At 66.6% G+C, this 55,331-nt stretch carries 54 protein-coding genes (2 of these 54 cut by a window edge); 24 read left to right on the top strand and 30 right to left on the bottom strand.

Features of this window, described 5'->3' with window-relative positions:
• From ACX3PH_RS01715 to ACX3PH_RS01700, 4 genes are all read right to left on the bottom strand, one after another.
• A protein-coding gene (locus tag ACX3PH_RS01715) for a fumarylacetoacetate hydrolase family protein (protein WP_459088738.1) crosses the window boundary here: on the bottom strand, window positions 1-369 show its 5' portion. 465 nt of this gene lie to the left of the window's left edge; the window shows 369 of its 834 coding nt (coding positions 1-369); it begins with the start codon at window positions 367-369; its stop codon lies off the left edge, out of view.
• Window positions 366-1,445, bottom strand: a complete 1,080-nt coding sequence (locus ACX3PH_RS01710) for a cupin domain-containing protein (protein ID WP_459088736.1) — start codon at window positions 1,443-1,445, stop codon at window positions 366-368. The genes ACX3PH_RS01715 and ACX3PH_RS01710 overlap by 4 nt, the downstream gene beginning before the upstream one ends.
• Window positions 1,446-1,676: 231 nt before the next feature.
• Complete coding sequence (locus ACX3PH_RS01705; RefSeq protein WP_459088734.1) at window positions 1,677-2,531, bottom strand: IclR family transcriptional regulator domain-containing protein; 855 nt, start codon at window positions 2,529-2,531, stop codon at window positions 1,677-1,679.
• Between the two features lie 48 nt (window positions 2,532-2,579).
• Window positions 2,580-3,752 (bottom strand): thiolase family protein, encoded by a 1,173-nt coding sequence (locus ACX3PH_RS01700; RefSeq protein ID WP_459088732.1) that lies wholly within the window; start codon window positions 3,750-3,752, stop codon window positions 2,580-2,582.
• A 106-nt stretch (window positions 3,753-3,858) separates the two neighbouring features.
• On the opposite strand from ACX3PH_RS01700, the gene ACX3PH_RS01695 reads away from it, so the two are divergent.
• Window positions 3,859-5,082, top strand: coding sequence for a 4-hydroxybenzoate 3-monooxygenase (locus ACX3PH_RS01695; protein WP_459088730.1), 1,224 nt, complete (start codon window positions 3,859-3,861; stop codon window positions 5,080-5,082).
• Here ACX3PH_RS01695 and pcaC read toward each other — a convergent pair.
• The 10 genes from pcaC to ACX3PH_RS01645 all read right to left on the bottom strand — a co-directional run bounded on the left by pcaC (window position 5,079) and on the right by ACX3PH_RS01645 (window position 13,314).
• Entirely contained in the window at window positions 5,079-5,453 is a 375-nt protein-coding gene (pcaC, locus tag ACX3PH_RS01690) for a 4-carboxymuconolactone decarboxylase (RefSeq protein ID WP_459088728.1), read from the bottom strand. The genes ACX3PH_RS01695 and pcaC overlap by 4 nt on opposite strands.
• On the bottom strand, window positions 5,453-6,217 hold the full coding sequence (locus ACX3PH_RS01685; RefSeq protein ID WP_459088726.1) for an alpha/beta fold hydrolase: 765 nt from the start codon (window positions 6,215-6,217) through the stop codon (window positions 5,453-5,455). Before ACX3PH_RS01685 ends, pcaC begins: the two co-directional genes overlap by 1 nt.
• Window positions 6,214-7,557 (bottom strand): 3-carboxy-cis,cis-muconate cycloisomerase, encoded by a 1,344-nt coding sequence (gene pcaB, locus ACX3PH_RS01680; RefSeq protein ID WP_459088724.1) that lies wholly within the window; start codon window positions 7,555-7,557, stop codon window positions 6,214-6,216. Before pcaB ends, ACX3PH_RS01685 begins: the two co-directional genes overlap by 4 nt.
• Window positions 7,544-8,077 (bottom strand): protocatechuate 3,4-dioxygenase subunit alpha, encoded by a 534-nt coding sequence (gene pcaG / locus ACX3PH_RS01675; protein ID WP_459088722.1) that lies wholly within the window; start codon window positions 8,075-8,077, stop codon window positions 7,544-7,546. Before pcaG ends, pcaB begins: the two co-directional genes overlap by 14 nt.
• Entirely contained in the window at window positions 8,074-8,847 is a 774-nt protein-coding gene (gene pcaH / locus ACX3PH_RS01670) for a protocatechuate 3,4-dioxygenase subunit beta (protein WP_459088720.1), read from the bottom strand. Before pcaH ends, pcaG begins: the two co-directional genes overlap by 4 nt.
• A gap of 93 nt (window positions 8,848-8,940) precedes the next feature.
• Complete coding sequence (locus ACX3PH_RS01665) at window positions 8,941-9,729, bottom strand: IclR family transcriptional regulator (protein WP_459088718.1); 789 nt, start codon at window positions 9,727-9,729, stop codon at window positions 8,941-8,943.
• Between the two features lie 30 nt (window positions 9,730-9,759).
• Entirely contained in the window at window positions 9,760-9,945 is a 186-nt protein-coding gene (locus ACX3PH_RS01660; protein WP_459088716.1) for a DUF1918 domain-containing protein, read from the bottom strand.
• 57 nt (window positions 9,946-10,002) lie between these two features.
• Entirely contained in the window at window positions 10,003-10,788 is a 786-nt protein-coding gene (locus tag ACX3PH_RS01655; protein WP_459088714.1) for a glucosamine-6-phosphate deaminase, read from the bottom strand.
• Window positions 10,789-10,817: 29 nt separating this feature from the next.
• Window positions 10,818-11,648 (bottom strand): SDR family NAD(P)-dependent oxidoreductase, encoded by an 831-nt coding sequence (locus ACX3PH_RS01650; protein ID WP_459088712.1) that lies wholly within the window; start codon window positions 11,646-11,648, stop codon window positions 10,818-10,820.
• Window positions 11,641-13,314 (bottom strand): FAD-binding oxidoreductase, encoded by a 1,674-nt coding sequence (locus ACX3PH_RS01645; RefSeq protein WP_459088710.1) that lies wholly within the window; start codon window positions 13,312-13,314, stop codon window positions 11,641-11,643. Before ACX3PH_RS01645 ends, ACX3PH_RS01650 begins: the two co-directional genes overlap by 8 nt.
• A gap of 17 nt (window positions 13,315-13,331) precedes the next feature.
• Between ACX3PH_RS01645 and ACX3PH_RS01640 the strand changes: the two genes are divergently transcribed.
• Together ACX3PH_RS01640 and ACX3PH_RS01635 are read left to right on the top strand one after the other, a co-directional pair.
• Entirely contained in the window at window positions 13,332-13,931 is a 600-nt protein-coding gene (locus ACX3PH_RS01640) for a TetR/AcrR family transcriptional regulator (RefSeq protein WP_459088708.1), read from the top strand.
• Between the two features lie 4 nt (window positions 13,932-13,935).
• Window positions 13,936-15,459: a glycerol-3-phosphate dehydrogenase/oxidase gene (locus ACX3PH_RS01635; RefSeq protein WP_459088706.1), complete on the top strand. Its 1,524-nt coding sequence runs from the start codon at window positions 13,936-13,938 to the stop codon at window positions 15,457-15,459.
• Window positions 15,460-15,468: 9 nt separating this feature from the next.
• On the opposite strand, the gene ACX3PH_RS01630 is transcribed toward ACX3PH_RS01635, so the two are convergent.
• The 3 genes from ACX3PH_RS01630 to ACX3PH_RS01620 form a co-directional block, all read right to left on the bottom strand.
• Window positions 15,469-15,861, bottom strand: a complete 393-nt coding sequence (locus ACX3PH_RS01630) for a type II toxin-antitoxin system VapC family toxin (protein ID WP_459088704.1) — start codon at window positions 15,859-15,861, stop codon at window positions 15,469-15,471.
• Window positions 15,858-16,112 (bottom strand): type II toxin-antitoxin system Phd/YefM family antitoxin, encoded by a 255-nt coding sequence (locus ACX3PH_RS01625; protein ID WP_459088702.1) that lies wholly within the window; start codon window positions 16,110-16,112, stop codon window positions 15,858-15,860. Before ACX3PH_RS01625 ends, ACX3PH_RS01630 begins: the two co-directional genes overlap by 4 nt.
• A gap of 100 nt (window positions 16,113-16,212) precedes the next feature.
• Window positions 16,213-16,989 (bottom strand): hypothetical protein, encoded by a 777-nt coding sequence (locus ACX3PH_RS01620; protein WP_459088700.1) that lies wholly within the window; start codon window positions 16,987-16,989, stop codon window positions 16,213-16,215.
• Between the two features lie 169 nt (window positions 16,990-17,158).
• On the opposite strand from ACX3PH_RS01620, the gene ACX3PH_RS01615 reads away from it, so the two are divergent.
• The gene (locus tag ACX3PH_RS01615) at window positions 17,159-17,836 is read left to right on the top strand and encodes a DedA family protein (RefSeq protein WP_459088698.1); all 678 of its coding nucleotides are present in this window, start codon (window positions 17,159-17,161) and stop codon (window positions 17,834-17,836) included.
• Between the two features lie 8 nt (window positions 17,837-17,844).
• Here ACX3PH_RS01615 and ACX3PH_RS01610 read toward each other — a convergent pair whose 3' ends face one another.
• Genes ACX3PH_RS01610 through ACX3PH_RS01600 form a run of 3 tightly spaced genes read right to left on the bottom strand, consistent with a single transcriptional unit; the run spans window position 17,845 to window position 23,877 of the window.
• Window positions 17,845-18,621, bottom strand: a complete 777-nt coding sequence (locus ACX3PH_RS01610) for an Fpg/Nei family DNA glycosylase (protein WP_459088696.1) — start codon at window positions 18,619-18,621, stop codon at window positions 17,845-17,847.
• A gap of 6 nt (window positions 18,622-18,627) precedes the next feature.
• A complete protein-coding gene (locus ACX3PH_RS01605) occupies window positions 18,628-19,200 on the bottom strand; it encodes a thermonuclease family protein (protein WP_459088694.1) in 573 nt (190 codons plus the stop codon).
• A 33-nt stretch (window positions 19,201-19,233) separates the two neighbouring features.
• Window positions 19,234-23,877 (bottom strand): ATP-dependent helicase, encoded by a 4,644-nt coding sequence (locus ACX3PH_RS01600; RefSeq protein WP_459088692.1) that lies wholly within the window; start codon window positions 23,875-23,877, stop codon window positions 19,234-19,236.
• 79 nt (window positions 23,878-23,956) lie between these two features.
• On the opposite strand from ACX3PH_RS01600, the gene ACX3PH_RS01595 reads away from it, so the two are divergent.
• Window positions 23,957-24,499: an NUDIX hydrolase family protein gene (locus ACX3PH_RS01595; protein WP_459088690.1), complete on the top strand. Its 543-nt coding sequence runs from the start codon at window positions 23,957-23,959 to the stop codon at window positions 24,497-24,499.
• Between the two features lie 254 nt (window positions 24,500-24,753).
• On the opposite strand, the gene ACX3PH_RS01590 is transcribed toward ACX3PH_RS01595, so the two are convergent.
• A complete protein-coding gene (locus tag ACX3PH_RS01590; RefSeq protein WP_459088688.1) occupies window positions 24,754-26,259 on the bottom strand; it encodes a DEAD/DEAH box helicase in 1,506 nt (501 codons plus the stop codon).
• 327 nt (window positions 26,260-26,586) lie between these two features.
• Here ACX3PH_RS01590 and ACX3PH_RS01585 point away from each other — a divergent pair, with 327 nt between their 5' ends.
• Window positions 26,587-27,867 (top strand): alpha/beta fold hydrolase, encoded by a 1,281-nt coding sequence (locus ACX3PH_RS01585; RefSeq protein ID WP_459088686.1) that lies wholly within the window; start codon window positions 26,587-26,589, stop codon window positions 27,865-27,867.
• Here ACX3PH_RS01585 and ACX3PH_RS01580 read toward each other — a convergent pair.
• Together ACX3PH_RS01580 and ACX3PH_RS01575 are read right to left on the bottom strand one after the other, a co-directional pair.
• Window positions 27,864-28,790 (bottom strand): ornithine cyclodeaminase family protein, encoded by a 927-nt coding sequence (locus ACX3PH_RS01580; protein ID WP_459088684.1) that lies wholly within the window; start codon window positions 28,788-28,790, stop codon window positions 27,864-27,866. The two genes, ACX3PH_RS01585 and ACX3PH_RS01580, sit on opposite strands and share 4 nt — an antisense overlap.
• Window positions 28,787-29,794: a proline racemase family protein gene (locus tag ACX3PH_RS01575; RefSeq protein WP_459088682.1), complete on the bottom strand. Its 1,008-nt coding sequence runs from the start codon at window positions 29,792-29,794 to the stop codon at window positions 28,787-28,789. Before ACX3PH_RS01575 ends, ACX3PH_RS01580 begins: the two co-directional genes overlap by 4 nt.
• Before the next feature lie 72 nt (window positions 29,795-29,866).
• Here ACX3PH_RS01575 and ACX3PH_RS01570 point away from each other — a divergent pair, with 72 nt between their 5' ends.
• From ACX3PH_RS01570 to ACX3PH_RS01505, 14 genes are all read left to right on the top strand, one after another.
• Complete coding sequence (locus ACX3PH_RS01570) at window positions 29,867-30,979, top strand: mandelate racemase/muconate lactonizing enzyme family protein (RefSeq protein WP_459088680.1); 1,113 nt, start codon at window positions 29,867-29,869, stop codon at window positions 30,977-30,979.
• A gap of 142 nt (window positions 30,980-31,121) precedes the next feature.
• Complete coding sequence (locus ACX3PH_RS01565) at window positions 31,122-31,787, top strand: GntR family transcriptional regulator (protein ID WP_459088678.1); 666 nt, start codon at window positions 31,122-31,124, stop codon at window positions 31,785-31,787.
• Between the two features lie 119 nt (window positions 31,788-31,906).
• Window positions 31,907-33,076, top strand: coding sequence for a branched-chain amino acid ABC transporter substrate-binding protein (locus ACX3PH_RS01560; protein ID WP_459088676.1), 1,170 nt, complete (start codon window positions 31,907-31,909; stop codon window positions 33,074-33,076).
• 87 nt (window positions 33,077-33,163) lie between these two features.
• Window positions 33,164-34,057, top strand: a complete 894-nt coding sequence (locus ACX3PH_RS01555) for a branched-chain amino acid ABC transporter permease (RefSeq protein ID WP_459088674.1) — start codon at window positions 33,164-33,166, stop codon at window positions 34,055-34,057.
• 1 nt (window position 34,058) lies between these two features.
• On the top strand, window positions 34,059-35,117 hold the full coding sequence (locus ACX3PH_RS01550; protein ID WP_459089812.1) for a branched-chain amino acid ABC transporter permease: 1,059 nt from the start codon (window positions 34,059-34,061) through the stop codon (window positions 35,115-35,117).
• Window positions 35,114-35,908, top strand: coding sequence for an ABC transporter ATP-binding protein (locus ACX3PH_RS01545; RefSeq protein WP_459088672.1), 795 nt, complete (start codon window positions 35,114-35,116; stop codon window positions 35,906-35,908). Before ACX3PH_RS01550 ends, ACX3PH_RS01545 begins: the two co-directional genes overlap by 4 nt.
• The gene (locus tag ACX3PH_RS01540; protein WP_459088670.1) at window positions 35,895-36,605 is read left to right on the top strand and encodes an ABC transporter ATP-binding protein; all 711 of its coding nucleotides are present in this window, start codon (window positions 35,895-35,897) and stop codon (window positions 36,603-36,605) included. Before ACX3PH_RS01545 ends, ACX3PH_RS01540 begins: the two co-directional genes overlap by 14 nt.
• Window positions 36,606-36,760: 155 nt before the next feature.
• Window positions 36,761-37,945 carry an NAD(P)/FAD-dependent oxidoreductase gene (locus tag ACX3PH_RS01535; protein ID WP_459088668.1) on the top strand — a complete coding sequence of 395 codons (1,185 nt, stop codon included), beginning with the start codon at window positions 36,761-36,763 and terminating at the stop codon, window positions 37,943-37,945.
• On the top strand, window positions 37,945-38,286 hold the full coding sequence (locus ACX3PH_RS01530) for a (2Fe-2S)-binding protein (protein ID WP_459088666.1): 342 nt from the start codon (window positions 37,945-37,947) through the stop codon (window positions 38,284-38,286). The genes ACX3PH_RS01535 and ACX3PH_RS01530 overlap by 1 nt, the downstream gene beginning before the upstream one ends.
• On the top strand, window positions 38,283-39,743 hold the full coding sequence (locus ACX3PH_RS01525; RefSeq protein ID WP_459088664.1) for an FAD-dependent oxidoreductase: 1,461 nt from the start codon (window positions 38,283-38,285) through the stop codon (window positions 39,741-39,743). Before ACX3PH_RS01530 ends, ACX3PH_RS01525 begins: the two co-directional genes overlap by 4 nt.
• Window positions 39,740-40,660: a dihydrodipicolinate synthase family protein gene (locus tag ACX3PH_RS01520; protein ID WP_459088662.1), complete on the top strand. Its 921-nt coding sequence runs from the start codon at window positions 39,740-39,742 to the stop codon at window positions 40,658-40,660. The genes ACX3PH_RS01525 and ACX3PH_RS01520 overlap by 4 nt, the downstream gene beginning before the upstream one ends.
• Window positions 40,661-40,662: 2 nt before the next feature.
• Window positions 40,663-41,664 carry a proline racemase family protein gene (locus ACX3PH_RS01515; protein ID WP_459088660.1) on the top strand — a complete coding sequence of 334 codons (1,002 nt, stop codon included), beginning with the start codon at window positions 40,663-40,665 and terminating at the stop codon, window positions 41,662-41,664.
• A 106-nt stretch (window positions 41,665-41,770) separates the two neighbouring features.
• Complete coding sequence (locus ACX3PH_RS01510) at window positions 41,771-43,255, top strand: aldehyde dehydrogenase (NADP(+)) (RefSeq protein ID WP_459088658.1); 1,485 nt, start codon at window positions 41,771-41,773, stop codon at window positions 43,253-43,255.
• Between the two features lie 97 nt (window positions 43,256-43,352).
• Window positions 43,353-43,844, top strand: a complete 492-nt coding sequence (locus ACX3PH_RS01505) for a 2-phosphosulfolactate phosphatase (protein WP_459088656.1) — start codon at window positions 43,353-43,355, stop codon at window positions 43,842-43,844.
• A 1-nt stretch (window position 43,845) separates the two neighbouring features.
• Here the strand turns inward: ACX3PH_RS01505 and ACX3PH_RS01500 are convergent, their stop codons facing one another.
• Window positions 43,846-44,418: a CGNR zinc finger domain-containing protein gene (locus ACX3PH_RS01500; RefSeq protein WP_459088654.1), complete on the bottom strand. Its 573-nt coding sequence runs from the start codon at window positions 44,416-44,418 to the stop codon at window positions 43,846-43,848.
• 108 nt (window positions 44,419-44,526) lie between these two features.
• Here ACX3PH_RS01500 and ACX3PH_RS01495 point away from each other — a divergent pair, with 108 nt between their 5' ends.
• The gene (locus ACX3PH_RS01495; RefSeq protein WP_459088652.1) at window positions 44,527-44,943 is read left to right on the top strand and encodes an SRPBCC family protein; all 417 of its coding nucleotides are present in this window, start codon (window positions 44,527-44,529) and stop codon (window positions 44,941-44,943) included.
• Between the two features lie 21 nt (window positions 44,944-44,964).
• Here the strand turns inward: ACX3PH_RS01495 and ACX3PH_RS01490 are convergent, their stop codons facing one another.
• The 4 genes from ACX3PH_RS01490 to ACX3PH_RS01475 all read right to left on the bottom strand — a co-directional run bounded on the left by ACX3PH_RS01490 (window position 44,965) and on the right by ACX3PH_RS01475 (window position 48,135).
• The gene (locus ACX3PH_RS01490) at window positions 44,965-45,423 is read right to left on the bottom strand and encodes a SprT family zinc-dependent metalloprotease (protein WP_459088650.1); all 459 of its coding nucleotides are present in this window, start codon (window positions 45,421-45,423) and stop codon (window positions 44,965-44,967) included.
• A gap of 89 nt (window positions 45,424-45,512) precedes the next feature.
• Window positions 45,513-46,025 (bottom strand): hypothetical protein, encoded by a 513-nt coding sequence (locus ACX3PH_RS01485; protein ID WP_459088648.1) that lies wholly within the window; start codon window positions 46,023-46,025, stop codon window positions 45,513-45,515.
• 29 nt (window positions 46,026-46,054) lie between these two features.
• Window positions 46,055-47,182: a PQQ-dependent sugar dehydrogenase gene (locus ACX3PH_RS01480; protein WP_459088646.1), complete on the bottom strand. Its 1,128-nt coding sequence runs from the start codon at window positions 47,180-47,182 to the stop codon at window positions 46,055-46,057.
• A 95-nt stretch (window positions 47,183-47,277) separates the two neighbouring features.
• Window positions 47,278-48,135 (bottom strand): spermidine synthase, encoded by an 858-nt coding sequence (locus tag ACX3PH_RS01475; RefSeq protein WP_459088644.1) that lies wholly within the window; start codon window positions 48,133-48,135, stop codon window positions 47,278-47,280.
• Window positions 48,136-48,161: 26 nt separating this feature from the next.
• Here ACX3PH_RS01475 and speB point away from each other — a divergent pair, with 26 nt between their 5' ends.
• The gene (gene speB, locus ACX3PH_RS01470) at window positions 48,162-49,172 is read left to right on the top strand and encodes an agmatinase (protein WP_459088642.1); all 1,011 of its coding nucleotides are present in this window, start codon (window positions 48,162-48,164) and stop codon (window positions 49,170-49,172) included.
• A gap of 60 nt (window positions 49,173-49,232) precedes the next feature.
• Here the strand turns inward: speB and ACX3PH_RS01465 are convergent, their stop codons facing one another.
• Window positions 49,233-49,439: a CDGSH iron-sulfur domain-containing protein gene (locus ACX3PH_RS01465; protein ID WP_459088640.1), complete on the bottom strand. Its 207-nt coding sequence runs from the start codon at window positions 49,437-49,439 to the stop codon at window positions 49,233-49,235.
• On the bottom strand, window positions 49,436-50,464 hold the full coding sequence (locus tag ACX3PH_RS01460; protein WP_459088638.1) for an iron-containing redox enzyme family protein: 1,029 nt from the start codon (window positions 50,462-50,464) through the stop codon (window positions 49,436-49,438). Before ACX3PH_RS01460 ends, ACX3PH_RS01465 begins: the two co-directional genes overlap by 4 nt.
• A 403-nt stretch (window positions 50,465-50,867) precedes the next feature.
• Between ACX3PH_RS01460 and rpoB the strand changes: the two genes are divergently transcribed.
• Both rpoB and ACX3PH_RS01450 read left to right on the top strand, forming a co-directional pair.
• Window positions 50,868-54,374 (top strand): DNA-directed RNA polymerase subunit beta, encoded by a 3,507-nt coding sequence (gene rpoB / locus ACX3PH_RS01455; protein ID WP_459088636.1) that lies wholly within the window; start codon window positions 50,868-50,870, stop codon window positions 54,372-54,374.
• A gap of 59 nt (window positions 54,375-54,433) precedes the next feature.
• A protein-coding gene (locus ACX3PH_RS01450; protein ID WP_459088634.1) for a DNA-directed RNA polymerase subunit beta' crosses the window boundary here: on the top strand, window positions 54,434-55,331 show its beginning. 2,984 nt of this gene lie beyond the right edge of the window; only the first 898 of its 3,882 coding nucleotides appear in the window; the start codon lies at window positions 54,434-54,436; the stop codon falls past the right edge of the window.

Genomic DNA, 55,331 nt, shown 5'->3' with positions numbered 1-55,331 from the left:
CTCCCAGTCGACGGCATCCGACAGCGGTGACAGCTCGATCTCGTCGAACGCGCCGATCAGCGCCTCCGGGTACTTGGCAAAGAAGGTCGGATGCTCGGGAAGCTCACGCCCCATCTCGAGGATGTGCTTGCGGTAGTTGAGTCCGGCGCAGACGATCTTGCTCGGCTGCGGCACGACAGGAGCCCAGGCGGTGTCCTCGATCGAGTCGAGCGCGTGCACCTTGCCGTCGGCGGCCTCCGCGACCGCGCGCCACTCCGGGTTGCCGAGCAGGGCGCCGACATCCGCCACCCCATCGATCTCGATGGCGCTGTCGTCGGTGATGAGCACGGCGGTGTTGCCGGTCGTGGTGCGTAGGGTGGCGAGCTTCATGCGTTTTCTCCAGGGATGTAGGTACGGGCGAAATTGAGCCGGTCGATGATGGGTCCGTCGTTGAAGCGGAACAGGTCGAACTGGGTGGTCGCGTGCAGCGACCACGAAACCCACGAGGGAACCACGAAAAGGTCGCCGGTGACCAGCTTGTGCTCGGTACCGCCCAGGACGACACTGCCCTCACCCTCGAACACCTGCCACACGGATGACCCGACCTCGTGCCGGGAGGGCGTGTCGGCGCCGGCGCGCAGCCGATGGAACTCGGCCCGGATGGTCGGCATCACGTCGCCACCGGTGGTCGGGTTCACGTAGCGGATGGCGGCGTGCCCCTGCTCGACGGTGGCCGGGTGCCCCTCGTCTTCCAGAAGCAGCTGCTCGCGGAGCGCGGCATCCGTGTGCTCCCAGCGGTAGGCGGCCAGGGGAGAACTCGCCTTGTTCTCAAGTCCGGACAGCGGGCGCAGCCCGGGGTGTCCCCAAAGCCGTTCGGCGCGAGAGACCGCGGGGGACGCCTCATCCGTCACCCGCTCGGACCCGTACTCGAAGAAGCCGACATCGGTGTAGCTGGAGAACGGGATGTCGAGTCCATCGATCCAGGCCATCGGCTGGTCGGTGTCGTTGTGGTGGCCGTGGAAGTTCCAACCGGGGGTGAGCAGCAGGTCGCCTCGTCGCATGGCCACCGGGTCGCCGTTGACGACAGTCCACACCCCTTCACCCTCGACCACGAAGCGGAACGCGTTCTGGCTGTGACGGTGCTCCGGCGCGGTCTCCCGCGGCCCGAGGTACTGGATGGCCGCCCACAGGGTCGGGGTCGCGTAGGCGGTGCCGGGCAGGCCGGGATTAGCGAGGCCGATGGCGCGCCGCTCGCCGCCGCGGCCGATCGGCACCAGGTCACCGCTGCGCTTGGCGAGGTCGTAGAGGGTCTCCCACTTCCAGACGTGGGCGATAGCTGACGGCTCCGGCGCCATCGGCATGAGGCCTTCGCGCTGCGTCCACAGCGGGGCAAGCTGGTTCGCGTCGAAGTCGCGGTAGAGCTGTTCCAGCTCGGGGCTGTCGGCGTGGCCGTCCATCTGTTCCATGGGTCTCGTCCTCTCGTGCTGCGGTGCACCTGCAAACGCTCAGTACCCCAACTATATGCACAAACGCGCAGATCTCGCTAGGCCGGAACTGGCCGCCCCGCTCGACGATGACGGAGTTTCTCTTCGATGACACCCTTCACAACGCCGTCATCGAAGACAAACTCCGTCATCGTCGATCGGATGCCCGGCGAAAGTGGGCAGGCGGGGAGGTCTTGCGAGAAAAGTCGAGCGCTACAGCGGATGACTGGTCGGGCTGAGTCCGTGGTTGCCGGCACGCGTGAAAGGCCGGGAGGCAGTCAGGTCGCGACTGATCCGCTCGGCAGTCTGCTTCAGCGGGGGCAGGAGGTTCTCCTGAATGGACTCCACCGTGTGGCTGTTCGCGGTGGTCGACACGTTGATCGCCGCCATGACCGTTGAACCGTGCCAGATCGGCGCCGCGATCGATCGCAGGCCGTTCTCCAGCTCCTGGTCGACCATCGCCCAGCCCTGCTCCCGCACCCGGCCGAGCTCCACAACGAGTGCTTCGCGGGTCGTGATGGTGTGCGAGGTGAGGCCCGCGAAGTCGATGCCGTCCAGGTGGGAGTCGAGTTCTTCGGCGCTGAACGACGCGAGCAGCACACGGCCCATCGAGGTCGCGTAGGCGGGGAACCGGGTGCCGATGTTGATCCGTACGGTCATGATGCGGCGGGTGGGCACGCGGGCGACGTATACGATGTCAGTCCCGTCGAGCACCGAAGCGGACGTCGACTCGTGGATGCTTGCGGCCAGCTGCTCGAGGTGCGGCTGGGCGATCTCGGGCAGCGACAGCGCGGACAGGTAACTGAAACCGAGTTCGAGCACCCGGGCGGTGAGGCTGAACATCCGCCCATCCGTTTTCACGTAGCCGAGCTCCACCAGGGTCAGCAGGAAGCGGCGACTGGTCGCCCGGGTGAGGCCGGTGCGACGGGAGATGTCGCTGAGCGTCATTTCGGGGTGGTCACCGTCGAAAGCTCGGATGACGCTGAGGCCTCGCGCCAGCGACTGCACGTATTGACCGCTCGGATCTCGGGAACCGTCGGATTCGGTGCTGTCTGCGGAAAGCGTCATCCGTCTATCATCCTTCCTCTGGAGGGGTCCTCCGTGTCAGGCTCGCGCTCAGCGTTCGAGCACGATCGCCAGGCCCAACCCGACGCCGATGCAGATGGCGGCAACACCCACGCCGCCGCCGCGACGTTCCAACTCGTGGGCGACGTGTCCGACGATGCGGGAACCGGATGCGCCGAGCGGGTGTCCGATGGCGATGGCGCCACCGTGAATGTTCACCTTCGCAGGGTCGAGTTCTGGCCACAGTTTCAGGCAGGCGAGGCTTTGCGAGGCGAAGGCCTCGTTCAGTTCGACCACATCGACATCCGCCCAGGTCTTGCCGGCGCGGGCGAGCGCCTTGTTGGCCGCCTCGACCGGCGCGATGCCGAACACGTTGGGGTCGACGGCGTGCACGCCGCGGGAGACGATGCGGGCCAGCGGCTCCGCGTCGATCGGAGCGTTTTCTGAACCGATGAGGATCGCGCCGGCACCGTCGTTGAGCGGCGAGGAGTTGCCCGCGGTTACCGAGCCGTCGGGCCGGAACGCGGGCTTCAGCCCGCCCAGTGCCTCCACGGAGGTGTCAGCCCGGATGCTCTCGTCCCTGGCGAGGTCGACGCCCGCCACCGGAACGACCTCCCGGTCGTAGATGCCCTCGTCCCAGGCTGCAGCCGCATTGCGGTGGCTGAGCAGAGCGAACTCGTCCTGCGCCTCGCGGCTGATCCCATATTGTTCCGCGAGAATCTCAGCCGTCTCCCCCAGCGAGACGCTCCACTGTTCCGGCATCCGCGGGTTCACCATCCGCCAGCCGAGGGTGGTGGAGTGCATGGTCTCGTGCGCGCTCGGGTACGGGCGCGACGGCTTGAGCATCACCCAGGGCGCGCGGCTCATCGACTCGACTCCGCCGGCGATCATCACCTCGGCATCGCCCGTTTCGATGGCCCGACTTGCCTGGATCACCGCCTCGAGGCCCGATCCGCACAGCCGATTCAGGGTGGCGCCGGGCACGGAGGTGGGGAAGCCGGCCAGGATGGCTGCCATCCGCGCTACGTTGCGGTTGTCCTCGCCGGCGGCGTTGGCATCGCCGAGGAGCACGTCGTCGACGGTCGCCGGGTCGAAGTTCGGATGCCGCGCCACCAGTTCGCGCAGCACGCCGGCAGCGAGGTCGTCGGGGCGCACCCCGGCGAGGGCCTTGCCGTAGCGGCCGAATGGTGTGCGGACGGCATCATAGATAAAGCTGGCAGTCATTTCAGAATTCCCATTGTGTGCGCATAGCGAACTTGTGTTCTAATGATGAGCGTATCATTGAGGAATATCAACCCGGCGAAACCCAGCGAACCGGAAGGACGGCAGTGTGGCCACGCGAACCAGCATCAGCACCCAGGTAGCAATCATTGGCGGAGGGCCGGCCGGACTGCTGTTATCCCACCTGCTGCGACGCTCCGGCATCGACAGCGTCGTGCTGGAAGCCCGTGACCGCGACTACACGATCCAGCGGGTTCGCGCCGGAGTCCTCGAGCACGCGGCCGTCGACCTGCTGACCGAGGCTGGCCTCGGCGGGCGGCTCGCGGTGGAGGGCCAGCGCCACGACGGCATCTACCTGCAGTACAACGGGAGCCGACACCACGTCTCGTTCCGCGAGCTCGTCGGCCGCTCGGTGTGGGTCTACGGCCAGCAGGAGGTCGTGAAAGACCTCATCGCAGCCCACGACCAGGCCGGAACCCCCGCCCGGTACAGCGTCTCGAGCGTCGAACTGGAGAACGTGGCCGACGGCCCGGTGACCGTGCGATTCACCCAGGACGGCGAAGACTTCGAGCTGACCGCCGACTTCGTGGCGGGTGCGGATGGCGCCCACGGCGTCTGCCGGCCGAGCATCCCCGCCGTCGAGAAGAAGACCTACCGGCGCGAGTACCCGTTCGGCTGGCTGGGCATCCTCGCCCACGTTCACCCGTCGACGGACGAGCTGATCTATGCCCTGCACGAGCGCGGCTTCGCCATGCACAGCATGCGGTCGGAGACCGTCAGCCGCCTCTACCTGCAGGTCGACCCGCACGACGACATCGCCAACTGGCCGGATGATCGCATCTGGGACGAACTGGACCTCCGCCTCGGCACCCCAGGCTGGAAGCTGGAACGCGGCGAGATCTTCGACAAGAACATCACCCCGATGCACAGCTTCGTGAGCGACCCCATGCGGTTCGGCAAGCTGTTCCTGGTCGGGGATTCCGCCCACATCGTGCCGCCCACCGGCGCGAAGGGCCTGAACCTGGCGATAGCGGATGCCAGCTACCTGCACGACGGGCTGGTCGCCTGGTATCGCAGCGGCGACGCATCCGGGCTCGACGAGTATTCACCGCGCTCGCTGCAACGGGTGTGGCAGATCCAGCACTTCTCCGCCTGGATGACGCGGATGCTGCACCGCTTCAACGAGTCGACCGACTCCGAGCATCCAGAGAATGTGGACTACGACTACCACGTGCAGCTCGGGCAGCTCAGCCAGCTCTGCGGGTCACCACGCGGGATGGCACACCTGGCCGAGATCTACACCGGGCTGCCGTTCCTCACGCACCCGCACTAGTCGCCGTAGACCTCCTGCGCGATGCGGAACGCCGAGTTGGCTGCCGGCACCCCGCAGTACACCCCGGACTGCAGGATGATCTCGGAGACCTCTTCCTTGGTGAGCCCGTTGCGCAGGGCGGCACGCAGATGCATCTCGAGCTCTTCCCAGTGGCCGTGGGCGATGAGCGCGGTGATGGTCACGGTGCTCCGCAGTCGGCGGTCGAGCCCGGGCCGCGACCACACGTCACCCCAGGCGTACCGGGTGATGAAGTCCTGGAAGTCCCGGGTCACCTCCGAGATGTTCGCGTTGGCTCGGTCGACGTGCTCGTCGCCGAGCACCTCGCGCCGCACGGTCATGCCCTGGTCGCGCCGTTCGTCGTCGGTGGCCATCAGCCGTCCTTTCTGAGGAAGTCGATCAACAGCCGCGCGGTGACGGCGGGCTGTTCCGCGCTGGCGAGGTGTCCGGCATCCGCCACGTCGACGGCGCGCCCGTGAGGCGTCGCCGCCGCCAGTTCGGCCATCGCATCCGGTGGGGCGACCGGGTCGTCGTGCCCGGAGATCGCCAGCAGCGGCCGGCTCAGTTCGCCGAGTTCACCGCGCAGGTCGTACGCCGCGAGCGCCTCGCAGCACAGCGCGTAGCTTTCGTCGTCTGCGTCGGCGAGGGTGTGCAGCAGCTTCCCGGTCACCTCGGGAAGCCGGGCGATCGACCCGGGGGAGAACCAGCGGCCGGCGGATGCTCCCACCAGCACCGAGGTCGACTGCGCCCGCACGAGGGCGGCCCGTTCCGTCCAGGAGCTGGCCTCACCGAATTTGGCGAGCGAGCAGATCATGGCGAGACGGTCGAGGCGCTCCGGATGTCGTAAGGCCAGTTCCAGCCCGACGGCACCGCCGAGCGACACGCCCGCGTAGTGGAAGGTGCGGTCGCCGACCAGCTCGAGCACCGCATCCGCCAGCTCGGAAACGGTGAAGGGTTCGCTGGCCGCGGGCGAGATGCCGTGGCCGGGAAGGTCCCAGGCGAGAATGTCGAATCGCTTTTCGAGCAGTGCGGCGGCGTCCTCCCAGACCAAAGTGGAGGTGCCGAGCGACGGGCCGAGCACGAGCAGGGGCGCGCCCGCTGTCCCGCTCCTGGCCGCGCGAATCGTGGGGACGCTCATCCGGTTGCCTGCACGTGTGCCAGAGCTCGGTCGATGAGTTCGCCGCTCAGGCCGAGGTAGTTCAGGGGGTCGAGCAATTCATCGAGCGAGTCTTCGCTCCAGTCGGGCAATTCGCTTCGGAGGCCGTCCCGCAGGCTGGCCGGGTTGCCCGCAGCCTGGCCGACGAGCCGTCGCACGGTGTCATTGCCCAGGGTTGGGCCGACGGCGAGCATGATCCGCTCGCTGACGATCAGCGGCCCGGAGATGGCGAGGTTGGCACGCATCCGCTCGGCGTCGACGCGCAGACCGGGCAGCAGTTCGGCGGCGAGTGATGCTGCGCCCCCGGTCACCCGCAGCAGTTCGCGGAGGGTCTGCCATTCCACGTGCCAGGCGCCGTCGGGGCGCTCATCGACCGCGATGGCACTGCGATGAAGTTCGGCGAGGAGTCCCGGCGCCTGGCGGGAGGCCGCCTGGATCAGGACGCTCAGCACCGGGTTCTGCTTCTGCGGCATGGCCGACGATCCGCCGCCGGAGGCCTCGCTCAGCTCCCCGATCTCGGTTCGTGCCAGCAGGGACACGTCGGCGCCGATCTTGCCGACGGCAACGCAGACCCCGCTGAGCGCATCCGCAAGCCGGGTGATCGGCGTGCGCATCGTGTGCCAGGGCACCGGCGCGGACTGCAGCCCGAGCTTGCTCGCGAACGCGTCGACGAGCTCGAGTTCGCGACCCGGGGCCAGCTGGGTGAAAGAGGCCAGCGTTCCGGCCGCTCCCCCGAGCTGCGCCGGCAACGCCGACGAGACGGCACCGAGGAAGCCGCGCGCATCCGCCACCCCCACCAGCCAACCGGCGGCCTTGAGCCCGAACGTTGTCGGCACACTGTGCTGGGTCAGCGTGCGCCCGGCCATGGCGGTCGAGCGGTGCCCATCCGCCAGGGCGGCAAGGGCCGACACCGCGGTGTCCAGGTCGTCCATCATCAAGCGGATGCTCCGCTGGGCTACCAGCATCAGGGCCGAGTCGAGCACGTCCTGGCTGGTCACCCCGAGGTGGACGAACCCGGCAGCGTCGGGTCCGACCGCCGCACGAAGCTCGGCCAGCAGCGGGATGATCGGGTTGCCTCCCGCCCTGGACGCGGTGGCGATGCGGGACGCATCCAGGGTGAGCTCGGCTGCGACGCTGCGAATCTTCTCGGCAGCGGCATCCGGAACCAGGCCAAGCTCCGCCTCGGCAGCGGCAAGGGCCACCTCGGCATCGAGCATTGCGCGGAGCACGGCGACATCCCCGGTCGCCTCGGCCACCGGGGTGCCGGCCCAATAGGGGGACAGCAGCCCGTGGTCTGCCGCGCTGGGATCATCCGAAGTCAAGGAAGATTGTCTCCTCTTCACCCTGCAGGTGAATGTCGTGGTGCAGCGATCCGTCACTCTGACGGCGTGCAATCAGGGTAGCCCTCCGCTCGGCGGGCAGGGACGCCAGGAAGGTGTCCTCCGCTCCCGGCAGATAGATGCGGGTGTGCAGTTTGTCGGTCAGCCCGCGGGCGAACACGATGCAGGCGAAGAACGGGGTTGCCCCATCGACCGCGCCCGGCTCGACGGTGGTGAACGAGTAGCCGCCGTCCCGGGTGGTCGCCGACCGGCCGAACCCCGTGAAGGTGTAGCCGTCCCGGGTGAGCGAGCCGCGCGCATCCGGAATCGTGCCGGACGCATCCGCCTGCCAGATCTCGACAATCGAGTCCGGCACCGGCGTGCCGTCCCCGTCGTAGACGGTGCCGTGCAGGCGCACCGCGTTCGGGTGATGGGCCGGGACCAGGTCTTCGCCGCCGTCGTACGGTAATGCGTAGCCGAAGAATGGCCCGACGGTCTGTCCTGATGTGGGGAGGAGGCTCATTCGTCGCCCCCTTCCGGCTCGAACCAGGTTCGTTGGGGCCCGGTGAGCACGACGTCCCAGCGGTAGCCGAGTGACCATTCTGGCGAGGTGAGGTCGTGGTCGTAGGTCGCGACCAGGCGGTCGCGGGCATCCTGGTCGACGATCGAGTTGTAGATCGGGTCCAGCGGGAACAGCGGGTCGCCCGGAAAGTACATCTGCGTGATGATCCGCTGCGTGAACGCGTTGCCGAACAGGGAGAAGTGGATGTGCGCGGGCCGCCAGGCGTTGGTGTGGTTCTTCCACGGGTAGGCGCCCGGCTTGATGGTGACGAAGCGGTAGCGACCGTCGTCATCGGTGATCGTGCGACCGGTTCCGGTGAAGTTGGGGTCGATGGGAGCCGGATGCTGGTCCCGCTTGTGGATGTAGCGTCCAGCCGCGTTCGCCTGCCACACCTCGACCAGCTGGTTCCGCACTGGCCGGCCGTCGCCGTCCAGCACGCGACCGGTGACCAGGATGCGCTCACCGAGCGGTTCGCCGGTGTGCTGGAGGGTGAGGTCTGATTCGATCTCCGCGACGTCGTTGTGGCCGAACGCCGGTGAGACCAGTTCGATGGTCTCCGGGTCGGCGTGGTGCAGGTCTTTGGTGGGGTGCCGCAGCACGCTGCTCCGGTACGGCGGGTAGTCGAGTGTCGTGCGGTTGTTCACCGGCGCTCCACTCGCGCGTTCGGCTTCGTATTGGCTGCGTTTGGCATCGATCTCGTTGGTGATCTGCTGCTGGTCGCTGAGTGTCATGTCGTCCTTCATTCCGGCGCATTGATTCCGGCGCCCGATCGACCTTGGCACCCCAGCGAGTGACGGACAATGGAAGATTTCCGCTCAGCGGAACTAGGCCAGCGAGTCGGTTCCTTCCCGATCCATCAGCTCGAGCAGGCTCGCCGACATTCCTGCGGCGGCCTTCTGCAACACGGGAACCAGCCTCAGGGCATCTGCCCTCATCGTGTGGGTGACCAGCCCGACCGCAGCCAGCGGCGCACCGCCACGACCCATCACCGGGACCGCCAGCGAGGTGTTGCCGAGCGTCATCTCCTGGTGCGTCTGGCTGAATCCGCTGTGGCGAACCTCCGCGAGTTGGGCCCGAAGTCGTGGCTCCGAAGTGATGGAGAACTTGGTTGGGCGCTCCAACTCGCGAGCGAAGTACGCAGCCAGGAAGTCCTCGTCCTGCCAGGCGAGAAGCGCCTTGCCGACCCCGGTTGTGTGCAGGGGAAGCCGGCCGCCCATTCTGCTGATGGTGGGGACGGATCGGGGACCGACCAGCCGCGCGACGTAGAGCGCCTCCACGCCGTCCAGGATTGCGAGGTGCACGTTCTCCGCCGTGGCCTCATACAGCGTCAGCAGGTAGGGCAAAGCGGTCTCCCGCAGGTTGAGGCTCAGCGGGGAGACCTCGCCCAGTTCCCACAGGGCACGCCCGATCGAATACCGGTGGTCGGAGCCCCGTGACAGCAGTTTCGCCTCGACCAGCTCGCCGAGCATCCGGTGCGTCGTCGTCATCGACAGTCCGGAGCGGGCGGATGCCTCGCTCAAGGTCAGGCGCGGATGCTCACCATCGAAGGCGGCGAGCAGTTTTGCGGTGCGGGCGATGACAGTTGCTCCCGGTTCTGCCGTATTGCCCGCCATGCGCTGCAGTCTAGTGAGCGGGTCTCGCCGTCACGCCTCGTGCTCGACGACGACGTCGCCACCGGGGAACACGATGCTCTCGTGTCCGTCGTCGAACTTCACGACGAAGGGTGGATCGCCGTCTGCGCCACGCGTCTCGATGACCTCACCGTGCCGGTCCGGAGCGTCCACAGTCCTGCCCCGAATCGTGATCCGGTCGCCTGCTTGTGCTTTCATCGCAGTCACCTCCTGGCGCTAGGGTACGCCGAGAGGGCTGGTGCCAACAGGGTGTCGCTAGACGCCCTGCCAGGACGGCTTGTTCTCCCAGGCGTAGCGGTAATAGTCGGTGTTCTGCAGCCGGCTTGCCGCGGCTTCGTCGAGCACCACGGTGGCGCGAGGGTGCAACTGGATAACCGATGACGGGTGGGTGGAGGAGACCGGACCTTCGATCCCAGCGGCGATGGCCGCGGCCTTGGCCTCACCGAACGCGAGCAGCACCAGGTGGCGCGCCCGCAGGATGGTGCCCAGGCCCTGGGTGATCGCATGCGTCGGCACGTCATCGAGCGAGTCGAAGAATCGGGCGTTGTCCTGCCTGGTCTGCATGGCGAGGGTCTTCACGCGGGTGAGCGAGGCGAGCGACGAGCCGGGCTCGTTGAACCCGATGTGGCCGATCGTCCCGATGCCGAGGATCTGCAGGTCGATACCGCCCGCGTCGATGATGGCCTGCTCGTATTCGGCACCTGCCGTCTGCATGTGCTCAGGGTCTCCCGACGGCACCCGCACCAGCGCCGGCGTCAGACCGAGCCGTTCGACGACCTCCCGCCTGACCACCGAGCGGTAGCACTCCGGGTGTTCCTCCGGCAGGCCGACGTACTCGTCGAGCGCGAATCCGCGTACCCCGGCCAGGTCGACGTTCTCCGCAGCGACCCGCGTCGCCAGCGCTTCGTACACCGGCAGCGGCGTGGACCCGGTGGCGAGTCCAAGTACGGCATCCGGCTTCTGGGAGACCAGGTCGAGGATGGCGTCGGCGACCAGTTTTCCGGCGTCTTCGCGGCTCGGCACAATGACAATCTCAGGCATGAGTCGACCCTATCGGTGGCTCGCTGGTGTTACTTACGGCCGATGAAGTCCTTCATGGTCGAGTAGACGCCGAACACGTTTCCGGCGAGAAAGTCCCAGGCGGGCAACGGCAGGATGCCCTTCAGCACCTTGCTGAGGTGCACGGTCCACGGCAGCAGCAATTGCGCCTTGCCGACGAGCATCGCATTCCAGGTGCGGTCGGTGACGTACTCGGGCGTCATCAGCCGGGTCAGCACCGGCGGTTTCGCACCCGCGAACATGCCTGTGCTGATGAACGTCGGGCACACCGTCGTGACGCCGACGTGGTCGTGGCCGGTTCTGGTGAGTTCCAGTCGCAGCGAGTCGCTGAAGCCGATGGCCGCCCACTTGGACGCCGCGTAGATGCTCATCCCGGGGTCGGACACCAGGCCGGCGGCGGATGCGATGGTCACGATCCGGCACTGGCTGCGGCTGGCCATCATGGCCGGCAGGAACTCGCGGGTCACATGCATCGGTGCGAGCGCGTTGATGCTCATCGTCGCGGCGATATCCCGTTCCTGGTCGTGCTCCCAGAAGTACTTGCCACGCACGATGCCGGCGTTGTTGATGAGCACATCGATCGGACCGCCGGCGAGGACTTCGGATGCCGCTGCCCGCACCGCCTCGAGGCTGGACACGTCGACCACCTGCACCGTGACATCCGTCGACTGAGAAGACAGGTCTGCCTTCGCCTGGTTCAGCAGCGCCTCATCGATGTCCCACAGCACCACGCGCGCGGCGCCTTCGGCGACCGCCTTGTTGGCGTAGATGCGCCCCATACCCATGGCGGCGCCGGTGATGAGCACCGACATTCCGGCAACGCTGGTCAGCTTCTCAGTCATCGGTTCCTGCTTTCGTCTGGCCGATCAATTTGCCGGGGTTCATGATGCCCACCGGGTCGAGGGTACGTTTGACGGCCGCCAGCACGGCGAGGCCGAGTTCGCCGATCTCGGCTGCCAGGTACGGCGCATGGTCGATTCCGACGGCGTGGTGGTGGCTGATGGTCGCGCCAGAGCGCACGATCGCCTCGGATGCGGCCGTCTTCATCCGCCGATATTGTTCGAGGCCGTCGCCCTCAAGCGGCGCCAGCACGGTGTAGTACAGGGAGGCGCCGCCCGGGTAGACGTGGGACACGTGCGTCTGGAGGTGGCAACGGGAACCGAGCGCGCTGGTCAGGGCGTCATGCACCGCGGCGTGGGTTTCCGCCAGCCGGGACCAGGATGCTGCGGTCTCCAGGGTCTCCACGAAGACGCCGCGGGTGAGCAGTTCGTCGCGACGGTAGGGAGCCAGGAAGCGGCCGTCGTCCCAGGAGGATGCCGGCTTCGCCGTGACGTAGACGCCGCCGTGCGCCCGGAACACTCGTGCGCACCGGCGCTTGCGCCCGGCAGTCTGGCCGCGTGCTCCCTCCCAGACGAACAGGGCGAGGGCCGGATGCTGCAGTCCGCGGGCGGCCAGGTACCGACGCAGCAGCGCGACGGTACGCCCCCCGGCGACCTCGAAGTTCGCCGCGGTCTCGGCTACATCGCTCAGGCGCACCACGGCCGGCAGGTCGCCGCTCGGGGTGTCCTGGATCAGCGCTCGCAATGCGGCCGCTCCGGCCTCGAAACTCGGGAAGGCCCAGGCGCCGTACGACTTCTCGGCCGGCCGCGGGACGACCCGGACCGTGACCTCGGTGATGACGCCGAGCACGCCTTCGCTGCCGAGCAGCAACTGGGTGAGATGTGGTCCGGTCGCATCCGCCGGCGCATGTCCACCCAGGTTCAGGGTGCCGCTCGGTGTCTCGGCCCGGATCGCGGTGACCAGTTCGTCGCTGCGCCCGTAGCCGGTCGACGATTGCCCGGCCGACCGGGTCGCCGCGTATCCGCCGAGCGTGGCCTGCTGGTGGCTCTGCGGCAGGTGCCCGAGCGTGAACCCGTGCTGGGCGAGGGCGGCCTCGATGGCCGGGCCGCGGATGCCAGCCTGGAAGGTCGCCGTTCGTGACTCGGTGTCCAGGGACAGCAAGCGGTTCAGCCGGCCGAGGTCGAGGATGATGACGGATGCGAACGGTCCGCGAAGCGGTTCAACCCCGCCGACCACGCTGGTGCCGCCGCCGAACGGGACGACGGCGATGCGCTCGATTGCACAGAAGGCCAGGATCTCGGCGACTTCTTCGTTGCCGCCCGGGAAGACGACGGCATCCGGAGCTCCCGCAACGTCGCCGCTGCGGCGACGCAGGAGGTCGGTGGTGCTCTTGCCGCCGGCGTGCACGATGCGGGTGACGTCGTCGGTGGCGACGTTCGCGTCTCCGACTATGGCGCCCAGGGCGTGGATCGCCGTTTCGGGAAGGCTGCTCGGGGCGGGGTGCACGTCGCTGAGTTCGACCGGCTGGTGCGTCGGCGCGGTCGATTCGAGGCTCAGTTCCGATTGGAGGTAGGCCAGGGCGTTCTCGCCCAGTGGATGGGCGTGGGTCGGGTCACCCCAGGCGTTCCAGACGGAGTGCGAGATCGACTCGGTGATGTCGGCAGCCATGCGTTACAGTGTTACACATGCCGTCACACAGTACCAACACAAACGGTACCAAGCACTCCCGCGACGACCTCATCCTGGATGCGGTGCGCGAAGCTGTCATCCGTCACGGCGTTCGCCGCACCACCGCGAATGACATCGCGGAGGGCGCCGGAATCTCGCGGATGACGTTCTACCGTGCGATGGGCAGCGTCGATGAAGCAGTGCTGCGCACCCTCACCCGCGAGTTCGCCGTCGGCACCGCCCGTGCGAAGTCGGATGCCACCGCGTTGACGGCGCGGGAACGATTGGTGGACTTCGCGGTCGAGAGCGTGCGCATCTTCGCGCTTTCACCGCTCATCCGCTCGATCGGCGATCGCGACCCGGAGCTGCTGGTGCCCTACGTGACCGACCGTTTCGGCAGCAGCCAGGCCATCGTGCTCGACGCGATCCGCGCTTTCCTCGCCGAGGGCGAAGCGGATGGCACGATCCAGGCACGCCCTGCGCTGGCGACCGCACTGCTGGTCACGCTCCAGGGCTTCGGGCTCTCCTCCAAGATCCTGGCCGCCCGCGGCGAACTCGAGGCCTGCTTCGCCGAGCTCCGCACCCTCCTGAATGCCTACCTGGCGGCGGAGGAGTAGACGGATGCCCGGCTCGCCCGGCTCGTGGATCAACGACTCGACGCGGGCGACGTCGCTCTCCCACCTGGGTGAGCACGCCGTCGACGTGATCGTCGTCGGTGGGGGGATAACCGGTGCCGGGGTCGCCCTCGACGCTGCCAGCCGCGGGCTCAGCGTTGCCCTTCTCGAATCGCACGATCTGGCCAGTGGCACCAGCCGGTTCAGCTCCAAGCTGGTGCACGGCGGCCTGCGGTACCTGGCGACCGGTGACGTGCCGCTCGCTTGGGAGTCCGCCGTCGAGCGCGCCAGGTTGATGACCACGATCGCGCCCCACCTGGTCAAGCCGATTCCATTCGTCATCCCCGACCTGCGCAGCGGACAACACCTGGAATACCTGCTGTCCACCATCGGAACCATGCTCGCCGACGGCATGCGTCGCGCGACCCGGCTGCCTGGACGCATCCTCCCCCGGCCACGAAGGGTGAGCTCGCGGATGCTCCACGCGCTGGTTCCCGCCATCCCGGCGGACACCGTTCGTGGCGGCACTCTCTATTGGGACGGCCAATTGGAAGACGACGCGCGGCTGGTGCTCGGCGTCGCTCGAACGGCGGCGTCGCTCGGCGCGCAGGTGATCCGTGACTTCCAGGTGACCGCAGCATCCGCCACCACCGTGACCGGCACCGACCGCCGCACCCGAACCGAGTTGACCCTGAACGCCGGCGTCGTCATCAACGCCACCGGCGTCTGGGCTGCCGACCTGGAACCGGCACTGCGCATCTCGCCGAGCCGAGGAAGCCACCTGATCGTGCGATCGCAGCGTCTCGGCAACCCGACGGCGGCGTACACCGTGCCGGTGCCCGGCCGCTTCGGCAAATTCGTGTTCGTACTGCCGCAGCCCGACGGTCTCTGCTACATCGGGCTGACCGATGTAGAGGACCGCGACGCGGATGGCCGGGCGGGCGTCGCGCCGGCCGATGACATCCGGTTCCTCCTGAATATCGTGGGGACAGGCATGGAGCAGCCGTTGACGTTGGCGGATGTCGTCGGCTCCTACTCCGGACTCCGCCCCCTGGTCAGCACGCACGGCACCGGTGCGGATGTGTCTCGCCGCCACCTGGTGCTGGACAAGCCTGGGCGGCCGATCACCATCGTCGGCGGGAAGCTCACCACCTACCGTCGGATGGCGGAAGACGCGGTCGACGCGGCGGTGCGCCGGCTGCCGCCGGCTGGCCGGTGCATGACTCGCACGCTGCCGCTGGTCGGTGCCGGCCGTTCTGCCGACGCGGAGTCTGCGCGGCTGGTGCGCCGGTACGGCTCAGAGGCTGCCGAGGTCGAACGGCTCGGCCGTGAACATCCGGAGTGCGCCGGGCCGCTAGTCGAGGGGTGCACGGTCACCGGCGAGGAACTGCTGTTCGGGGTGCTGGCCGAAGGCGCGGCATCCGTCGACGACCTGCTCGACCGTCGCACCCGCCTCGGCCTGGTCCCCGCCGATGCCGAGCGTGCCCGCCCGGCCGCCGAGCGCATCCTGGCCTACGCGCTCGCCCTCTAACCGGTCGGCCTATTCCGGTGACAGCGTGTTCAGTCCTACGTCTCTCGCGGCATCGATCTGCCGCTGGTCGTAGCTGATCATCACGTCGGCTCCCACCCTGAGGGCGGCGGCGATGTGGAGAGCGTCGAGGCTGCGGAGGTGTTCTCCAGGAAGTAGTCCGGCGGCGCGGAACACGGATTGATCCAACTCGAACATCTCGAGACGATCGAGGATTTCGGTCACGAGCGACTGGGGTTCTCTTGCCCGCGTGGCTGTCCTTCGCAGCTCGGTTTCGAGCAGCGAACTGCCCATGACGAGAAGACCGCCGACATGCAGCTCATCCAATTGGGCTTTCAGCGCGTCAGTCTCGGCCTCTCGCAAGAGGAGCTTCGAAGCAGCAGAGGTATCGAGGTAACAGATCATCGTTCTGCGCGAAGTTCTTCGAGAATCTCCGCGCTGGATAGCTTGCTCGTACGGCTTTCGATCTCGGAGAACCGGCCTTTGATCGTCGCCCGTCTGACGCGAACGTTCGGCATCGGCTGATCCGTGACGGGAGAGAGCACCGCGACGGGTTCACCGTGGTTCGTGATCGTGATGGTTTCGCCGGCTTGGACGTCCCGAAGGATCGCGCTGCTGTTGTTGCGCAATTCGCGATGCGCAATAGTTCTCGCCATGGCTTAGGACCTCCGTAGCAACTGTAGCAAATCCTTAGGCACAAAAGAAGAACCGCCCCAGGGTGTGAGACCCGGGACGGTTCCTGTAACGCGCGCGCGACTACGCTTCGGACTTCTCCGGTCCGGTGTCTTCCTTGCCCTGGTCGGCCAGCGCTGCCGCGCGCTCGGAGAGACGCCGCTGCACTTCATCCTGCGCGTCGTCGATGACTTTCTGGTCGAGGTGCGGGTTCACGTGGTCGTTGTGTCCATTGTGCTTCTCGATGTAGGCGTCGAGCTGCGGACCGGATTCCCACGAGGTGATCAGGCTGTACCGGGGCTCAGGTCCCTTGTGCCACACGGCGTGCCATAAGCGCTGGGTGTCGACGATGATCTGTGAGCCGGCGGGGAGCGGAATGCGGATTTCGGTGCTCGGGTCGAAGCGGTCTTCGCGCAGCGTCATGAACGATTCGGCATCATCCGAGAGGTTGAAGAATCCGCGGACGATCCAGCCGGTTCCGTCCGGGTTGAGGCGGTTGTTGTCGTCCTGGTGCAGGTTGTACAGCGCGCCCGCGTACTCGTTCGGCTGCAGCTCGATGACCCGGCAGCGGCCTACGCTCGCTCCCGGCTCCTGGGCGCGCCTGGCAAGGTTCGGCGCTCTGGCCACCTGCGACTCGATCCATACGCCGTCCTTGTCCGAGCGCGGCGGAGTGTGGTTCCAGAAACCGTTCACCTCGATCTCGCCCTTGGCGGATGCGAGCGGCGCGAACCGCGTGACACCGGACGACTTCCAATCGACGTACTCGAGGTCGAGCCACTCTCTCGGGTCCTGGGACTGGTCGTACTGGTCCAGGATGACGAAACCTTTTTCGTCGAGGAGCGCTGACTTGGTGTAGCTCATTGCGGAGAATGTGCCCTTTCGAGTTCAGGGAATTACGCGCTTGCACTAGTCCTTCTAGGGAACCTTAACACTCGGGCAACGCGAACGCTTGTTCGTGCCAGTAGGAGGAGAGTGTCGCCGAACTCGTGCTCGACCACCGTCGTCGTCGTAGGTTAGGATTGCCTAACCTATGCATGCCTCATCCCTCGGCGATGACCTCGGCAACGTGCTGCTGAGCGCCGGACCAGTCGTCTTCTATCTGGCCGTCTGGTTGTTGGTCTTCGCCGGAACCGCACTGATGCTGGGCCTCTTCATCCCGTTCATCACCGGCGACACCCTATTGTTCGCATCCGGCATTGTGGTGGCAGCGACGGACAGCCTGAACATTGCCGTCCTGGCCATCGGCGTCGGGATAGCGGCGATCCTCGGCGACCAGGTTGGTTTCATGCTGGGCGCGCGCTACGGGCGCGGCTACCTCGATCGTCACGGAGGGCGTTACTCGCTCAAAGCGATCGCCGCCGCCGAGTTGTTTTACCGCAAGTACGGGTGGTGGTCGGTTGTCATCGCCCGCTTCGTTCCCTGGGGGCGTGCGGTGGTACCGGTGATCGCCGGGGTTGGGCGGATGAACTACTACAAGTTCCTCAGTAGCAATGTCGTGGGCGCGCTTCTGTGGGGCGTCGGTCTCACGGTGATCGGATACTTTGCCGCATCCATCCCCGGAGTCAAGGCGGTTGCCTATGCGATCGCGGGCATCGTGATCGCTATCTCGATTGTCGTGAGCGTACACACCTGGTGGGTCGACCGTGCTGAACGCAGAGGCGTCGTACCGGGCCAGGACTCAGTGGCTGCATCGCTGAACAGCAACTGACACCGGCGTCAGATCTGGCACACCTCGCAGTAGAAAGTGTTGCGTTCCTGCAGTTCGTTCTCGCCCAGCGCGCCACGCTGGATCGGCGTCCCGCAGCGGAAGCACGGCTTCCCCTCGCGGTCGTGCACCCACGCGGTCTCGCCGCGCAGCCTGCCGGTGGTGGTTCGGTTTGCGCGGTTGCGATTGGCGTGGATGAGCCGCTGGCCGAGCTCCACCAGCTTCTCCGGTTCTGCGACCTTGCCGACTGGTCGGGTCGGCAGCACCCCGCGCAGGAAGCACAGCTCGTTGCGGTAGACATTCCCGAGCCCGGCGATGACCCGCTGGTCGAGAAGGGCGAGGCCGACCGGTCGATCGGGCTCCGCGAGCATCCGCCTCAAGGCTTCGGCCTCGTCCCAGTCGTCGCTCAGCGGGTCCGGGCCGAGGTAGCCGACGATGGACTCCTCGTCTTTCCGCGCCACCACCGCAACTTCGGCCAGGTCAAAGCCAACGGCGACCCACTGCTCGGTGCTGAGCACGGCCCGCGCCTGGTAGGCGGGCCGCTTCCACTTCGTGCCCGGGCGGTACAGGTGCCAGGAGCCCTCCATCTTCAGGTGGCTGTGCACGGTGGCATCCCCGATATGCATGAGCAGGTGCTTGCCGCGGGACACCACGTCGTGGATTGTCTCCCCGGTCAGGTCGACGGTCGCGTACGCGGGAACCCGGATGTCGCATCCGGTCAGCACCTGACCGGCCAGCGTCGCGTTCAGGTTGGTGGCGGCCAGATAAACGGTGTCGCCTTCAGGCACGGGCGCTCAGCACCCCGACCACATTCCGGCTCCGCCTTGCTGTGCCGACCGCTCTGCGTCGACCAGGTGGCTCCAATAGGCCGAATTGGGTTCGATCCTCAGGGCAGTGCCGTAGCCGTCCGCCACCAACCTCAGGTTGAGGAAGTCGCCGGACTCTGTCCACAGGTAGAAGAGGTGGCGGCCGTATTGGTCCAGTGCTTCTGCATCGGCCGCCACCCGGAGAGTGCTGCCATCCGGGGCCAGGCTCTGCAGGTAGTTGCGAGCTTCGACTGCGTAGCATTCGGCTGTCGGCTGCAACTCCGGGGTGTCCACGCCGATGAGCCGCACCTTGAGTTCGGCGCCTGTCGCGTCGGCGAGAAAGAGGGTGTCCCCGTCGTGAACGTGGGTGACGACCATGCTGACGGCGGAGTCCGGTGCAGTGATCGCAGTCGCCGGACCAACCGCAGTCGCTGGGGCAGGCGCTGCACCGACCGGCGGTGCTGCGCCGCCACCTCCGGCCGGAAGGGCGGAGACGAAAGCCCACGACGCCGCGATCGCTATCGCGGCAACAACCAGCAGCCTTCCGGCGAATCTTCTCATCACCCAGATCCTATGCTCGGTCTGGCTGCGCGATCAGGCACGCAGCCTCAGCCCCTGCGGAGTCGTACTGAACCCGGCAGCGGTGAGGGCGGCGCCGAGGGGCGTGCCGATCACGAACGCGCCATCCACTTTCTCCACTCGGACCCGGCCGACGCTGCGGCGGATGCTCGCGGCCAGGCTTTCGGCGGCGACGGCCAGCGTGGTGTCGTCATCGGTGAACGTGAGCGTCGACTTGCCGCCGCGTTCGACGTAGAGCACGAGTGCCCCGTCGACCAGAACCACGAGCGCTCCAGCCTTGCGGCCCGGCCGGTGCGTGCCGTCGGTCTTCGGCCAGGGAAGGGCGGCGCCGTACGGGTTGGCCGGGTCTGTGGCGGCGAGCGTGAACGCCTGCAGCTGTGGCCTCGCATCCGCTTCCACCGTGAACGAACGCAACCGGTCGACGGTGGCACCGGTCGCGAATTGGGCCGCACCGAGTCCCTCGACGAAGTACCCGCGCCGGGCGCGGCCGGTCTCCTCGAACCCGCTCAGCACCTTGTAGACGGAGCTGAAACCGCCGATCACGCCCTCGCTGGTGACCGCTCCGCGGGTGACGACGCCGTGCCGTTCGAGAAGGTTCTCGGCGGTGGCCACCGCCCGGATCGTCGGGTCGCTCTCCCCGGCTGGCAGTAGCGACCAGCGGCCGGCCACGTTCGGCGGCCCGGACTGCGCGGGCAGCGTGACGCGCTTGCCGCGATAGGCACGCACTCGGCGGGTGCTCGGGCGTGCCGGGCCGCCCAGTTGCGCTCGCAACGGCGCGAAGGTGTCGCCGGTGACGCGGCCAGCCCAGACCAGGCTCCAGAGGGCGGTGGCGAGGGCTTTGTCGTCGGTGCTGCCGAGGGCAGCCGACAGCTGGCGGAAGAAGAAGGCACCACCATTGGACAGCGCGTCGAGCACCGCCCGTTGCAGGTCGTCTACTTCGTCCTCTGCGTCTGCGTTCGGCGTCTCGCTACTTGCCAATGTCACGCTCGCGCCATCCGCCAGGTGCAGGCTCACCCAGCCGTCACTTCCGGGCAGTGCTCCGGAACCGGACCAGAGCACCTCGCCGGTCGCGGTCAGTTCGTCGAGCATCACCGGCGAGTAGTCGCGGAGCCTGGAGGGCAACACGATGGACTCCCAGGTGGATGCCGGCAGCGCCACGCCAGCCAACTGGTCGATCACCTGCACCAGCCCGTCAATGCCGCGCAGTGGTTCAGCCACGTGCTGCCACGAGGCCAGGAACCGCCCGAGAGTCGGTGCATCGACCGGTTCGACCTGATGGCGGAGCGCCGCCAGCGAGCGACTCCGCAACCGGCGCAGCACCTCAACGTCACACCACTCACTGCCGGAGCTTCCCGGCCGGAACTCCCCCTCGACCACGCGACGCTGCTGTTCGAGCCGGCGCAGCGTGTCGGCCACGACCGCGGTGCCGAGCCCGAGCCGCTCGGCGACGGCCAGAACCGTGAAGGGTCCGTGGGTGCGGGCGAAACGCGCCACCAGGTCGCCGACCGGGTCGTCGACCGGCTGGATGAATGCGCTCGGAACGCCGATGGGAAGTGGTGTGCCCAGCGCATCGCGCAGGCGGCTGGCGTCTTCGATGACCGCCCACCGAGGCTGTCCCGCGATGGTGGCCCGCAGCACGCGGCCGTCCCGCTCCAGCTCTTCCAGAAGGGTCTGGCTGACCTCAGAGGTCGCTGCCGCTGCAGGGAGTTCCAGCCGCTCCGCAACCTCCTCCGCTGACAGCGGTCCCAGCATGCGAAGCAGGTCCACGATGCCCTCTGCACCCTTGAGCTTGCGGTCCGGGTCGAGGCGCTGCAGCTCCCGCTCGGTCTTCGCGATGACGTCGGCGTCAAGCAGTTCCCGCAGCTCGGCACGGCCGAGCAACTCCGCCAGCAGCGTCGAGTCGAGCGACAGCGCGGCCGCCCGACGCTCAGCCAGTGGGGAATCGCCCTCATACATGAACGCAGCGACATATCCGAACAGGAGCGAGCGGGCGAACGGTGACGCCTGCTCCGTTTCCGTCTCGACGATGCGGATGCGACGGCTCGCCACCTCGCCGGCCAGCACCGTCAGGGCGGGCAGGTCGTAGACATCCTGCAGCACTTCCCGCACCGTCTCGAGGACGATCGGGAAGCTCGGATACTTCGCCGCGACCGAGAGCAGTTGGGATGCTCGCTGGCGTTGCTGCCAGAGCGGTGAGCGCCTGCCCGGGTTGTACCGAGGAAGAAGGAGCGCCCGGGCAGCGCACTCGCGGAAGCGTGAGGCGAAGAGTGCTGACCCGCCGACCTCGGCCGTGACGAGATCGCGCAGTTCCTCGGGGTCGAAGAGGAAGAGCTCGGCGCTGGGCGGCTCGGCGTCGGTGTCCGGGATGCGCAGGATCACGCCGTCGTCGCTCGCGATCGCGGCGCCGTCCATCCCGTAGCGCTCACGGATGCGCGATCCCACCGCGAGTGCCCACGGTGCGTGCACCTGCATGCCGTACGGGGAGTGCAGGATCACCCGCCAGTCGCCGAGCTCATCCCGGAAGCGCTCGACCACCAGCGTCCGGTCGGTTGGCACGTGCCCGGTCGCCGCTTTCTGCTCGGCGACGAACGCCAGCAGGTTGTTGATCGCCAGTTCGTCGAGGCCGACAGCCTGCAGGCGGTCGCGCGTTGCTCCCTCTGCACCGGATGCCAGCTCCCGGGTGAACCCGCCGATGGCGCGGCCGAGTTCTGCCGGGCGGCCGATGCCGTCACCCTTCCAGAACGGGACGCGACCGGGTTGCCCGAACGCCGGACTGACCAGCACCCGGTCGTGCGTGATGTCTTCAATGCGCCAGCTGGTCGCGCCCAGGGCGAAGACGTCTCCCACCCTGGACTCGTAGACCATCTCCTCGTCGAGTTCGCCGACCCGGCCGCCGCCGGCTCCGGTCCCTGAGCTCGTCGAAGGGCTGACGGCAGCACCCTCGACCGTTGTCGACGGACTGGAGCCGACCATGAACACCCCGAACATCCCCCGGTCCGGGATGGTGCCGCCCGAGGTCACTGCCAACCGCTGCGCCCCCGGCCGCCCCGTGATGGTGCCCTTCACCCGGTCCCAGACGATCCGCGGGCGCAGTTCCGCGAATTCGTCAGACGGGTAGAGGCCACTCAACAGGTCGAGGGTGGCGTCGTAGGCACTCCGCGGAAGGGTGGCGAACGGCGCGCTGCGCCGCACGGTGTCGAACCACTCCTCCACGTCGAGCTGGTCGAGGGCGACGGCGGCGACGGTCTGCTGGGCGAGCACATCGAGGGGGTTCTGCGGTACGTAGAGTTCCTCGATGAGGCCGGCGGTCATCCGCTCGGAGGTCACGGCCGAATGCAGCAGGTCTGCCCGGTGCTTCGGGAACAGGATGCCGCGCGAGACCTCCCCCACCTGGTGGCCGGCGCGACCCACGCGTTGCAGCCCGCTGGCGACGGATGGCGGGGACTCCACCTGAATCACCAGGTCGACCGCCCCCATGTCGATGCCGAGCTCCAGCGAGCTGGTGGCGACGACGCAGCGCAACCGCCCGGACTTGAGGTCGTCCTCGATCATCGCCCGCTGGTCTTTCGACACCGACCCATGGTGCGCCCGCGCGAGCAGCGGCTCCGCCCCAGCGGTGGCGCCCGACTGCCCCATGATCGCCGCCGGTGGGCTCGCGCTTGCGCTGGTTGAGCTGGCATCTGCGCTGGTTGAGCTCGTCGAAACCTCCACCGGCGTAGTTCGTTCGGCCCAAATCTCGTTCAACCGGGCCGTCAGCCGTTCCGCCAGCCGCCGGGAGTTGGCGAACACGATGGTGGAGCGGTGCTCCAGGATGCGGTCGACGATCTGCTCCTCGACGTGTGGCCAGATCGAACCCTGGGTCGGGGTGTTCCCCGCCGCCGAGCCTTCACGCACCGGCGCCGTACCCAGCTCGGTCATGTCTTCCACCGGAACCACCACGCGCAGGTCGAACTTCTTCGACGCCGGCGGGGCGACGACGGTGACCGGTGCCCGTCCTCCGAGGAAGCGTGCCACCTCTTCCAGCGGGCGAACGGTCGCCGAGAGCCCGATCCGCTGTGCCGGCCTTTCGAGCAGGGCGTCCAGGCGCTCCAGGGACAGCGCCAGGTGGGCGCCCCGCTTGGTCGAGGCGACGGCGTGCACCTCGTCGACGATGACCGTGTCCACTGACTTCAGCGTCTCCCTGGCTGAGGAGGTGAGCATCAGGTACAGGGACTCCGGGGTGGTGATCAGGATGTCTGGCGGGCGACGCTGCAGCATCCGCCGGTCGGCTGAGCTGGTGTCTCCCGAACGCACGCCGACCGTCACGTCTGGCGCGTGCACGCCGAGTCTGCGGGAGGTCTGGGTGATCCCGACCAGCGGTGACCGCAGGTTGCGTTCGACGTCGACGCCGAGTGCTTTCAGCGGTGAGATGTAGAGCACGCGCGTGCCTGGCGCTCGCTCCCCGGCACCGGCGGTCGATGGCGTTACTGTCGCCAGCCGGTCGATCGCCCACAGGAACGCCGCCAGCGTCTTCCCCGATCCGGTGGGGGCGACGACAAGTGCGTGGGTCCCGCCGGCGATCGCGTCCCACGCCTGCGATTGGGCATCGGTGGGCGCGGCGAACGCACCGGCGAACCACTCCCGAGTCGCGGGCGAGAACTTCTCGAGGGGGGCTCCCATCCCTCCATCTTCGTCTAACCCGCTGACAGTGACACTCGTCGGGTGCGCGGTGTCAGTGATATTCGCGCAACAATGGAGCATGAGCTCAACAGGCACCCCGGATCCCGAGAAGGCGTGGCTTTCCGACGTCGAACTGCTGGAGATCCGCAGGAGGCTGCCGATACTCTACGTCGAGGCCGTCCCGGTTCGCATCGATGGCCTCGGCCAGGTGACGGAGGTCGGCGTGTTGCTGAGGGCATCCGTCACCGGCGAGATGACGCGCGCCCTGGTCTCCGGCCGCGTCATGTACGGCGAAACCGTGCGCGAGGCGCTGTTCCGCCACCTCGAGAAGGACCTCGGTCCGATGGCCTTCCCCCAGCTGCCGACCAGCCCGGTCCCGTTCCAGGTCGCCGAATACTTCCCCATGCCCGGCATCAGCCAGTTCACGGATGATCGTCAGCACGCGGTCTCGCTGGTGTTCGTCGTTCCGGTCACCGGCACCTGCGAGCCCAGGCAGGACGCGCTCGAGATCACCTGGATGACGCCCGCGGAGGCCGCCAGCTTCACCGTCAGCGAAGAACTCGAGGGCGGTCGCGGCGCCCTGTTGCGCGCCGGACTCGCCTCAGTGGGCGTGCTCCCCTAACCAGCCTCGCTCGGCAATCCCGACCGCAGCTCGCTGGCCGTGCCCCGCCTCCAGCTCAGCTCCTCCGTCAACAGGATGCTTTCGGCGGCACGCCGCTCCGCTGGCTCCGACGCGCCGGTCGCACCCGAATTCATCCTGTTGACGGGGATGGTCGGATGGGTGGAGGGTCGGATGGATGGACGCGCTGATGCGACGCAGAACGCCCGGACTCCAGGTCGAGAACCTGGTGTCCGGGCGTTGTTGCTGAGTCGGGGCTAGCCCTGAGCGCGACGCCCTGAGCGGCGCTCGCCGCCGGCCGGGGCCGCGGTCGAGCTGGAAGTGCTGTAGCTCGACGTGCTGTAGCTGCGCGAGGAGTTACCGCTGGAGGCCGAACGGCCACCCGTGCGCGGCTGCCCGGCACGGCCACCGGCGCGTGCCGAGTCGCTTGCCCCGGAGCCAGAACCGGCGCGTGCCGGACGCCCCGAACGGTCGCGGCGCGGTGCGCCTGAGCCTGCGCCGCGTGCGGCGTGCTTGCGCTGGGCGTTGGCGCCGGTGGACTGCCCTCCGCCGTGCTGCGTCGCGGCCTTCGGGGAAGGCTTGACGTACGCGGCGACCTGACCGATCAGGGCGATCACGGCATCCGATGTCGCGGTGACGCGCTGCGGCGACACATCGATCGCGGCCTTGCGCAGCAGCGCCAGGGTGTCCTTCTTCTGGGTTGGGAGCATGATGGTGACCACGTCGCCGGCGCTGCCGGCCCGGGCGGTGCGGCCACTGCGGTGCAGGTACGCCTTGTGCTCGGCCGGCGGGTCGACGTGGATGACCAGTTCGATGTTGTCGACGTGCACGCCGCGCGCTGCGACATCCGTGGCCACCAGCACCTTGGCGTCACCGGCGGAGAACGCGGCCAGGTTGCGGTCACGCTGCGGCTGGGACAGGTTGCCGTGCAGGTCGACGGCCGGGATTCCGGCATCCGTCAGTTGCCTGGCCAGTTTCTTGGCGTGGTGCTTGGTGCGCATGAACAGGATGCGGCGGCCGGTTCCGGAGGCGAGGCTCTCGACCAGCTGGCGCTTGGCTTCGACACTGTCGATCTCGAACAGGTGGTGGGTCATGTCGGAGACGTGCGAGTTCTCGTCATCGACGGAGTGCATCACCTCGTTGTGGAGGAAACGCTTCACGATCTTGTCGACACCATTGTCCAGCGTCGCGCTGAACAGCAGGCGCTGGCCGTTGGTCGGCGTCTTGTCGAGGATGCGCGTGACGACCGGCAGGAAGCCGAGGTCGGCCATGTGGTCGGCCTCGTCCAGCACGGTGATCTCGACGGCATCGAGCGAGACGAAGCCCTGCTTCATCAGGTCTTCGAGCCGGCCGGGGCAGGCCACGACGATGTCGACGCCTGCCTTCAGGGCGGCAACCTGGCGCTGCTGCGAGACGCCACCGAAGATGGTGGTGCTCTTCAGGCCGTAGGCGGATGCCAGCGGCTCGAGTGCAGTGGCGATCTGGGTCGCGAGTTCACGGGTCGGGGCAAGGATCAGTCCGAGCGGGCGTCCGGAGCGACGCTGGCCGCCGGCCAGCTTGCCGCCGAGGCGCGCAGCCATCGGGATGGAGAAGGCCAGGGTCTTGCCCGAGCCGGTCTTTCCGCGGCCGAGCACGTCGCGCCCGGCCAGGGTGTCCGGCAGGGTGTCGACCTGGATGGGGAAGGCGCTGGTGATGCCGCTCGCGGTGAGGGCGTTGACCAGCGGGGTGGGCACGCCGAGCGCGCCGAAGGTTGTTTCAGACATTAAGGGGTGGTGCCTTTCGGGCATCATTACCGGCGGCCGACAGTGCTGATCAGGCTTGTTCTCGCTGATCGGGCTTGTCGAGATCCGGTGAGAGTGGCGAAGGTGGCAATGGCCACATCCGTTCGCCGTGAGAAAGATGATCGGCCCGAATGGGCGAAGACGCGTTCTACGACGCAGGGAACCCAACGATGGATTCACAAGTAGCCCTAGCGTAGCAGTAACCGCCAGACATCTGCTCAGCTGAGGCGAGGCAGTCGGTAAAATGTCACACTGTACTAACCCCTTTGCGCACCACGCGCCTTGGGAATCTCGGAGTAGGACGGCATCGTGAAAGTGGAATACACCATCCTCGGAATGCACGTCACCGATCACACGGTCACTGTGCCCCTCGACTGGGCTGCGCCTCATGACGGGCGCACCATCGAGGTCTTCGCTCGCGAAGTTGTCGAGCCGTCCAGGCGTCGCGAACAACTGCCGATCCTGGTGTTCCTGCAGGGTGGGCCCGGTGGCAAGTCACCGCGGCCAATGCCTGGGGAGGGGTGGCTGGCGGATGCCGTGAAGACTCACCGGGTGGTGCTGGTCGACCAGCGTGGCACCGGCCGCAGCTCTCGCGTGCAGGGGTCCGCGATTGCGGCGATGTCCACCGCGGATGCTGTTGCCCACCTGCTGTGCTTCCGGGCCGATTCGATCGTGGCCGACCTGGAGCACCTGCGTCGCACGATTTTCGGCGGAGTGAAGTGGCAGACGCTCGGCCAGAGTTACGGCGGGTTCATCACGCTGGCGTACCTGTCAGCGCATCCGGGAGCACTGGACGCATGCTATGTGGCCGGAGGGCTCACCAGCATCGACCCGTCGGCTGACGACGTGTACCGCCACACCTATCCACGGGTGGCGGCGAAGACCGCGGAGTTCTACCGGCGCTTCCCTGCCGACGCCGAGGTGATCGGAAGGGTGGCCGACCTCATCGCTGGCGACGACATCCGTTTGCCGGATGGTGATCTCCTGACCGTTCGTCGCCTGCAAACGCTGGGTATCGACTTCGGGATGGGGCCGGGCTTCGAGCGCATGCACTGGCTGTTCGACGAGGCGATCGTCGACGGAGCGCTCAGCGATACCTTCCTCGAGCAGGTCATGCAGAAGACCAGCTATGCCGACAATCCGCTGTTCGTGGTGTTGCAGGAGAGCATCTACGGGAACGGCAACGGCGCTACCGGGTGGTCGGCGGATCGCATCCGTGCCGAATTCCCGGTATTCGGCCCAGCGGCCCGCCCGTTGGTGTTCACCGGAGAGATGATGTTCCCCTGGATGATGGAGGAGATCCGTTCGCTACGCCCGTTCGCCGCCGCAGCGAACGCCCTGGCCGAGTACGACGACTACACGACGCTGTACGACCCTGAGCGGCTCGCTGTGAACGAGGTTCCGGTCGCAGCGATCGGTTACTTCGACGACATGTACGTCGACCTGGGCTACTCGCTCGAGACCGAGCGCGGGCTCGGCAACAGCCGCCTCTGGATTACCAACGAGTTCGAGCACGACGGCATCCGGCAGGATGCCACCATCGTGCGCAGGCTCATTGACACGGTCGCCGAACGCGGAGGGGTGCTCTAGCCGCGCCGGTAGACCTCTGCTGCGACCACCAGGTCTTCCCACGGCATGCCAGAGCTCTTGAACACTCGCGGGCGGCTGCGGTCGACCGCAACGTCGCCGACAACGAGGTCGCGGATGGAGGCCACGTGATCGATGGTGATCGCTCCTTCGTTGATCGGCATGATCACGTCGCCACCCTCGATCATCACGTGTTTCCGGTCTTCGACGATCACCTGGGACCGCACGATAAGTTGGGTGTCCAGTTCGCGGGCATCCGGTTCGTGACTTCCCACGGCGATCACACAGGCGTCGTCGGGCACCAGCGAGCCGTCGAACAGGGGCTCGCGGGCGGTGGTCGCGGCGACGATGATGTCGGCATCCCGCACGTCATCGGCTGACCCGACGGTGGCGGGTATCCCGCTTTCGGTGATCTGGTCGGCGAGCACCTGGGCGCGTTCGCGGTTGCGACCGACCAAGGTGACGCGCTTGATGTCGCGGATGGCGCGAAGCGCTTCAACGTGGCCCCACGCCTGCGGGCCGTAGCCGAAGATGAGCAGGTGGTCGCAGGTCTCGGCGGCTAGCAGGTCGGCAGCGGCCGCTGACACGGCAGGCGTGCGGAGCGTGGTGAGCGCGACGCCGTCCATGATGGCAACCGGTGAGAGTGTCGCGGTGTCGAACAGCAGGTAGTGTCCCTGAATCCGCTCCAGGCCCTTGTCCGGATTGGCCGGCGCTACGGTGACCACCTTGACGCCGAGGAACTCGGAGTTCTGGGTCGGCATGAGCAGCACCTGGCCGTTGGTGGTGTTGTCGATGTGCTTCGGAAGGTCCTTCGAGGGGTCGACTCCGGCACGCAGGTCGCGGTGGTAAGCGGCGACGGCGTCGGCGAAGCTGACGCGGGAGTAGACCTCTTCCGCTGAGATCCAGGGAATGTTGGGAGTGTTCATCTGAGTACGAATCCTGTTCCGACCGGGTCGGCCTGATCGAGGGTGAATGAGTGGGTTCCGGTTGCGTAGGCCATGCCTTCCACCTCCGGGATGATGCCGCCCTCCGCGACGCGGATGCGTCCGAGGAAGCGGGTGTCGACGATCGAGTCATGGGTGAGAGTGAGGCCTTCGCGCATCCGCCCGGAGTCGGCGAGGAGGGCGAGCCGTGCCCCGGTGCCTGATCCGCAAGGGGAGCGGTCGACTTCGCCGTCGGCGAAGACGGTTACGTTGCGCTGGTGGGGGCCGTCGGTGGTGTCTCCGAGGTCGTCGAAGAGGATGGTGCCGTAGACCCCGCTGAGGCGGTCGTCAATCGGATGCTTCGCCCACTCGGACTCATTGAGTGCCCACTTCACTTCGCGGCCGATGGCGATGAGGTCGGTGTAGTGCTCAGGGGTGACGGCCAGGCCGACGGATGCTGCGTCGACAGACGCGTAGATGGCCCCGCTGTAGCTGAGGTCGGCCTTCACCGTGCCGCGGGAGGTGGCCACCTCAATGTCGCGCACGATGGCGTAGCTCTCAACGTTCTCGAAGACGACGTGTGTCACGGTGCCCCCGCTGCTGTGCACGTACGCGATCACCCGACCCGACGGCACATCGATGGTCACCGGAGTGACGCCGTCGGGGTCTGCCGTGACGCGACCGGTCTGCACTGCCCAGACCCCGAGCGCGATGGTGCCGTGTCCGCAGGCGGTCGAATAGCCGTCCTTGTGCCAGAACAGCACCCCGAAGTCCGCGCCTTCGTCGTCTGGCGGCATGATGAAGCCGCCGTACATGTCGGCGTGGCCGCGTGGTTCCTGGCAGAGCAGTTGCCGCGCGGCGTCGAATTCGGGGGAGGAGGCAGCAAGGATGCGACGCTCGGCGACGGTGTTGCCGCCCAATTGGGGAAACCCGTCAGTGACGATTCGGAATGGTTCCCCGGCGGTGTGAAAGTCGGTCGCCGCTATCGCATCAGTAATATGCCACATATTAGAATGGTACCCGATGCCCGTACGACTGGCCCCGCCAGCGGCGGGCCGGCAAGGAAAGGTTTGGGATTAATGAAGATCACGGCCATCGACTGTTTCGGCTACGAATTGCACTATGCCCATGGGGAATACGTCATGTCGGGTAACCGCGCGGCGACCTCCGAGGTCGGCACGCTCGTGCGGGTGCGCACCGATGAGGGGATAGAGGGCTGGGGCGAGGTCACACCCCTCGGCGACCTGTACCTGCCGACGCATTGGCGCGAGGTGCGCGCCGCTCTTCGCACACTCGCGCCCCGGCTGATCGGTGTGGATCCCACCAACCTGTCCGCCGTCCAGCGCACGATGAACGACACCCTGCTGGGTGGCGGGTATGCGAAGGCGGCCATCGACGTGGCCTGCTGGGACCTGCTCGGCAAGGCAGCGGACCTGCCCGTCTCGGTGCTCCTCGGCGGTGTGCTGCAGGACGACTTTCCGCTGTATGAGGCGGTCCCGCTGAGGGCTCCGGATGCCATGGCCGCCTTCGTCTCGGAACGTCAGGCCGCCGGCATCCACCGTTTTCAGCTGAAAGTGGGCAACGACCCGCACGAGGATGCGGCAAGGACGCGCGCCGTGGTCGAGGTGGCCGATCGGGACACCCTGATTGTCGCCGACTCCAACGGCGGCTGGAACCTGCGTGCAGCGCAGGTCGCGGTGCGGGAGATGGCCGACCTGCCGGTGTTCATCGAACAACCGTGCCGAAGCACAGAAGACTCAATCTTCGCAATGCGGCACTCGTCGCTGCCGCTCGTTCTCGACGAATCGATCCTCACCCCGCAGGACGTGTTCCACGCCAAGAACGTTGCGGGCGCCGTGTCGATCAACATCAAGATCAGCCGCGTCGGAGGGCTCACCCAGGCGGCACGAATGCGCGACCTCATGCAGGATCTCGACATGATGATCTCGGTCGAGGACTCGTGGGGCGGCGACATCGTCACGGCCGCCGTCAGCCACCTGGCTGCGAGCACGCGCCCGGAGAATTTCCAGAACGCGTCGTTCATGAACGACTGGACCGATGGGCACGTCGCCGGTTACAACCCGCGGTCCGTCGGCGGTCGTGGATCGGCTCCAACGGCGCCCGGGCTGGGCATCGAGGTCAATGCAGACGACCTCGAAGCCGTCTTCACGGTGTCGGAGGGCGCGGCGTGACGGTCACGGTGCCAGAACGCATCCGCACTGCCGCTCGCACCATTGGTCGCGGCTAACCACCGACCCGGCAGTATGGCACATACTATAAAGCACAGTGCGAGCCAATGGTTTCTGGCGCTCGGCACACCCCGGTAGGAGAACTATGGCTGTCTCATCCATCCAGAGAGTGGAGAAGTCCGCGAGCCTCCGCGACCAGATCGGCGCGTCGTTGTCCGCAGCCATCATCTCGGGCGAACTCGCTCCGGGCACCATGGTGTCGGTCCCGGGCTTGGCCGCAGAGTTCGGTGTCTCAGCCACACCGGTTCGCGAGGCGGTCCTCGATCTGGAGCAGCGCGGCTTCGTGCGCTCGGTGCCGAACAAGGGCTTTCGAGTCACCGAGGTCAGCAAGCGCGATTTCGAGGAGATTCTCGAGGTGCGAACAATGCTGGAGGCTCCCATCATGGCCTCCCTGGCCGGCACCATCTCCGAGGAGGACATGCCAACGTGGCGTCGGATGGCGGATCGGATCAGCGAGCATGCGGATGCTGGCAACCTGACCGCCTTTCTCGAAGCTGACCGGGATTTCCACCTGGGCCTGCTTGCGCTGCACGGAAACTCTCGACTGGTGTCGATGGTCAGGGAGTTGCGCTCGCAGACCAGGATGGTACGCCTGGCCAAGATGACGAACACTCCCGAGCTCAGCAAGTCTGGCCGGGAGCACCACGAAATGCTCGATCTCATGGAACAGGGCGATGGCGAACAGTTGGAGAAGCTGGTCGCAACGCACTTCGCCCACGTGTTGAGCTGGTGGGGCCCGGAGGCCGAATAACGGGCCAATAACGGCGCTTGCCCCCAGCTTTGTAGTATGTAATATTGTACCGGACGTGCAAGGACGCGGACACAGCCGCTGGAATATGCACATTTTCACCATCAACGGAGAGGCAGAAAATGAAGCTCGCAAAGCGCGCGGGGGTAATGCTCGGCATTGCCACAGCGGTAATACTCACGACGTCAGCCTGTAGCGGCGGTTTGCTCGGCGGCGGCGACGAGGGTGGCGATGACACCGGCACCATCAAGATCGGAATGATCGTGCCAACCTCGGGCAGTAGTGCGCCCACCGGCGCGAGCATGTCCAACGGTGCCCAGATGGCCGTAGACGAGATCAATGAGGCCGGCGGCGTGCTCGACGGCCGGATGCTCGAACTGGTTGTCGCCGACGGTGCGTGTGACGCGCAGCAGGCTGTCGCCAGTGCGAACAAGCTGGTCTCCAGCGAGGTCGTTGTCTCAGTCGGCGGCTACTGCTCGGGAGCCACGCTTCCGACGCTGCCGATCTTCGACAAGGCCGGCGTGCCGATGATCATCCCGGCCGCCAACTCGCAGGACCTCGTCAACGAGGGCCTCAAGTCCGTGTTCCTGATCAACGGCACCGGCCTGCAGCAGTCCACCGCGGCGCTCGACTTCATCAAGAAGCAGGGCTACGCGACGGTCGCACTGGTTGACGACAACACCTCCTACTCTGTCGACATCACCACCGAGACCGAGAAGCAGATCACCGAAGACGGCGCAGCTGAGGTCGTTCTCAACACCTCGGTGAACGCCGGTGAGAGCGACTACTCGTCAGTGGTGCGGGACATCGTGGGCTCCGGTGCGGAGATGGTCTACTGGACCGGCTACTACCAGGAGGGTGGCCTGATCACCGACCAGCTTCGCAAGGCTGGCTATGAGGGCGACATCATGGTCGCCGACGGAAGCGCCGACAGCACCCTGGCGGAGATCGCCGGAGCTGCTGCTGAGGGCGTCTACGCCACCATGACGCCAACCCCGAACACCATTGAGGGCGCGGAGAGCTGGATCGAGGATTACGAGGCAGCGTTCGGCGAGGAGCCGAAGCCGTACTCGACCCAGTCCTATGACGCAGTCCGCCTTGCCGCCGCCGCCATCGAGTCGGCAGGCAGCACGGCGACGGATGATGTCATCGCGGCTCTCGAGGCGACGGAAGGGTTCGACGCGTTCTCCGGGCCGCTCTCGTTCACGCCTGAGCACACCCTGGCCAGCGGCGGATTCGTCATCCTGGTCATGGAGAACAGCGACTTCGTCCTCTTCGACGACCTGCAGTAAACCCACCTGAGGTGTAACGCCGTGGCCGGCGAAACCTGAACCGGCCACGGCGTCACGCCGTGATTTTCTGCGACGGAGCAGGCTGCTATGGCACAAATCATCTGGGACGGACTGTTCGTCGGCTCGTTCTATGCCCTGATCGCGCTGGGTTACAGCATGGTCTACGGCATCATCAAACTTCTGAACTTCGCGCACGGCGACATCTACATGGTCGGCGCATTCATCGGCTACGCGATCCTCACTTCGCTGGGCGGCTTCGCCACCTCGCTGGGCCTGTTCGCGCTCATCATCGTGATGATGGTCAGCATGCTGCTCACCGGCACCATCGGTGTCATCGTCGAAAAGCTGGCCTATCGACCCCTGCGCGGAGCGCCACGATTAGCCGTACTCATCACTGCGGTCGGCGCATCCTTCGCCCTGGAGTACGGCGTGGCCGCCATCGCGAGCCCGAACCCGCGAGGGTTCCCGATCCGACTCGACGGCGACATCATCATGGTCCTCGGCGCCCGCGTCACCCTGCCCCAGATGATCCTCATGGTGATCGCGGCGGTGCTGATGTTCGCGCTCGACCGCTACATCAGGAAAACCTCGACGGGGCGGGCCATGCGGTCGATCTCGCTCGACATGAAGGGCTCCCTGCTGATGGGGGTCAATATCAACTCGGTGATCAGTCGTACCTTCTTCATCGGTTCCGCCCTTGCCGGGGCAGCCGGCGTCATGGCTGGTGCCTACTACGGCAAGATCGACTTCCTCATGGGGTTCATCATCGGCCTCAAGGCGTTCACTGCGGCCGTGATCGGCGGCATCGGCAACATCCGCGGAGCCATGCTCGGTGGGCTGGTGCTGGGGCTCGTGGAGGCCTTCGGTTCACAGCTGGTCGGTGGGCAGTGGCGGGACGCCTTCGCGTTCGCGGTGCTGATCCTCTTCCTCACACTGCGACCAACGGGAATTCTCGGCGAACGAGTGACGGAGCGTGTCTGAGATGACGATGGAAGACAAGACCGCGAGCATCGTGACCAACCGGCCGCCCGAGAAGAAGGGCAGTGTCGGCGTCTGGATGACCCGCATCTTCGAGAACAAGCACATCGGCTGGGCCGCCCTCGCGATCGCCCTGATCATGCCGTTCATCATCGCCACGCCGTACGCATTGAACGTGATGACCACCGCAGCGATCTTCGTCGTGCTGGCTGCCGGACTGAACATCGTCGTCGGTTACTGCGGGCTCCTGGACCTCGGGTACATCGCCTTCCTGGCAGTGGGCGCGTACACCGCGGGGATCCTGTCGAAGATGTTCGAGTTACCGGTGCTGTTCACCCTGCCGGCGGTCATCGTGATGACCATCCTGGCCGGGCTCATCATCGGTGCGCCGACGCTGCGACTGCGTAGCGACTACCTGGCGATCGTCACACTGGGCTTCGGAGAGATCACCCGGATCACGGCCAACAACCTCACGATCACCGGCGGCCCATCCGGGATCTTCGGCATCCCCGGAATCCTGAAGATCGGCAACATCGATTTCCAGCATCCGGTGATCTTCTACTACTTCACCGTCATCGTGGTCGCCGGCCTGGTGCTGGCCGCCGCCCGTCTGGGCAAGTCGCGCCTCGGCCGGGCCTGGAAGTTCGTGAAGGAAGACGAGGACGCCGCCGAGGCGATGGGCATCCACACCTACAAGGTGAAACTGCTCGCCTACATCTTCGGCGCAGTCTGGGGAGGCTTCGGTGGCATCCTGTTCGCGTCCCACCTCACCGCGGTCTCCCCGATGAGCTTCCTCTTCCTGCAGTCGGCCCTCGTGCTGATGGCCGTGGTGCTCGGCGGAATGGGCAACATGAAGGGGGTGGTGATCGGCGCGCTGGTCATCAGCCTGCTGCCCGAACTCCTCCGCGACTTCTCCGAGTACCGCTACCTCCTCTTCGGCATCCTCCTGGTCGTCGTGATGGTGTTCCGCCCGCAGGGGTTCTGGCCGCCACACGCCTCCGAGGCTGAGCGGACCAAGCTGAAACGCGACAACACCGCGATCCAGAATGGACTGAGCCGATGAGCGCCGTACTCGTGGTCGAAGACCTGCAGATCGCGTTCGGCGGCGTCAAGGCCGTCGATGGCCTCACCTTCAGCGCCAATGCACGCGAGATCATCGCCGTCATCGGCCCCAACGGTGCGGGGAAGACTTCGGCCTTCAACTGCATCACCGGTTTCTACAAGCCGACCGGAGGCCGCGTGACGCTGGGCGGGGTCGACATCACCGGCAAGCGTCCGGCGGATATCGCCCAGGCCGGGGTCTCGCGCACCTTCCAGAACCTGCGGCTCTTCCACGACATGACGGTGCTCGACAACGTCCGTGCCGGAATGCACCTCTACGGCGGGCAGAACTTCCTCGACGCCATCTTCCACACTCCGCGCTTCAAGCGCAGTGAGGCGTTGTACACCGAGGAAGCCCACCACTGGCTCGACTTCGTCGGGTTCAAGGGGGAGCGCGGTGTTCCGATCCGCAACCTGTCGTACGGCCAGCAGAAGCAGGTCGAGATCGCCCGGGCACTGGCCCGCAAGTCCGAGCTGCTGCTGCTCGACGAACCGGCTGCCGGGCTCAACCACAACGAGAAGCAGTCCCTTCTCGAGCTGTGCCGGCGCATCCGCGACCTGGGAACGGCAATCGTGCTGATCGAGCACGACATGGGGCTGGTCATGGAGGTCTCAGAGCGCATCGTCGTCATGAACTTCGGCAAGGAGATTGCGGATGGCACTCCCGCCGAGGTGAAGGCGAATCCCGCCGTGATCGAGGCCTACCTGGGCAAGGACGAAGACGAGGAGGTGCGGGCAGATGGCGATGCTTGAGTTCGACAACGTCGAGGTCTTCTACGGCAAGGTGCAGGCACTGCGTGGGCTGAGCATCCGCGTCGAGGAGGGCGAGATCGTCGCCCTTCTCGGTAACAATGGGGCGGGCAAGACGACGACGCTGTCCACGGCATCCGCGCTGGTCAGTGCGCAGACCGGATCGATCAGCTTCAACGGAGCCGACATCACCAAGGCGAAGCCGTGGGACGTCGTGGGCTCCGGCCTGATCCACGTCCCAGAGGGACGCCGCATCTTCAGCACCCTCACGGTGTTCGAGAACCTGCAGCTGGGCGGCTACCTGGTGAAGGATCGTGCGCTGATCGCCAAGCGCATCAAGCACGTCTATGAGCTGCTGCCGCTGCTCGAGCAGCGCAAAGGCCAGCAGGGTGGAACGCTCTCCGGAGGTGAGCAGCAGATGCTCGCCATCGGTCGCGCCCTGATCGCCGGTCCCAAGATGCTGATGCTCGATGAGCCGTCGATGGGACTTGCTCCCTTGATCGTGGCGCAGGTCATGCAGGTGATCAGCGACATCCGCGACGAGGGCACGACGGTGCTGCTGGTCGAACAGAATGCCCGTGCCGCGCTGAAGGTCACCGACCGGGCCTACGTGATCGAGGATGGCGCTACCACCCTCGAGGGCCAGGCCTCCGAGCTGATCTCGGACCCCAGGATCATCGACGCCTACCTCGGCGCCTGACAAGATTCGCTCTCTGAGCGTGCTTAAGCGGGTCGAGCGAGCGAAGCGAGGCCTGCCCTGAGCCTGTCGAAGGGTCGAAACCAGCCGAGCTTGTCCAGGCTCCCGCCCTGTAGTATGTTACATATTATCCATTCACGAGGAGGAGCGGGGGCCACATGACGAACAGCGTGCTTGTCATCGGCGCCGGAATCGTCGGCGCAGCCTGCGCCCGCTCCCTCGCCGGCGCCGGGCTGGCGGTCACGATCATCGACCGAACCACAGCGGTCTCCGGAACGACCGCCAGCGGCGAAGGCAACCTCCTCGTCTCCGACAAGGGGCCCGGAGCCGAACTGGAGATGGCGCTACGCGCATCCGCCCGGTGGCCCGAGCTGTCGGCTGAGCTCGCCGAAGAACTGGGGCCGGACTTCCCCGCCATCGAGTACGAGCAGAAGGGTGGCCTGGTCGTCGCGACGACGGATGCCGGCGCCGCGCCGCTAATCGCCTTCGCCACCCGCCAGCGCGGCTCCGGAGTACTGGCCGAAGAACTGTCCATCGCGGATGCGCTGGCGCTGGAGCCCGAGCTCAACCCCACCATCACGGCAGCCGTCTTCTACCCGCAGGACTCCCAGGTGAACCCGGTGGTCGCGGCCGAAGCACTGCTGGCATCAGCCAGGCGCCGTGGTGCTCGGCTGGTGCAGAACGCCAGAGTCACGGGGCCGTTGCTGAGCCGCGACGGCGCGCTGGTTGGAGTAACCACCGAGGCTGGCGAATTCCGGGCGGATGCTGTGGTGATCGCCGCTGGACCATGGTCGGGCACGGTGGCACAGACGCTCGGCGTCATGCTGCCGGTGCACCCCCGCCGAGGCGTCGTGCTGGTGACCTCCAGGATGAGGCACCGCATCTTCCACAAGGTCTACGACGCCGACTATGTCGGTGCGGTGGGGTCGGATGACGCCGCCCTGCAGACATCCAGTGTCGTCGAATCGACGGCATCCGGAACCGTGCTGATCGGTTCCTCCAGGCAGCAGATCGGCTTCGACGCGTCCATGCGACCCGAGGTGATGGCAGAGATCGCCGCCAAGGCGCTCAGGCTGTTCCCGTTCCTCGCCGCCCACCAGGTGATGCGCGCGTATGGCGGCTTCAGGCCGTTCATGCCCGATCACCTCCCGCTGGTCGGTCCAGACCACCGGTTGCCCGGCCTCTGGCACGCGACCGGTCACGAGGGTGCGGGCATCGGCCTCGCGCCGGTCACCGGCAGTCTTATCGCCGCAATGATGACCGGCACTGCACCGGAGCTCGATGTCGCGCCGTACTCGCCCGCCCGTGCCAGCCTCGCGGCGCACCTCGGTGAGGCCGCGTAATGGCCGCGAGACTGCTCCCCTTCGCGGCCGACCCGATCCAGCCATCGGAGCCGACCCCGTTGACCATCACAGTCGACGGGTCCGAAGTGCACGGAGTCGCCGGACAGAGCATCGCCGGCGTCCTGCTCGCCGGAGGCTGCCTGGGCTTCCGTCGCACCTCAGCGCACGACCGGCCGCGCGGGGTCTTTTGCGGAATCGGCGTCTGTTTCGACTGCCTGGTGGTCGTCAACGGTGTCGAGGATGTCCGCGCCTGCCAGCGCAGGGCGAAGGATGGCGACGTCGTGACGACTCAGCATCATCCGCTGCCCGAACATCCGCTTCCGGGGGGTGACGCAGCATGACCCGGGTACTCGTGATCGGCGCGGGCCCCGGGGGTCTTGCCGCCGCCCGCTCGGCCAGGGCCGCCGGCGCTGACGTCGTGCTACTGGACAGCTCAGACTCCCTGGGCGGTCAGTTCTGGCGACACCTCCCGCCGAACCGCCCGGCGCGCAAGGAAGCACAACTGCACCACGGATGGTCGCGCTTCCAGGCACTGGCCACCGAACTGACCGCTGACCCGGGATGCGAGATCGTCCTCGGCGCGCATGTGTGGGCGATCGATGCAGGTGAGCGCCCGACAGTGCACGCGGTGCTCGGCGAGCCGGACGGCCACGGCCGGGAACGCGTGTCGCTCCAGCCGGATGCCATCGTGCTCGCCACCGGCGCCCACGACCGCACCCTGCCGTTCCCGGGCTGGGACCTGCCAGGCGTCTTCACCGCAGGCGCCGCTCAGGCACTCGCCAAGGGGGAACGTCTCGCCGTGGGTCGGCGTGTTGTCGTGGCCGGAGCCGGACCGTTCCTCCTTCCGGTGGCCGCATCGCTGGCCGCCACCGGCTCCCGGGTCGTCGCTGTCATGGAGGCCAATCGAACCGCTGCGCTGGTGCGCGGATGGCTGCCGCGGGCGTGGCAGCTGCTCCCTGCTGCAGGCAAGGGATGGGAACTGGCCGGATACCTCGCCGGGCACTTGAGGCACCGCATCCCGTACCTGCTCGGGCGAACAGTGATCGCCGCACACGGCACCACCCACGTCGAGTCGGTGACCACCGCAAAGCTCGACCGCGACTGGGTGCCGATTCCCGGAACCGAGAAGACCATCGCCGTCGATGCGGTGTGCGTCAGCCACGCATTCACGCCACGCCTCGAACTGGCGCTCGCCGTCGGGTGCGAACTCGACGCCGACCGGTTCGTCCGGGTGGACAAGCGTCAGCTGACCACCATCCCGAACGTGTACGCGGCCGGCGAACTCACCAGCATCGGCGGGGTCGACCTCGCCCTGGCCGAAGGTGCCATCGCCGGTCACTACGCCGCAGGAGCGTCCGGCACCAACCCGGCGCTCGAACGCAGGCGCACCGTCTTCTCCCGGTTCGCCGCCCGCATTGAAGCCGCCCACGGCATCAAACGCGGCTGGCCGGCCTGGCTGACGGCGGAAACCATCGTGTGCCGCTGCGAAGAAGTCAGCTACGGGAGCCTCTGCTCAGCGGCCGCGGCCACAGACTCGCAGTCCCTTCGGTCGCTGAAACTGAGCACCCGCGCTGGGCTCGGAATCTGCCAGGGCCGCATCTGCGGCCGCACCATCGAGCATCTCCTCGCGCAGCAGGCTCCCGGATCCGCACTCAGCGACGGCACCGTGAGCGACCGGCGCCCGATCGCGGTTCCGATCCGCATCGGCGAACTGGCCAGCGCCCCCATCCGCGCTTCCACTACCCAACAAACCACCACACGGCAGCCAGTGAAGGCTCCACGAAAGGAAAAACCATGAGCAAGAATTTTGACCTCGGCGGAGTCGTCGTCGCGACGACCCTCCCGTTCAAGGAAGACCCGTCCGCTCCGGCCGGCCTCGCCGTCGACTACGACAAGTTCGCCGAGCACGTCGACTTCCTGATGAACAACGGATGCCGCGGCGTCGGCCCCAACGGATCGCTCGGCGAGTACGAAGCACTCACCGATGAGGAGCGCCGCAAGGTCATCCAGGTTGCCGTCAAGGCAGTGGATGGCCGCGGAATCGTCATTGCCGGCGTGCACGGCACCGGCTGGCACGCCGCGAAGAAGTGGGCAGAGTACGCGAAGGAGGACGGTGCTGACGGCCTCCTGCTTCTCCCCCCGACGATTTACAAGTCGAACGACGACGAGATCGTCGAGCACTTCGCGAAGGTGGCCGAAGTGGGGCTGCCCATCATGGCCTACAACAACCCGTTCTCGACCAAGATCGACCTCACGCCAGAGCTCATCGCCCGTCTGGCCGAGATCCCGGAAGTTGTGGCCATCAAGGAGTTCTCCGGGGACATCCGCCGCATCCTCGCCATTCGTGAACTGTGCGACATCGACATCATCTGCGGCACCGACGACCTGCTGTTCGAGTCGCTCGTTGTGGGCGCCCAGGGTTGGTTCGCCGGCTACCCGAACGCCTTCCCCAAGGAGGCCGTCGCAATCTACGATCTCGTCAAGGCGGGAGACATCGCCGGGGCGTTCGAGATCTACGAGCAGTTGATCACCGTGTTCCGCTGGGACACCAAGATCGAGTTCGTGCAGGCCATCAAGCTGTCCATGGACCTGACCGGCCAGACCTACGGTGGCGTCACCCGTCCGCCGCGTGGCCCGCTCAGCCCTGAGCAGCACGCCCAGGTGACCGCTGACACGAAGAAGGCACTCGACTACATCGCGAGCCGTAAGGTCTAAGTATGCGTTCCAGCCGGATGTACACAGCGGTTGACTCCCACACCGAGGGGATGCCCACACGGGTCATCACCGGCGGTGTGGGGGTCATCCCTGGCGCCACCATGAACGAGAAGCGCCTCTACTTCATGGAGCACCTGGATGACATCCGGTTGTTCCTGATGAACGAACCGCGCGGACACGCCGCCATGAGCGGTGCGATCCTGCAGGCGCCGACACGCGACGACTGTGACTGGGGCGTCGTCTATATCGAAGTCTCCGGATGCCTGCCGATGTGCGGTCACGGAACGATCGGTGTGGCGACGGTGCTGGTGGAGACCGGCATGGTTCCGGTCGTCGAGCCGGTGACCACTATCCGCCTGGACACCCCGGCCGGTCTGGTCATCGCGCGGGTGGCGGTCAGCGACGGCCACGCAGACTCGGTGACGATCGAGAACGTTCCCTCCTACAGCGTCCGGCTGGATGACACTGTGGACGTTCCGGGCTACGGCACCATCCCGTACAGCCTGGCGTTCGGCGGAAACTTCTACGCCATGGTCGACCTGGATGCCGTCGGCCTGGACTTCGATCGCGACAACCAGCAGGAGATCCTGGCGGCGGGCCTCGCGATCATGGAGGCGATCAACACCACCAATCCGCCGCAGCATCCGGAGATCGACGGACTCGACCACTGCCATCACGTCGAGTTCATCGCGCCAGGGTCGACGGCCGAATACTCGCGCCACGCCATGGCCATCTACCCCGGCTGGTTCGACCGCTCGCCCTGCGGCACCGGCACCTCCGCCCGCATGGCTGAGCTGTGGGCGCGCGGCGAACTTCCGCTCGACCAGGACTTCATCAACGAGTCGTTCATCGGTTCGCGCTTCACTGGACGCCTGGTGCGCGAAACCACCGTCGCGGGCATCCCGGCTGTCGTGCCGACCATCACCGGCCGCGCCTGGGTGACCGGAATCGGACAATACCTGCTCGACCCGTCCGACCCGTTCCCCACCGGCTTCCAGTTCTAGCTGATATTTCTGCGGGTTGAGACCCTGAAGCGGACCGAGCCGTCAGGCGGGTCGAGCTTGTCGAGACCAACTGAGCTTGTCGAAGTAACTAAGGAGCACCACGAAAATGTCCCAAGACCTGAACCGCATAGCGGCCCGCGCAGCCGAAATCGCTCCCCTCTGGGCGGCTACCACGCCTCAGCAGCGGGCGACCGCCCTGGTCGCGGCAGCGGGTGCCCTGACCGCCGCCAGGGAATCCCTCGTCGCCACCGCGATGGAGGAGACCGGGCTCGCCGAGGCACGCCTCACCGGCGAGCTGAACCGCACGGCGGTGCAGCTCAAGCTTTTCGCTGAAACCGTCATCGACGGCGAGTACCTCGACGTGCGCATCGACGAGGCCGACTCCGACTTCGCGCTCGGCGTGCGCCCGGATGTCCGCCGCTACCGCATCCCGGTCGGACCGGTGCTGAACTTCGCTGCCAGCAACTTCCCGTTCGCCTTCTCGGTCGCCGGAGGTGACACGGCGGCTGCTCTCGCGGCCGGCTGCCCGGTCATCGTCAAGGCCCACTCCGGGCATCCGCGCCTCTCGGTGGAAACCGCGAAGGTGGTCTCGGATGCCCTGGTCGCCGCCGGAGCGCCCGAGGGCGTGCTCCAGCTGATCTCCGGGCAGCAGGCCGGGGTCGACATGCTGAAGGACCCGCGCATCAAGGCGGGCAGCTTCACCGGTTCGATCCGGGTAGGGCGGATGCTCGCAGACATCGCAGCAGCGCGCCCCACCCCGATCCCGTTCTACGGGGAGCTCGGGAGTGTCAACCCGGCCTTCGTCACTCGCGCGGGACTCGCGGCCTCGGCCGACGCCATCGTGGACGGGTTCGTGACCAGTGTTGCCGGGTCGGCCGGCCAGCTGTGCACCAAGCCGGGATTCCTGTTCGTGCCGGGGCAGAACGCGCTCGCCGAGCGCATCGCATCCGCCGCTTCGGTGGTGAACGAGCACCGCCTGCTGAACCCGGGCATCACTGCCGGCTACCGCGGTCGGCGCGACGCGATCCTGTCGACGCCGGGCGTCACGGTGATCGCTGAGGGCGACGTCCGCGTCGATGAGGATGGCAACGGCTGGGCGACGCCGACCATCGTCAGTGTGCCGGCATCCGTGCTCCGTGAACACCACGAGACACTGCTCGACGAGGCCTTCGGACCGCTCTCGGTGCTGGTCGAGTACGACGATGAGGCTGAGCTTGCGCCGCTGGCAGTCGAACTGTTCCAGGGCAACCTCACCGGTACGGTGCACGCCGCCGACGGAGAGAACACCCCGGAACTGCGGGAGCTGGTGTCGTGGCTCACCCAGAGCACCGGCCGCGTGCTGTTCGGGGGCTGGCCGACTGGTGTCGCCGTCACCCCGGCGATGCAACACGGCGGGCCGTGGCCGGCAACAACCAACGACTCCAGCACCTCGGTCGGCAGCGCCGCGATCGGACGCTTCCTGCGACCTGTCGCCTATCAGGGCGCGCCGCAGGACCTGTTGCCGCCGCCACTGCGCGACGACAACCCGTGGGGTGTTCCGCAGCAGCGCAACCCGGCGGGCGTCTCCAGGAGCTGGGGCTCCCGCGTGTAACCCTTGCGGCGCTGCCCCTTTAGTGACGCGCGCCCCCTTGAATGACCGCGTGTGACGCTAAGGGCCGCGTGGCGGGCGGGCTCGGTAATCTGGTCCCATGACTCCGCAGGCCCAGTACCAGGTTCGCTTCGACTGGGGAACCTCTGGTGCGACGGCGGTGGGCGACGGCGCGGATGTCATCATCTGGGTCGATGAGCAGCCCGCCACGCCGCGGGAGCTGCCGTCTCTCCCCTTGGTCGTCGCGGGAGGCATCCGCAACTCTGCTGCAGTTGCCGAGTGGGTGCTGTCCCAGCAAGGGGAGCGCGGCGACCGGTTCACCGTCGCGGTGATTGCCGCGGGCGAGAAGCGCAGTGACGGCAGTCTGCGGTTTGCCGTCGAAGACCTCCTGGGTGCTGGCGCCGTCATTGACGCCCTCGCCGCCGTGGGGATCGACTACTGCTCGCCGGAGGCCGCAGCAGCGTGCGCCGCGTACACCAGCCTCCGCCGGGGAGCCGCGCACCTCATCAGCGCCTCAGAATCAGGCATGGCACTCGGCATGCGGATGCCCGACCTCGACCCGGTCGACGAGGTGCCCGTCTTCCGCCAGTGACCTACCCAGCCACACGCGCCCTGTACGCCCGAACCTTTGCCCGGTTCCCGCAGCGCTGCATCGAACACCACCGGCGGTTCTCGGAGCGCGAGTCGTCGTAGAACACCATCGCGCAGTCCGCTGCGGCGCAACTGCGGATGCGCCCGGCACCGCGCTCCCCGAACAGGTCGACGGCGTCCCGCGCCACCGAGGCGAGTGCCTGTGCGACCCGCACCTTCCCGGCGCCCGCCTGTCGGCGTCCGCCGGTGAGGGCGGGCGGAATGTCCGGCGTGGCGGCGTAGAGGTTGATCACGTCCACGTCTTCCGGCGTCGCTGACATTTCTCGGGTGCGCGCGATCGCCACCCGCGCGATGGCGTCCCCAAGCGCCTCGGCGTCTTTCAACTCTCGGTCGGTCGCCGAATCGTCGACCCGGGAGAACCGCTGGCCGAGCCACTCGGCCAGGTCGGCCGGGTTGATGAATGAGGCGTAGCCGAAGTCGAGGCTGACGGAACCCGAGTCGAACCACCAGCGGGTGCCGCTGTCCGAGTTCAGCCACTGGCCGGTCGATCGGTGGGAGCGGTCAGCAGAATCCATGTAACCAAGGTAGCTGGTTACGGATGCCGCCCCAACAGTCCCATACGGCCGAGCTTTACCTCGAATGGTTGCACTTGGGTGCTGAGCGCAGCGAATACAGTTGGTCTCATGGATGCGAAGGGTGACCGGGTTGGTTTGACCAAAGACGCCGGCTGGGAGGTCGGGGTGCGAAAGACGGTGGCAGTGCCACTTGCGGTCGTCTGGGACTACCTGGTCAGCGACGGTCTTGCGCTGTGGTTGGGCAACACGAAGCTCGACCTTGAGAAGGGCTTCCATTATCAGACGGATGACGGCGTGCGTGGCGAGGTTCGCACCGTCACCCCGGGACGCAAGCTGCGGTTGACCTGGCATCCGGATGACTGGCCGCACGACACACTGCTGCAGGTCACGGTGAAGGAGGCGGCAACCGGAACCACGATTGCCTTCCATCACGAGCAGCTGGCCGATCGGGGGGAGCGTCACATGATGCTCGGCCACTGGAAGAACGTTGTCGACGAACTGGCCAGGGCGGTCGAAGGCTACTAGCGCCAGGAAGCATTTCAACGCTTACGCAGCCCGCCGGTTCTCCCAGTGGATGGCGTTGGCCGTGTCGAAACGCCGGGAGCACTTCCCACACGACAACGCCCGCGCTGGCCTGCGATAGCGGTAGTGCACGTGACCGGCCGGGCAGGTGCCGACCCAGGGCGCAAACTCGGTGGCCACTTGCCCGTCATGGGTTCGCTTGCCGACGTAGCCGATCTCCCGGGCGATCGCCTTCCACTGCGGACCGTGCCCGGCCCTGGCACCGGCCAGGGCGTGCGCTACCTCATGCAGCAGGACCTGGTGGATCTCGTCATCCTCGAAGCGGTCCGCCAGGTAGCGCGACACCGTGATGCGCTTGCGGGTGTAGTTGCAGAGGCCCGCACGGGTTTTCGCGTTGTCGAAACCGAATGACCACTCGGTGGGGTCCAGGTGGAGCGCGATCAGGGCATCCGCCCACCGCCTCACTCGCATCAACTCAGCCACGAAACGACCCTAACCGGCGGCGCCGACGCTCAGCCTGAGACGGCGCAGGACGACACGCACTCTCACAGGACCAGGCGGGGGAGGAGTGGTCACGCGACCAGGAACGACTCCGCGATCGCGATGGCGACCATCGAGGCGTCGACCTGGTCCGCCGCGGCGCCGATGCGCACGCGGATGGTCACGGCGGTACGAAAGTCGAGCAGCGCCGACTTCAGCTCCTCCTGGTCGAAATAGACGAGACCCCGGGCGTGGAGGGCTGCAGCCTCGGCCCCCGCCCAGTCATGGCCGCGCGCCTCATCGACGCAGGACGTCAGCTCGATCAACGCCGGATCGAGCTTGCCCAAATAGTGCTGCACCTGGGCGCGGCGGATGCGCGCCAGGCAGAGTTCCTGCCGATCCCCCGAGAACCGGGCCTGACGCAGCGCATCATTCGCCATGTCCCAGGCCTCGTCCAGCCGGCCGACCAGGCGAAGCAGGGTCACCTTCTCGTTGAGGGCCTCGGTGTTGCGTTGCACACCGATCTCGTCGAGGCGCTCGCCTGCAGCCCGCAGGTCGACCTTCTCCCGAAGGGTGATTGGGTCATAGCCCACGATGATGCTCACGTACTGCCCCGATCCGTTACTGTCTCAGGTTAACCCGTGACCTGCTCCACCAGCCGTATCTCGAGCAGCTTGTCGTCATCCGGTGCCGGGTTCCCTCGGCCATCGGTGTTGTTGGTCAGCACCCAGAGGGTGCCGTCCGGGCCGGGGATGGCGTCGCGCAGCCTGCCGTACTCCGCGGTGAACCAGGGCACGGCATCCACCCTCGTGTCGACCGGGTAGATCGCCCAGAGCGCCTGCCCGCGCAGGGCCGCGAGGAAGAAGGTGTTGTCGACGTAGGCGAGGCCGCTCGGGCTCGCCTCAGCGGTCGACCACTGGTAGACCGGGTCGTCGAACCCGGTGACGCCCGCAGCCCCCTCGACCTCCGGCCAGCCGTAGTTATGGCCGGGCTGGATCACATTGAGCTCGTCCCAGGTGTTCTGCCCGAACTCGGCCGCCCACAGCCGGCCGGTATCATCCCAGGCGATCCCCTGCGGGTTACGATGACCGAGCGAGTAGACGAGCGAGCCCGGCGTCGGGTTGTCTGCCGACGCGGCCCCCTCCGGTGTCATTCGCAGGATCTTGCCGTTCAGCGACTCCGGGTCCTGCGAGCTGGACGCGTCCCCCGCATCACCGGAGGTCGCGTAGAGCATGCCGTCCGGTCCGAACTTGATGCGCCCGCCGTTGTGGTTCCCTGCCTTCGCGATTCCGCTGAGAACGACGGATGCCTCCCCCAGGCTGAGCGATCCGGCCTCGCCCTCCACCGGCATCCGCACAATGCGGTTGTCGGAGTCGGACGTGAAGTAGGCGTAAAGCCACAGGCCTTCGCCGCTTTCGAGTACGTCGATGCCGAGCAGGCCGCCTTCTCCGCGTGGTTGCACACCGGCGATCGTGCCGACGTCGCGCACCTCACCATCCGGGGTCAGCTCCTTGATGAGCGCAGTGTCGCGCTCACTGATCAGCGCGGACCCGTTCGCCAGCCGCACCACCGACCACGGCGCATCCAACCCCGAGGCAATGACCGTGGGGGTGCTGCCCGGCTGCACCTGCGCGGTGTTGGTCGGGGGCGGCGAAGTCGGGCTCGGCAGCGGCGCGGTCGGTGTACTCGGCGTCGTGCCGCATCCGGCCACCGCGAGCGCCGCCGCCAGCACTACCCCGACCCGCACACTCCGCCCGCGCATGCATCCATCATTCCGGATGCGCCCGCGAAAGTGCCCGTTCCGGAGAATTGCATCCGTTCCGCGGGGCACTATTCTCCGGAACGGGCACTATGGGGTCAGTCGCGGCGGTTCACCTGGAAGATGCTCTTCGACGGAGGCGGCGACGGGATGGCCGTGGCATCGGTCGCCACCGGTGCGCCGGCGATCCAGGAGACCAGCTCGGCACCGGACACCAGCTTGGCCGGATGCGGTCCACCGGCCAGCAGGCGCGGCATCCATTCGAGGGGGAGCGCAGTCGCAGAGCCGACGAGCACCACGTTGCCGAAGCGCCGACCCTTGAGGATCTGCGTCTCGGCGAGAGCCGCAGCATGCCCGGTCGCCGCCAGCAGGGTTGCCGCCTGACTTCGGGCGAACTCCAGGCCCGGGCCGTCGGCGATGTTGACACAGACCACGCCGCCCGGCGCGAGCATGGCCGCGGCTGCCGTGTAGAACTCGAGGCTGGTCACGTGCGCGGGGATTCGCGCGCCGCCGAACACATCGACGACCAGCAGGTCGACGGCACCCCGCAGCCCGGCCGGAAATTTCTCGAGCACCGCACGCGCGTCTCCGTGCCTGACCCGGATGGGTGCAGTCCGCGACCAGGGCAGGTGCTCGCGAACGAAGTCGACCAGGTCACTCTCCAGTTCGACGACCTGCTGCCGCGAGCCGGGCCTGGTCGCTTCGACGTAGCGGGGGAGGGTGAGCGCGCCGGCACCCAGGTGCACCGCGGTGATCGGGCCATCCGGCAGCTGGTCGATCACGTGTCCGATGCGCTGCACGTATTCGAAGAACAGTTGCGAAGGGTCGTCGACGTTGACGTGTGATTGCGGCGTGCCGTCGACGATGAGCGTGTAGCTGCCTCGGCTCCACCGATCCGGTTCGATGACGGCGCGGTACCCGCTGTTCTTCAGCACAATCGACGGGTTCTCGCTCATGCCTACGACCCTGCCACACTAAACGGATGACGAACCCACCGAAGCGGGACGTAGCACCCGGCATGCAGGCCCAACTCGACGCCTCCTCTTATATGGGGCCGGCAACGTTCGGGATGCGCCCCCTCCTGACCGAACCCGAGCAGCTCGATGACTGGCGGCCCGATGTTGCGATCGTCGGATGCCCGTGGGACGACAGCACCACCAACCGCCCGGGCGCTCGCTTCGGCCCCCGCGCCCTCCGCGCGAACGCCTACGACCCGGGTACCTACCACCTCGACCTCGGCATCGAGATCTTCGAGAATCTCGAGGTGATCGACTACGGCGACGCGATCGTCACCCACGGCATGTGGGAGCTGTCGCGCGCGGCGATGCACCAGCGGGTCGCCGAGGTGGCCAGCCGCGGCATCATCCCGATCATCCTCGGCGGCGACCACTCGGTCACCTGGCCTGCCGCTACGGCCGTCGCTGAGCACCACGGTTTCGGCAACGTGGGCATGATCCACTTCGACGCGCATGCCGACACGGCGGAGAACCTGCGCGGCAACCTGGCCAGCCACGGCAGCCCGATGCGCCGGCTGATCGAGTCGGGTGCGATTCCCGGCCGCAACTTCATCCAGGTCGGGCTGCGCGGTTACTGGCCGGGCGAAGAGGATCAGAAGTGGATGCGCGACAACGGCCTCCGCCACCACCCGATGCAGGAGATCTGGGAGCGTGGCGTCAAGGACGTGATGGCGGATGTCATCGCCGAGGCTCTCGACGGAACGGATGCCATCTACCTCTCTATAGACATCGACGTTCTCGACCCCGCGTTCGCCCCTGCCACCGGCACGCCGGCACCGGGCGGTTTCGCCCCGATCGACCTGCTTCGGGTGGTGCGCCAGATCGTGCTCGACACCAACGTGGTCGCCATGGACGTGATGGAGGTTGCGCCGGCCTATGACCATGCGGATGTCACGGTCAACAATGCGCACGGCCTGATCTGGGAGGCTCTCGGCGCCCTCGCCTACAAGAACAAGCACCGCGACTCTGTGGGTTGAGTAGCGCGCCAGCGCGTATCGAAACCGGCCGAGCCTGTCGAGGCGGCATCGCCACCGTATCTAGTCGTCCGTACGGAACCCGGTCGCCTTGTGGGTGCCGTCGCAGAACGGCTTGATCGATGACATCCCGCACCGGCAGAGCGCAACGGTTCGCCTTCCCGGTTCGATCGCTTCGCCGTCGGCGTCAACCAGCTCGAAGTCGCCGCGCAAGAGCAGCGGCCCATTCGGACACGCCTCAATACTGACCGGAATAGAACTGCCGGTCATGCCGCAGCCGCCGTCGCACTCCGGCGCAGCGAGGTCTCGCCGCGCTCCCACGATTCGAGCATGTGCCCCGCCGTCCAGCCGTCGACGGTGAGGCAGGCGGACGCCCCGAACATCATGTCCCCGAGTAGTCGCGGGTCTGCCTCGACCAGCCCGCCGGCGAGGTCCCGTCCGGCGATCTGTTCGTGCACGGCATCCGCTTCGACGTGTTCGTCGAAGTAGTGGGTCGCCCGCTCGTCGTAGCCGTTCCGCCGGAACCCGGCGCTGACCAGTTTGCACGGTATCGAGGAGGTCATCTCGTACGCGGCGAGGTGCCCGACGATGGCTCCGCGCAGTCTGCGGTGCAGTCCGAAGAGTGACATGAGGTTGGTCGACGCGAACGTGATCGCCGACACCCGGTTGGCGTAGGCTCCGTACTCCGGGTCGAGCCCGAGCGCCTCCATCGTGCCGCGGTAGATGGTCTGGTGCACCCGCTCCGGGCGGCCGCCGCCGTATTCGTCCGACTGGATCTCGACCAGGGCTGCCTTGGCGACGCCCTCCAGCCGGGGGATCGCCCAGCTGTGCGGATCGGCTTCCTTCAGCTGGTAGATGGACCGCTGGATCAGGAACTCGTGCAATTGCTCGTCGGTTGCCGACCTGGCGACGTAGCGGGAGAGGCTCGGTCCGGCATCCGTCTCGGTGAGCGTGAACAGTGCGTCGGCGACCGCCCGCCTCGTCGGCTCAGGAGCCTCGGGCACCGGCACGACCTCCCGCAGCCTCGTCTCGAACGCGTGCTCGATGATCCGGCGAACGCCGAGCAGGCCGGGGTGCCACTCCCAGCCTTCATCGACCCCGTCGACTCCCCGGTAATGCAGTTCGTAGAGCACGAACAAGGCAAGCTGCAGGTCATCATCGCGGAGGATGTCCCGGGTTCCGGCCACGGCATCCGTCACCGCATCGCCGGCTGCCAACGTCGACGTCTCCGTGCCGCCGAGCAACAGGTCGAACACCGCTTCACTGGCAGCGCCCCTGGCTTCTGGCATTCTCACGATCGGGCCTCCCGCCTGTCCACAACCCATCGCCCCGCGCGTCACGCCGAGCCTGTGCGGCGAGTATTGTCAGACTCGCTGTGCGGTTTCTGTGAGTTTGCGAACTGTGAACGTGACTATCCCGGTCTTATAGCCGAATTCGGCAAAGAGGTCAACAACCCGGGTAGACAAGTCGGAATGTTCGCCCTATAGTTGATCTTTGCGCTCCCAGAATTTCTATGCCTTCATATTGCGGTAGGCCGTGCATCCGGATGCTGTACCCAACTGGCTCCTGTAGTTAACAGTCAGTGGGTGTTGCCCTGTGATCCACCCAATGCAGGTTCTGGCGAGTCTCGCAAAACACACACCGCAAACTGGCATCGCACGAATGTATTGACCCATGGGGTCACCGGAGGTTATTTCCTTGGCTGCTGCGCGCAACGCATCCACCAGCTCATCCAAAAAAGGGACTCTCAAGAACGGCCGCGGTCACTCGCGCCTGTCGTTCGCGAAGATTACCGACAACCTGACTGTTCCCGATCTGCTCGCCCTGCAGACCGAGAGTTTCGACTGGCTGGTTGGCAACGACATCTGGAAGGAGCGCGCCGCCCAGGCTAAAGCCGACGGCCGCCAGGACCTCCCGTCGTTGACCGGCCTTGAGGAGATCTTCGAAGAGATCTCCCCGATCGAGGACCTCGGCGAGACGATGCAGCTCTCGTTCACCAACCCGTTCCTCGAAGAGAAGAAGTATTCGATCGACGAGTGCAAGGAGAAGGGCAAGACCTTCTCTGCCCCGCTCTACGTCGAAGCCGAGTTCATGAACCACCTCACCGGTGAGATCAAGACCCAGACCGTCTTCATGGGCGACTTCCCACTGATGACCCCGAAGGGCACCTTCGTCATCAACGGCACCGAGCGTGTCGTCGTGTCGCAGCTTGTTCGTTCCCCCGGTGTCTACTTCGACCGCGCCCAGGAGAAGACCTCCGACAAGGACATCTACTCCGCCCGCATCATCCCGAGCCGCGGCGCCTGGCTCGAGTTCGAGATCGACAAGCGTGACCAGGTCGGCGTTCGCATCGACCGCAAGCGCAAGCAGTCGGTCACGGTCTTCATGAAGGCCCTCGGCATGACCAGCGAGGAGATCCTCGAGGAGTTCAAGGGCTTCGCGTCCATTGAGGCCACCCTGGAGAAGGACAACATCCTCACCAAGGAAGAAGCCCTCAAGGACATCTACCGCAAGCTGCGTCCGGGCGAGCAGGTTGCCGCTGAAGCCGCACGTGCGCTTCTCGACAACTTCTACTTCAACCCGAAGCGCTACGACCTGGCCAAGGTCGGTCGTTACAAGATCAACCGCAAGCTCGGTATCGAAGCTCCCCTGTCGAGCTCGGTGCTCAGCCAGGAAGACATCATCGCGACGATCAAGTACCTGGTTGCGCTGCACGACGAGCAGAAGACGATCAAGGGCGTCCGCGGCGGCAAGGCCGTCGACATCCGCCTCGACATCGACGACATCGACCACTTCGGCAACCGCCGCATCCGTGCCGTTGGTGAGCTCATCCAGAACCAGGTTCGCACCGGCCTCTCCCGCATGGAGCGCGTCGTTCGCGAGCGGATGACCACGCAGGACATCGAGGCGATCACCCCGCAGACCCTGATCAACGTGCGCCCCGTTGTCGCCGCGATCAAGGAGTTCTTCGGAACGTCGCAGCTGTCGCAGTTCATGGATCAGAACAACCCGCTCGCGGGTCTCACCCACAAGCGCCGCCTGTCGGCGCTGGGCCCGGGTGGTCTGTCCCGTGAGCGTGCCGGCGTCGAGGTTCGCGACGTTCACCCCTCGCACTACGGCCGCATGTGCCCGATCGAGACCCCGGAAGGCCCGAACATCGGCCTGATCGGTTCGCTCGCATCGTTCGCTCGCATCAACTCGTTCGGGTTCATCGAGACCCCGTACCGCCGCGTCGTCAAGGGCAAGGTCACCACGACCATCGACTACCTCACCGCCAGTGAGGAAGACGAGTTCGTCGTCGCCCAGGCGAACGCGCCGCTGACCGACGACTCGCACTTCGCCGAGAACCGCGTGCTCGCGCGTTCGAAGGGTGGAGAGGTCGACCTGTTCCCGATCGAGGACATCGGCTACATGGATGTCTCGCCGCGCCAGATGGTGTCGGTCGCGACCTCGCTCATCCCGTTCCTCGAGCACGATGACGCGAACCGCGCCCTGATGGGTGCGAACATGCAGCGCCAGGCTGTCCCGCTGCTGCGCAGCGAGAGCCCGCTGGTCGGAACCGGCATGGAGGGCTTCGCGGCCATCGACGCCGGCGACGTCATCACCGCCGACAAGGCCGGTGTGGTCGCCGAGGTCTCGGCCGACTACGTCAGCATCCAGCTCGATGAGGGTGGAACGCAGGAGTACTACCTGCGCAAGTTCGACCGCTCCAACCAGGGCACCAGCTACAACCACCGGGTCATTGTCAGCGCGGGCGACCGCGTTGAGGCCGGCGAGGTCGTAGCGGATGGCCCGGCCACCGAGAACGGTGAGTTGGCACTGGGCAAGAACCTCCTGGTGGCATTCATGCCGTGGGAGGGTCACAACTTCGAGGACGCCATCATCCTGAGCCAGAACCTGGTGAAGGACGACGTCCTCTCCTCGATTCACATCGAAGAGTACGAAGTCGACGCCCGCGACACCAAGCTGGGTAAGGAAGAGATCACCCGCGACCTGCCGAACGTCAGCCCGGACCTGATGGCTGACCTCGACGAGCGTGGCATCATCCGCATCGGTGCCGAGGTTCGCCCCGGCGACATCCTGGTCGGCAAGGTCACGCCGAAGGGCGAGACCGAGCTGTCGGCTGAGGAGCGCCTGCTGCGCGCTATCTTCAACGAGAAGAGCCGTGAAGTTCGCGACACCTCGCTGAAGGTTCCCCACGGCGAGGCCGGAACGGTCATCGGCGTCAAGGTGTTCGACGCACAGGACGGCGACGACGAGCTCGGCTCGGGCGTCAACCAGCGCGTGGTCGTGTTCATCGCCCAGAAGCGCAAGATCACCGAGGGCGACAAGCTCGCCGGACGCCACGGAAACAAGGGCGTCATCTCGAAGATCCTGCCGGTGGAGGACATGCCGTTCCTCGCCGACGGAACGCCGGTGGACATCATCCTGAACCCGCTCGGTATCCCCGGCCGCATGAACTTCGGCCAGGTGCTGGAGACCCACCTCGGGTGGATCGCCAAGCAGGGCTGGGAGGTCGAGGGCAAGCCCAAGTGGGCCGCCGGACTGCCGGAGGAAGCCCGCAAGGCTGCCCCCGGAACCAAGGTTGCGACCCCGGTGTTCGACGGTGCGCTGGAGACCGAGATCGAGGGACTCCTCGACTCGACCACCAAGACCCGCGACGGCGACCGGATGATCGGCGCCAGCGGCAAGGCGAACCTGTACGACGGTCGCTCCGGCGAGCCGTTCCCCGAGCCCGTCTCGGTCGGCTACATGTACATCCTGAAGCTCCACCACCTCGTCGATGACAAGATCCACGCTCGCTCGACGGGACCGTACTCCATGATCACGCAGCAGCCGCTGGGTGGTAAGGCACAGTTCGGTGGGCAGCGCTTCGGTGAGATGGAAGTGTGGGCGCTGGAGGCCTACGGTGCGGCATACGCACTGCAGGAACTCCTGACCATCAAGTCCGACGACATCCTCGGTCGCGTCAAGGTGTATGAGGCGATCGTCAAGGGAGAGAACATCCAGGAGCCGGGCATCCCCGAGTCCTTCAAGGTTCTGATCAAGGAAATGCAGTCCCTCTGCTTGAACGTCGAGGTGCTGTCCGCTGACGGCCAGGCTGTCAGCCTCAAGGACACGGATGACGAAGTCTTCCGCGCCGCTGAGGAACTGGGCATCAACATTTCCACCCGGTTCGAGAACTCGTCCATCGACGAGATCTAGACCCAGGCCCCTGCGCACATTAACTGCGCGTTTTCCACGTTCTGTCTCAAGGAGAAAAATTGCTCGACGTAACTACGTTCGATGAGATTCGTATTGGCCTGGCCACCGCCGATGACATCCGTCGCTGGTCCCACGGTGAGGTCAAGAAGCCCGAAACCATCAACTACCGCACCCTGAAGCCCGAGAAGGATGGCCTGTTCGGCGAACAGATCTTCGGGCCGTCCCGCGACTGGGAATGCTCTTGTGGAAAGTACAAGCGCGTTCGCTTCAAGGGCATCGTCTGTGAGCGCTGTGGCGTAGAGGTCACCAAGTCCTCTGTCCGCCGCGAGCGCATGGGCCACATCGAGTTGGCCGCACCGGTCACGCACATCTGGTACTTCAAGGGTGTGCCGTCCCGCCTCGGTTACCTGCTCGACATGGCGCCGAAGGACCTGGAAAAGGTCATCTACTTCGCTGCCTACATGGTCATCTCGGTGGATGAGGAAGGCCGTCACGCTGACCTGCCTGGCCTCGAGAACGAGATCCGCCTGGAGATCGCCGAGCTGGAGAAGCAGCGCGACTCCCGCGTCGCCGACCGCATGCAGAAGCTCGAGACCGACCTGGCCGCCCTGGAAGAAGAGGGTGCCAAGGCCGACCAGAAGCGTCGCACCAAGGACGGCGCCGAGAAGGAGATGGGCCAGACCCGCAAGTCCTTCGACGAGCAGATCTCCCAGCTCGAGCGTGTGTGGGAAGACTTCCGCACCCTCAAGGTCGGCGACCTGAAGCCGGAAGACTCCGTCTTCCACGAGCTGCAGGACCGTTTCGGCATCTACTTCGAAGCCTTCATGGGCGCCGAGGCGATCCAGAAGCGCCTGCAGAACTTCGACCTGGCCGCTGAGAGCGAAGACCTGCACGACCAGATCGCCAACGGCAAGGGCCAGAAGAAGATCCGTGCCATCAAGCGCCTGCGCGTGGTGA

The sequence above is a fragment of the Homoserinimonas sp. A520 genome, assembly GCF_054489245.1.
The sequence above is the reverse complement of the archived record's forward strand: the minus strand, read 5'-3'. Positions and strand labels throughout refer to the sequence as shown.

Bases quoted from the DNA above. Each gene is read 5' to 3' on its own strand.
- ACX3PH_RS01710 (WP_459088736.1), bottom strand. From the start codon at position 1,445: ATGGAACAGATGGACGGCCACGCCGACAGCCCCGAGCTGGAACAGCTC.
- ACX3PH_RS01705 (WP_459088734.1), bottom strand. From the start codon at position 2,531: ATGACGCTTTCCGCAGACAGCACCGAATCCGACGGTTCCCGAGATCCG.
- ACX3PH_RS01700 (WP_459088732.1), bottom strand. From the start codon at position 3,752: ATGACTGCCAGCTTTATCTATGATGCCGTCCGCACACCATTCGGCCGC.
- pcaC (WP_459088728.1), bottom strand. From the start codon at position 5,453: ATGGCCACCGACGACGAACGGCGCGACCAGGGCATGACCGTGCGGCGC.
- ACX3PH_RS01685 (WP_459088726.1), bottom strand. From the start codon at position 6,217: ATGAGCGTCCCCACGATTCGCGCGGCCAGGAGCGGGACAGCGGGCGCG.
- pcaG (WP_459088722.1), bottom strand. From the start codon at position 8,077: ATGAGCCTCCTCCCCACATCAGGACAGACCGTCGGGCCATTCTTCGGC.
- pcaH (WP_459088720.1), bottom strand. From the start codon at position 8,847: ATGACACTCAGCGACCAGCAGCAGATCACCAACGAGATCGATGCCAAA.
- ACX3PH_RS01665 (WP_459088718.1), bottom strand. From the start codon at position 9,729: ATGGCGGGCAATACGGCAGAACCGGGAGCAACTGTCATCGCCCGCACC.
- ACX3PH_RS01660 (WP_459088716.1), bottom strand. From the start codon at position 9,945: ATGAAAGCACAAGCAGGCGACCGGATCACGATTCGGGGCAGGACTGTG.
- ACX3PH_RS01655 (WP_459088714.1), bottom strand. From the start codon at position 10,788: ATGCCTGAGATTGTCATTGTGCCGAGCCGCGAAGACGCCGGAAAACTG.
- ACX3PH_RS01650 (WP_459088712.1), bottom strand. From the start codon at position 11,648: ATGACTGAGAAGCTGACCAGCGTTGCCGGAATGTCGGTGCTCATCACC.
- ACX3PH_RS01645 (WP_459088710.1), bottom strand. From the start codon at position 13,314: ATGGCTGCCGACATCACCGAGTCGATCTCGCACTCCGTCTGGAACGCC.
- ACX3PH_RS01640 (WP_459088708.1), top strand. From the start codon at position 13,332: ATGCCGTCACACAGTACCAACACAAACGGTACCAAGCACTCCCGCGAC.
- ACX3PH_RS01635 (WP_459088706.1), top strand. From the start codon at position 13,936: ATGCCCGGCTCGCCCGGCTCGTGGATCAACGACTCGACGCGGGCGACG.
- ACX3PH_RS01630 (WP_459088704.1), bottom strand. From the start codon at position 15,861: ATGATCTGTTACCTCGATACCTCTGCTGCTTCGAAGCTCCTCTTGCGA.
- ACX3PH_RS01625 (WP_459088702.1), bottom strand. From the start codon at position 16,112: ATGGCGAGAACTATTGCGCATCGCGAATTGCGCAACAACAGCAGCGCG.
- ACX3PH_RS01620 (WP_459088700.1), bottom strand. From the start codon at position 16,989: ATGAGCTACACCAAGTCAGCGCTCCTCGACGAAAAAGGTTTCGTCATC.
- ACX3PH_RS01615 (WP_459088698.1), top strand. From the start codon at position 17,159: ATGCATGCCTCATCCCTCGGCGATGACCTCGGCAACGTGCTGCTGAGC.
- ACX3PH_RS01605 (WP_459088694.1), bottom strand. From the start codon at position 19,200: ATGAGAAGATTCGCCGGAAGGCTGCTGGTTGTTGCCGCGATAGCGATC.
- ACX3PH_RS01600 (WP_459088692.1), bottom strand. From the start codon at position 23,877: ATGGGAGCCCCCCTCGAGAAGTTCTCGCCCGCGACTCGGGAGTGGTTC.
- ACX3PH_RS01595 (WP_459088690.1), top strand. From the start codon at position 23,957: ATGAGCTCAACAGGCACCCCGGATCCCGAGAAGGCGTGGCTTTCCGAC.
- ACX3PH_RS01590 (WP_459088688.1), bottom strand. From the start codon at position 26,259: ATGTCTGAAACAACCTTCGGCGCGCTCGGCGTGCCCACCCCGCTGGTC.
- ACX3PH_RS01580 (WP_459088684.1), bottom strand. From the start codon at position 28,790: ATGAACACTCCCAACATTCCCTGGATCTCAGCGGAAGAGGTCTACTCC.
- ACX3PH_RS01575 (WP_459088682.1), bottom strand. From the start codon at position 29,794: ATGTGGCATATTACTGATGCGATAGCGGCGACCGACTTTCACACCGCC.
- ACX3PH_RS01570 (WP_459088680.1), top strand. From the start codon at position 29,867: ATGAAGATCACGGCCATCGACTGTTTCGGCTACGAATTGCACTATGCC.
- ACX3PH_RS01565 (WP_459088678.1), top strand. From the start codon at position 31,122: ATGGCTGTCTCATCCATCCAGAGAGTGGAGAAGTCCGCGAGCCTCCGC.
- ACX3PH_RS01560 (WP_459088676.1), top strand. From the start codon at position 31,907: ATGAAGCTCGCAAAGCGCGCGGGGGTAATGCTCGGCATTGCCACAGCG.
- ACX3PH_RS01555 (WP_459088674.1), top strand. From the start codon at position 33,164: ATGGCACAAATCATCTGGGACGGACTGTTCGTCGGCTCGTTCTATGCC.
- ACX3PH_RS01550 (WP_459089812.1), top strand. From the start codon at position 34,059: ATGACGATGGAAGACAAGACCGCGAGCATCGTGACCAACCGGCCGCCC.
- ACX3PH_RS01545 (WP_459088672.1), top strand. From the start codon at position 35,114: ATGAGCGCCGTACTCGTGGTCGAAGACCTGCAGATCGCGTTCGGCGGC.
- ACX3PH_RS01540 (WP_459088670.1), top strand. From the start codon at position 35,895: ATGGCGATGCTTGAGTTCGACAACGTCGAGGTCTTCTACGGCAAGGTG.
- ACX3PH_RS01535 (WP_459088668.1), top strand. From the start codon at position 36,761: ATGACGAACAGCGTGCTTGTCATCGGCGCCGGAATCGTCGGCGCAGCC.
- ACX3PH_RS01530 (WP_459088666.1), top strand. From the start codon at position 37,945: ATGGCCGCGAGACTGCTCCCCTTCGCGGCCGACCCGATCCAGCCATCG.
- ACX3PH_RS01525 (WP_459088664.1), top strand. From the start codon at position 38,283: ATGACCCGGGTACTCGTGATCGGCGCGGGCCCCGGGGGTCTTGCCGCC.
- ACX3PH_RS01520 (WP_459088662.1), top strand. From the start codon at position 39,740: ATGAGCAAGAATTTTGACCTCGGCGGAGTCGTCGTCGCGACGACCCTC.
- ACX3PH_RS01515 (WP_459088660.1), top strand. From the start codon at position 40,663: ATGCGTTCCAGCCGGATGTACACAGCGGTTGACTCCCACACCGAGGGG.
- ACX3PH_RS01510 (WP_459088658.1), top strand. From the start codon at position 41,771: ATGTCCCAAGACCTGAACCGCATAGCGGCCCGCGCAGCCGAAATCGCT.
- ACX3PH_RS01505 (WP_459088656.1), top strand. From the start codon at position 43,353: ATGACTCCGCAGGCCCAGTACCAGGTTCGCTTCGACTGGGGAACCTCT.
- ACX3PH_RS01500 (WP_459088654.1), bottom strand. From the start codon at position 44,418: ATGGATTCTGCTGACCGCTCCCACCGATCGACCGGCCAGTGGCTGAAC.
- ACX3PH_RS01495 (WP_459088652.1), top strand. From the start codon at position 44,527: ATGGATGCGAAGGGTGACCGGGTTGGTTTGACCAAAGACGCCGGCTGG.
- ACX3PH_RS01480 (WP_459088646.1), bottom strand. From the start codon at position 47,182: ATGCGCGGGCGGAGTGTGCGGGTCGGGGTAGTGCTGGCGGCGGCGCTC.
- ACX3PH_RS01475 (WP_459088644.1), bottom strand. From the start codon at position 48,135: ATGAGCGAGAACCCGTCGATTGTGCTGAAGAACAGCGGGTACCGCGCC.
- speB (WP_459088642.1), top strand. From the start codon at position 48,162: ATGACGAACCCACCGAAGCGGGACGTAGCACCCGGCATGCAGGCCCAA.
- ACX3PH_RS01465 (WP_459088640.1), bottom strand. From the start codon at position 49,439: ATGACCGGCAGTTCTATTCCGGTCAGTATTGAGGCGTGTCCGAATGGG.